Source organism: Paramagnetospirillum sp. (genome assembly GCF_058402745.1).
On the sequence record NZ_JBZVFI010000018.1, the window covers coordinates 113,145 to 169,321 of the forward strand.

Annotated in this window: 54 protein-coding genes (1 of these 54 only partly in view); 38 read left to right on the top strand and 16 right to left on the bottom strand. The window is 68.4% G+C overall.

Translation table 11 applies throughout. The annotated features are described in order from the left end of the window. Positions 1-62 precede the first annotated feature (62 nt). The 4 genes from fdhF to ACV4UZ_RS16470 form a co-directional block, all read right to left on the bottom strand. Positions 63-2,738, bottom strand: coding sequence for a formate dehydrogenase subunit alpha (gene fdhF, locus ACV4UZ_RS16455; RefSeq protein WP_491601870.1), 2,676 nt, complete (start codon positions 2,736-2,738; stop codon positions 63-65). 94 nt (positions 2,739-2,832) lie between these two features. Next, positions 2,833-4,386 carry an NADH-ubiquinone oxidoreductase-F iron-sulfur binding region domain-containing protein gene (locus ACV4UZ_RS16460; RefSeq protein ID WP_491601871.1) on the bottom strand — a complete coding sequence of 518 codons (1,554 nt, stop codon included), beginning with the start codon at positions 4,384-4,386 and terminating at the stop codon, positions 2,833-2,835. A gap of 31 nt (positions 4,387-4,417) precedes the next feature. Next, positions 4,418-5,290 (bottom strand): helix-turn-helix transcriptional regulator, encoded by an 873-nt coding sequence (locus ACV4UZ_RS16465; protein ID WP_491601872.1) that lies wholly within the window; start codon positions 5,288-5,290, stop codon positions 4,418-4,420. A 184-nt stretch (positions 5,291-5,474) separates the two neighbouring features. Then, a complete protein-coding gene (locus ACV4UZ_RS16470) occupies positions 5,475-6,320 on the bottom strand; it encodes an LD-carboxypeptidase (protein ID WP_491601873.1) in 846 nt (281 codons plus the stop codon). Between the two features lie 49 nt (positions 6,321-6,369). On the opposite strand from ACV4UZ_RS16470, the gene ACV4UZ_RS16475 reads away from it, so the two are divergent. Next, a complete protein-coding gene (locus ACV4UZ_RS16475) occupies positions 6,370-7,770 on the top strand; it encodes a Mur ligase family protein (RefSeq protein ID WP_491601874.1) in 1,401 nt (466 codons plus the stop codon). A 5-nt stretch (positions 7,771-7,775) separates the two neighbouring features. Beyond that, the gene (locus ACV4UZ_RS16480) at positions 7,776-9,599 is read left to right on the top strand and encodes a hypothetical protein (protein WP_491601875.1); all 1,824 of its coding nucleotides are present in this window, start codon (positions 7,776-7,778) and stop codon (positions 9,597-9,599) included. Between the two features lie 55 nt (positions 9,600-9,654). Here ACV4UZ_RS16480 and ACV4UZ_RS16485 read toward each other — a convergent pair whose 3' ends face one another. From ACV4UZ_RS16485 to ACV4UZ_RS16505, 5 genes are all read right to left on the bottom strand, one after another. Next, positions 9,655-10,131 carry a DUF992 domain-containing protein gene (locus tag ACV4UZ_RS16485; protein WP_491601876.1) on the bottom strand — a complete coding sequence of 159 codons (477 nt, stop codon included), beginning with the start codon at positions 10,129-10,131 and terminating at the stop codon, positions 9,655-9,657. A 174-nt stretch (positions 10,132-10,305) separates the two neighbouring features. Continuing rightward, on the bottom strand, positions 10,306-10,788 hold the full coding sequence (locus ACV4UZ_RS16490; RefSeq protein ID WP_491601877.1) for a WbuC family cupin fold metalloprotein: 483 nt from the start codon (positions 10,786-10,788) through the stop codon (positions 10,306-10,308). Next, positions 10,785-11,831: an AbrB family transcriptional regulator gene (locus ACV4UZ_RS16495; protein ID WP_491601878.1), complete on the bottom strand. Its 1,047-nt coding sequence runs from the start codon at positions 11,829-11,831 to the stop codon at positions 10,785-10,787. Before ACV4UZ_RS16495 ends, ACV4UZ_RS16490 begins: the two co-directional genes overlap by 4 nt. Further along, positions 11,831-12,598: an NAD kinase gene (locus tag ACV4UZ_RS16500; RefSeq protein WP_491601879.1), complete on the bottom strand. Its 768-nt coding sequence runs from the start codon at positions 12,596-12,598 to the stop codon at positions 11,831-11,833. Before ACV4UZ_RS16500 ends, ACV4UZ_RS16495 begins: the two co-directional genes overlap by 1 nt. Positions 12,599-12,603: 5 nt before the next feature. Beyond that, positions 12,604-13,707, bottom strand: coding sequence for a hypothetical protein (locus tag ACV4UZ_RS16505; protein ID WP_491601880.1), 1,104 nt, complete (start codon positions 13,705-13,707; stop codon positions 12,604-12,606). A gap of 132 nt (positions 13,708-13,839) precedes the next feature. Here ACV4UZ_RS16505 and ACV4UZ_RS16510 point away from each other — a divergent pair, with 132 nt between their 5' ends. The 6 genes from ACV4UZ_RS16510 to ACV4UZ_RS16535 are packed head-to-tail and all read left to right on the top strand — an operon-like array spanning position 13,840 to position 19,218. Next, positions 13,840-14,466 carry a PI-PLC domain-containing protein gene (locus tag ACV4UZ_RS16510; protein WP_491601881.1) on the top strand — a complete coding sequence of 209 codons (627 nt, stop codon included), beginning with the start codon at positions 13,840-13,842 and terminating at the stop codon, positions 14,464-14,466. Further along, positions 14,463-15,095: an HAD family hydrolase gene (locus ACV4UZ_RS16515; RefSeq protein WP_491601882.1), complete on the top strand. Its 633-nt coding sequence runs from the start codon at positions 14,463-14,465 to the stop codon at positions 15,093-15,095. The genes ACV4UZ_RS16510 and ACV4UZ_RS16515 overlap by 4 nt, the downstream gene beginning before the upstream one ends. Further along, on the top strand, positions 15,092-15,835 hold the full coding sequence (locus ACV4UZ_RS16520; protein WP_491601883.1) for a glycosyltransferase family 2 protein: 744 nt from the start codon (positions 15,092-15,094) through the stop codon (positions 15,833-15,835). Before ACV4UZ_RS16515 ends, ACV4UZ_RS16520 begins: the two co-directional genes overlap by 4 nt. Further along, complete coding sequence (locus tag ACV4UZ_RS16525) at positions 15,832-16,578, top strand: glycosyltransferase family 2 protein (RefSeq protein ID WP_491601884.1); 747 nt, start codon at positions 15,832-15,834, stop codon at positions 16,576-16,578. The genes ACV4UZ_RS16520 and ACV4UZ_RS16525 overlap by 4 nt, the downstream gene beginning before the upstream one ends. Beyond that, positions 16,578-18,029 carry an MBOAT family O-acyltransferase gene (locus ACV4UZ_RS16530; protein ID WP_491601885.1) on the top strand — a complete coding sequence of 484 codons (1,452 nt, stop codon included), beginning with the start codon at positions 16,578-16,580 and terminating at the stop codon, positions 18,027-18,029. Before ACV4UZ_RS16525 ends, ACV4UZ_RS16530 begins: the two co-directional genes overlap by 1 nt. Before the next feature lies 1 nt (position 18,030). Continuing rightward, positions 18,031-19,218 (top strand): hypothetical protein, encoded by a 1,188-nt coding sequence (locus ACV4UZ_RS16535; RefSeq protein WP_491601886.1) that lies wholly within the window; start codon positions 18,031-18,033, stop codon positions 19,216-19,218. Between the two features lie 129 nt (positions 19,219-19,347). Here the strand turns inward: ACV4UZ_RS16535 and moaA are convergent, their stop codons facing one another. Then, positions 19,348-20,334 carry a GTP 3',8-cyclase MoaA gene (gene moaA / locus ACV4UZ_RS16540; RefSeq protein WP_491601887.1) on the bottom strand — a complete coding sequence of 329 codons (987 nt, stop codon included), beginning with the start codon at positions 20,332-20,334 and terminating at the stop codon, positions 19,348-19,350. Between the two features lie 114 nt (positions 20,335-20,448). Between moaA and ACV4UZ_RS16545 the strand changes: the two genes are divergently transcribed. The 7 genes from ACV4UZ_RS16545 to ACV4UZ_RS16575 all read left to right on the top strand — a co-directional run bounded on the left by ACV4UZ_RS16545 (position 20,449) and on the right by ACV4UZ_RS16575 (position 26,283). Then, positions 20,449-21,678 (top strand): DUF2478 domain-containing protein, encoded by a 1,230-nt coding sequence (locus tag ACV4UZ_RS16545; protein ID WP_491601888.1) that lies wholly within the window; start codon positions 20,449-20,451, stop codon positions 21,676-21,678. A 225-nt stretch (positions 21,679-21,903) separates the two neighbouring features. Continuing rightward, positions 21,904-22,599: a polysaccharide deacetylase family protein gene (locus ACV4UZ_RS16550; protein ID WP_491601889.1), complete on the top strand. Its 696-nt coding sequence runs from the start codon at positions 21,904-21,906 to the stop codon at positions 22,597-22,599. Between the two features lie 13 nt (positions 22,600-22,612). Further along, positions 22,613-23,761, top strand: a complete 1,149-nt coding sequence (locus ACV4UZ_RS16555; protein WP_491601890.1) for a glycosyltransferase family 4 protein — start codon at positions 22,613-22,615, stop codon at positions 23,759-23,761. 85 nt (positions 23,762-23,846) lie between these two features. Then, the gene (locus ACV4UZ_RS16560) at positions 23,847-24,602 is read left to right on the top strand and encodes a glycosyltransferase family 2 protein (protein ID WP_491601891.1); all 756 of its coding nucleotides are present in this window, start codon (positions 23,847-23,849) and stop codon (positions 24,600-24,602) included. 55 nt (positions 24,603-24,657) lie between these two features. Continuing rightward, complete coding sequence (locus tag ACV4UZ_RS16565; RefSeq protein WP_491601892.1) at positions 24,658-24,936, top strand: CopG family ribbon-helix-helix protein; 279 nt, start codon at positions 24,658-24,660, stop codon at positions 24,934-24,936. Beyond that, complete coding sequence (locus tag ACV4UZ_RS16570; RefSeq protein ID WP_491601893.1) at positions 24,929-25,210, top strand: type II toxin-antitoxin system RelE/ParE family toxin; 282 nt, start codon at positions 24,929-24,931, stop codon at positions 25,208-25,210. Before ACV4UZ_RS16565 ends, ACV4UZ_RS16570 begins: the two co-directional genes overlap by 8 nt. A gap of 5 nt (positions 25,211-25,215) precedes the next feature. Then, positions 25,216-26,283, top strand: coding sequence for a glycosyltransferase (locus tag ACV4UZ_RS16575; protein WP_491601894.1), 1,068 nt, complete (start codon positions 25,216-25,218; stop codon positions 26,281-26,283). On the opposite strand, the gene ACV4UZ_RS16580 is transcribed toward ACV4UZ_RS16575, so the two are convergent. Then, the gene (locus ACV4UZ_RS16580) at positions 26,214-27,500 is read right to left on the bottom strand and encodes an O-antigen ligase family protein (protein WP_491601895.1); all 1,287 of its coding nucleotides are present in this window, start codon (positions 27,498-27,500) and stop codon (positions 26,214-26,216) included. The two genes, ACV4UZ_RS16575 and ACV4UZ_RS16580, sit on opposite strands and share 70 nt — an antisense overlap. 187 nt (positions 27,501-27,687) lie before the next feature. Between ACV4UZ_RS16580 and ACV4UZ_RS16585 the strand changes: the two genes are divergently transcribed. Together ACV4UZ_RS16585 and ACV4UZ_RS16590 are read left to right on the top strand one after the other, a co-directional pair. After that, positions 27,688-28,764 (top strand): radical SAM/SPASM domain-containing protein, encoded by a 1,077-nt coding sequence (locus ACV4UZ_RS16585; RefSeq protein WP_491601896.1) that lies wholly within the window; start codon positions 27,688-27,690, stop codon positions 28,762-28,764. 8 nt (positions 28,765-28,772) lie between these two features. Next, the gene (locus tag ACV4UZ_RS16590) at positions 28,773-29,753 is read left to right on the top strand and encodes an FkbM family methyltransferase (protein WP_491601897.1); all 981 of its coding nucleotides are present in this window, start codon (positions 28,773-28,775) and stop codon (positions 29,751-29,753) included. Here ACV4UZ_RS16590 and ACV4UZ_RS16595 read toward each other — a convergent pair. Both ACV4UZ_RS16595 and asnB read right to left on the bottom strand, forming a co-directional pair. Further along, positions 29,709-30,911, bottom strand: coding sequence for a hypothetical protein (locus ACV4UZ_RS16595; RefSeq protein WP_491601898.1), 1,203 nt, complete (start codon positions 30,909-30,911; stop codon positions 29,709-29,711). The genes ACV4UZ_RS16590 and ACV4UZ_RS16595 overlap by 45 nt on opposite strands. Continuing rightward, positions 30,911-32,806 carry an asparagine synthase (glutamine-hydrolyzing) gene (gene asnB, locus ACV4UZ_RS16600; RefSeq protein ID WP_491601899.1) on the bottom strand — a complete coding sequence of 632 codons (1,896 nt, stop codon included), beginning with the start codon at positions 32,804-32,806 and terminating at the stop codon, positions 30,911-30,913. The genes ACV4UZ_RS16595 and asnB overlap by 1 nt, the downstream gene beginning before the upstream one ends. A 106-nt stretch (positions 32,807-32,912) precedes the next feature. Here asnB and ACV4UZ_RS16605 point away from each other — a divergent pair, with 106 nt between their 5' ends. From ACV4UZ_RS16605 to ACV4UZ_RS16675, 15 genes are all read left to right on the top strand, one after another. Next, positions 32,913-34,229 carry an RsmB/NOP family class I SAM-dependent RNA methyltransferase gene (locus ACV4UZ_RS16605; protein ID WP_491601900.1) on the top strand — a complete coding sequence of 439 codons (1,317 nt, stop codon included), beginning with the start codon at positions 32,913-32,915 and terminating at the stop codon, positions 34,227-34,229. Next, positions 34,226-34,774 (top strand): D-glycero-alpha-D-manno-heptose-1,7-bisphosphate 7-phosphatase, encoded by a 549-nt coding sequence (locus tag ACV4UZ_RS16610; protein ID WP_491601901.1) that lies wholly within the window; start codon positions 34,226-34,228, stop codon positions 34,772-34,774. The genes ACV4UZ_RS16605 and ACV4UZ_RS16610 overlap by 4 nt, the downstream gene beginning before the upstream one ends. Beyond that, complete coding sequence (locus ACV4UZ_RS16615; protein ID WP_491601902.1) at positions 34,756-36,015, top strand: glycosyltransferase family 4 protein; 1,260 nt, start codon at positions 34,756-34,758, stop codon at positions 36,013-36,015. Before ACV4UZ_RS16610 ends, ACV4UZ_RS16615 begins: the two co-directional genes overlap by 19 nt. 79 nt (positions 36,016-36,094) lie before the next feature. After that, positions 36,095-37,366 carry a nucleotide sugar dehydrogenase gene (locus ACV4UZ_RS16620; RefSeq protein ID WP_491601903.1) on the top strand — a complete coding sequence of 424 codons (1,272 nt, stop codon included), beginning with the start codon at positions 36,095-36,097 and terminating at the stop codon, positions 37,364-37,366. A 3-nt stretch (positions 37,367-37,369) separates the two neighbouring features. Next, positions 37,370-38,320, top strand: a complete 951-nt coding sequence (locus tag ACV4UZ_RS16625) for a glycosyltransferase family 9 protein (protein WP_491601904.1) — start codon at positions 37,370-37,372, stop codon at positions 38,318-38,320. After that, complete coding sequence (locus ACV4UZ_RS16630; RefSeq protein ID WP_491601905.1) at positions 38,317-39,483, top strand: glycosyltransferase family 4 protein; 1,167 nt, start codon at positions 38,317-38,319, stop codon at positions 39,481-39,483. Before ACV4UZ_RS16625 ends, ACV4UZ_RS16630 begins: the two co-directional genes overlap by 4 nt. 72 nt (positions 39,484-39,555) lie before the next feature. Then, positions 39,556-40,266 (top strand): glycosyltransferase family 2 protein, encoded by a 711-nt coding sequence (locus ACV4UZ_RS16635; RefSeq protein WP_491601906.1) that lies wholly within the window; start codon positions 39,556-39,558, stop codon positions 40,264-40,266. A 13-nt stretch (positions 40,267-40,279) separates the two neighbouring features. Next, complete coding sequence (locus ACV4UZ_RS16640) at positions 40,280-40,759, top strand: cupin domain-containing protein (RefSeq protein WP_491601907.1); 480 nt, start codon at positions 40,280-40,282, stop codon at positions 40,757-40,759. A gap of 4 nt (positions 40,760-40,763) precedes the next feature. Continuing rightward, complete coding sequence (locus tag ACV4UZ_RS16645; RefSeq protein ID WP_491601908.1) at positions 40,764-42,002, top strand: methyltransferase domain-containing protein; 1,239 nt, start codon at positions 40,764-40,766, stop codon at positions 42,000-42,002. After that, complete coding sequence (locus ACV4UZ_RS16650; protein ID WP_491601909.1) at positions 42,002-43,063, top strand: NAD-dependent epimerase/dehydratase family protein; 1,062 nt, start codon at positions 42,002-42,004, stop codon at positions 43,061-43,063. Before ACV4UZ_RS16645 ends, ACV4UZ_RS16650 begins: the two co-directional genes overlap by 1 nt. Further along, on the top strand, positions 43,041-43,988 hold the full coding sequence (locus ACV4UZ_RS16655; protein ID WP_491601910.1) for a Gfo/Idh/MocA family protein: 948 nt from the start codon (positions 43,041-43,043) through the stop codon (positions 43,986-43,988). Before ACV4UZ_RS16650 ends, ACV4UZ_RS16655 begins: the two co-directional genes overlap by 23 nt. Positions 43,989-44,057: 69 nt before the next feature. Next, positions 44,058-45,011, top strand: coding sequence for a UDP-glucuronic acid decarboxylase family protein (locus ACV4UZ_RS16660; RefSeq protein WP_491601911.1), 954 nt, complete (start codon positions 44,058-44,060; stop codon positions 45,009-45,011). Positions 45,012-45,019: 8 nt separating this feature from the next. Beyond that, entirely contained in the window at positions 45,020-46,039 is a 1,020-nt protein-coding gene (gene galE / locus ACV4UZ_RS16665; RefSeq protein ID WP_491601912.1) for a UDP-glucose 4-epimerase GalE, read from the top strand. A gap of 60 nt (positions 46,040-46,099) precedes the next feature. Continuing rightward, the gene (gene wecB, locus ACV4UZ_RS16670) at positions 46,100-47,209 is read left to right on the top strand and encodes a non-hydrolyzing UDP-N-acetylglucosamine 2-epimerase (protein ID WP_491601913.1); all 1,110 of its coding nucleotides are present in this window, start codon (positions 46,100-46,102) and stop codon (positions 47,207-47,209) included. 50 nt (positions 47,210-47,259) lie between these two features. Beyond that, on the top strand, positions 47,260-48,504 hold the full coding sequence (locus ACV4UZ_RS16675; protein WP_491601914.1) for an O-antigen ligase family protein: 1,245 nt from the start codon (positions 47,260-47,262) through the stop codon (positions 48,502-48,504). On the opposite strand, the gene ACV4UZ_RS16680 is transcribed toward ACV4UZ_RS16675, so the two are convergent. After that, positions 48,419-49,702 (bottom strand): DUF8712 domain-containing protein, encoded by a 1,284-nt coding sequence (locus ACV4UZ_RS16680; protein WP_491601915.1) that lies wholly within the window; start codon positions 49,700-49,702, stop codon positions 48,419-48,421. The two genes, ACV4UZ_RS16675 and ACV4UZ_RS16680, sit on opposite strands and share 86 nt — an antisense overlap. Between ACV4UZ_RS16680 and ACV4UZ_RS16685 the strand changes: the two genes are divergently transcribed. From ACV4UZ_RS16685 to ACV4UZ_RS16710, 6 genes are all read left to right on the top strand, one after another. Then, the gene (locus ACV4UZ_RS16685; protein WP_491601916.1) at positions 49,692-49,997 is read left to right on the top strand and encodes a hypothetical protein; all 306 of its coding nucleotides are present in this window, start codon (positions 49,692-49,694) and stop codon (positions 49,995-49,997) included. The two genes, ACV4UZ_RS16680 and ACV4UZ_RS16685, sit on opposite strands and share 11 nt — an antisense overlap. 51 nt (positions 49,998-50,048) lie before the next feature. Further along, the gene (locus tag ACV4UZ_RS16690) at positions 50,049-51,149 is read left to right on the top strand and encodes a DegT/DnrJ/EryC1/StrS family aminotransferase (protein WP_491601917.1); all 1,101 of its coding nucleotides are present in this window, start codon (positions 50,049-50,051) and stop codon (positions 51,147-51,149) included. 1 nt (position 51,150) lies between these two features. Then, a complete protein-coding gene (locus ACV4UZ_RS16695) occupies positions 51,151-52,170 on the top strand; it encodes a Gfo/Idh/MocA family protein (protein ID WP_491601918.1) in 1,020 nt (339 codons plus the stop codon). Position 52,171: 1 nt separating this feature from the next. Continuing rightward, entirely contained in the window at positions 52,172-52,750 is a 579-nt protein-coding gene (locus ACV4UZ_RS16700) for an acyltransferase (protein ID WP_491601919.1), read from the top strand. A gap of 4 nt (positions 52,751-52,754) precedes the next feature. Then, on the top strand, positions 52,755-53,477 hold the full coding sequence (locus ACV4UZ_RS16705; protein ID WP_491601920.1) for a glycosyltransferase family 2 protein: 723 nt from the start codon (positions 52,755-52,757) through the stop codon (positions 53,475-53,477). Between the two features lie 117 nt (positions 53,478-53,594). Further along, positions 53,595-55,505, top strand: coding sequence for a hypothetical protein (locus tag ACV4UZ_RS16710; RefSeq protein ID WP_491601921.1), 1,911 nt, complete (start codon positions 53,595-53,597; stop codon positions 55,503-55,505). Here the strand turns inward: ACV4UZ_RS16710 and ACV4UZ_RS16715 are convergent. Beyond that, a complete protein-coding gene (locus ACV4UZ_RS16715) occupies positions 55,490-56,035 on the bottom strand; it encodes a D-glycero-alpha-D-manno-heptose-1,7-bisphosphate 7-phosphatase (RefSeq protein ID WP_491601922.1) in 546 nt (181 codons plus the stop codon). The two genes, ACV4UZ_RS16710 and ACV4UZ_RS16715, sit on opposite strands and share 16 nt — an antisense overlap. After that, positions 56,035-56,177, bottom strand: the 3' end of a protein-coding gene (locus ACV4UZ_RS16720) for an SIS domain-containing protein (RefSeq protein WP_491602433.1). The gene runs 454 nt beyond the window's last position; 143 of the gene's 597 nt are visible here — the last part of the coding sequence; its start codon lies beyond the right edge, outside the window; it ends in the stop codon at positions 56,035-56,037. The genes ACV4UZ_RS16715 and ACV4UZ_RS16720 overlap by 1 nt, the downstream gene beginning before the upstream one ends.

Genomic DNA, 56,177 nt, shown 5'->3' on the forward strand with positions numbered 1-56,177 from the left:
GGTGCCGGCACTGAAAAGCCGGCCCAGGATGAGATCCCTCGCATCCGCTCGGGATGACAGGCCTATTTGCCGGAAGGGGAAAGGCGAACGGCGGAGACCTTCAGTTCGGGGATCTTGGCCACCGGGTCCAGCACCGGGTTGGTCAGCAGATTGGCCGCCGCCTCGGTGAAGCAGAAGGGCATGAACAGCGCGCCGGGCGCGAGCCGCGAATCGGCCGCCGCCACCGCCTCGACCGCGCCCCGGCGGCTTTCCAGCCGCACCATGGCGCCCTCGTCCAGCCCCAGGCGGGCCATGTCCACGGGACAGACATTGACCGCCGGCACGCCTTGCAGGGTGTCGAGCACGCCCGAACGCCGCGTCATGGAGCCGGTGTGCCAATGCTCCAGCACCCGGCCGGTGGACAGCAGGAAGGGGTAGTCGGAATCGGGCGTCTCGGCGGGCGCCAGCCCCGAGGCGGGAACGAGGCGCGCCTTGCCGCTGTCGGTGGGGAAGACGTCGTCGAACAGGATGGCCTTGCCCGCCGGATAGGTGATGCCGCCCTCCGCTTCCAGCCGCTCCCAGGTGATGCCGGAAAGCGAGCCCATCAGGCCGCGCATCTCGTCGAACACCGCCTTGGGCCCGTCATAGGACCAGGGCAGGCCCAGGAGCCGTCCCATCTCGACGATGACCCACAGATCGGAGCGCGCCTCGCCCGGCGGGGCGATGACCTGGCGGCCCATCTGCACGTGGCGGTCGGTATTGGTGAAGGTGCCGGTCTTCTCGTAGAAGCTGGAGGCGGGCAGCACCACGTCGGCCAGCATGGCGGTCTCGGTGAGGAAGATGTCCTGGACCACCAAATGCTCGAGACCGGCCAGCGCCCGCCGCGCGTGGTCGAGGTCGGGATCGGACATGGCGGGATTCTCGCCCTCGACATACATGCCCCGGATGGTGCCGGACTCGGCGGCCTTCATCATCTCGACCACGGTCAGGCCGGGAACGGAATCGAGGGGAATGTTCCAACCGGCTTCGAAACGACCCCGCGCCGCCGCCATCCCCACCCGTCCGTAATCGGGCAGCATCATGGGGATCAGCCCGGCATCGGAGGCGCCCTGGACATTGTTCTGGCCGCGCAACGGATGCAGGCCGCTGCCCGGCCTTCCCACCTGACCGCACAGCAGGGCCAGCGCGATCAGGGCCCGCGAATTGTCGGTGCCGTGGCTGTGCTGCGACACCCCCATGCCCCACAGGATCATGGCCGAGGAGGCGCGGGCGTAAAGGCGCGCCACCGCCCGGATGGTGCCGGCATCGATGCCGCAGATGGGGGCCATGGATTCGGGCGAATAGGCCTTCAGGTGCCGGGCCAGTTCCTCGAATCCGGTGGTGCGCGCCGCCACGAAATGGCGGTCGTACAGCTCCTCGGCGACGATGACGTGCAGCATGGCGTTCAGCAGCGCCACGTCGGTGCCGTTGTTGAACTTGAGGTGATGGCTGGCGAAGCGGGTCAGCGCCTGTCCCCGGGGGTCGAGGATCACCAGCCGCGCCCCCCGCTTCACCGCGTTCTTGATGAAGCTGGCCGCGACGGGATGGTTGGCGGACGGATTGGCGCCGATCAGGATGATCACCTCGGCGTTGGCCACCTCGGCCACCGGCGCGGTGACCGCGCCCGAGCCGATGCCTTCCAAGAGCGCCGCCACCGAAGAGGCGTGGCACAGCCGCGTGCAGTGATCCACGTTGTTGGAGTCGAAGCCGGTGCGCACCAGCTTCTGAAACAGATAGGCCTCCTCGTTGGAGCCCTTGGCCGAGCCCAGCCCCGCCAGCGCCGCCTTGGGCAGCCGCTTCAGCCCCGAAGCCGCGAAATCCAGCGCCTCCTCCCAACTGGCGGGGCGGAAATGGGTGAAGGGATCGGCCGGGTCCATCAGCTCCTTGGGCGCCCCCGCCTTGCGGATCAGCGGCACCGTCAGGCGCTGGGGATGGCGGGAATAATCGAAGCCGAAGCGGCCCTTGACGCACAGGCGCTCGTGGTTGGCGATGCCGTCGCGTCCCGTGGCGGCGACGATCTCGTCGCCCCGAACATGGTAGGTGAGCTGGCAGCCGACGCCACAATAGGGACACAGCGAGTCGACGCTGCGCTCGGCCCGGACCGGCCCGGCGGCCGGCAGCAGCGCGCCCGTCGGGCAGGCCTGGACGCATTCGCCGCAGCCGACGCAGGAACTGGCCCCCATGGGGTCATCGAAGTCGAAGGTGACGCGGCTCCCCGCCCCCCGTCCGCTAATGCCGATGACGTCGTTGACCTGGACCTCGCGGCAGGCCCGGAGGCAGAGCGTGCAGTGGATGCAGGCGTCGAGGCGCACCGCCATGGCGGGGTGGGAGGCATCCAGGCGGATCGGCTGGGCGGTGGGCGCGAAGCGGCTTGTCTCCACCCCCACCGCCCTGGCCCAGCCGAGGAAGGCCGAATCCGGATCGGGCGAGACATGGTCGGCCAGCAACAGCTCGAACACCATGCGCCGAGCCTTTTCCACCCGCTCGCCCCGGCTCATCACCACCATGCCGGGGGTGGGCACCCGGCGGCACGAGGCGGCCAGGGCGCGCTCGCCCTTGATCTCCACCACGCAGGCGCGGCAATTGCCCTCGGGCTCGAAGCCGGAACGATCGGTGTGGCAGAGGTGGGGCAGCGTGGCCCCCAGACGCTTGGACACCTGCCAGAGGGTTTCGCCCTCCGCCGCCTCGACCTCGGCTCCGTCCAGGGTGAAGCGGATCATGGCGCCCGCCCCCTCATGTCGTCCTGAGGCAAAGCCGAAGGATCTTTCATCCACGGACGGCACCGATGACGCCTGAAAGATGCTTCGCTGGCACTCAGCATGACAAGACCTCCGGGAAGTGCCGCAACAGGCTCTGCCAGACATTGGGGGCCGCCTGCCCCAACCCGCAGATGGAGGCGTCGCGCATGACCGCCGCCAGATCATTCAGCAATTCGGCCTCCCAGCGGGGGCGGGCCAGCAGATCAACCGACTTGGCGGTGCCCACCCGGCAAGGCGTGCACTGGCCGCAGCTTTCATGGGCGAAGAAGCGGGCCAGATCCAATGCCGCCGCCCGCAGATCGTCGGCCTGGGAGAACACCACCACCGCCGCCGAGCCGATGAAGCCGCCATGCTCCTCGATGGCGCCGAAGGCCAGCGGCGGCTGCAGCCGGGCGGGCAGGAAGCCGCCCGAGGCGCCGCCCGGCAGGTAGGCGGCCAGGGTGTGGCCCGCTTCCATGCCGCCGCAGAATTCATCGATCAGTTCCGAGACGGTGATGCCGTTGGGGGCGATCCTGACGCCCGGCTTGCGCACCCGGCCCGAGACGGAATAGGCGCGAAGTCCCTTGTGCCCGTTGCGGCCCTCGCGGGCGAAAAACTCCGCCCCCTCGCCCAGGATACGGCTGACCCAATAAAGGGTCTCCACGTTGTTGACCAGGGTGGGCCGCCCGAACAGCCCCACCTCCGCCACATAGGGCGGACGCTGACGGGGCAGGCCGCGCTTGCCTTCCAGGCTTTCGATCAACGCCGATTCCTCGCCGCAGACATAGGCCCCGGCGCCCCGGCGCAAATGGACGGTCACGCCGCCGGGCAGTTCGCGGATCAGCCCGGCCAGCAGCGGGCGGAGGTCGGAATACTCGTCGCGGAGATAGATGTAGGCTTCTTCGGCCTCCACCGCCCAGGCGGCGATCAGGGCGCCTTCCAGCACCCTGGATGCGTGGTTCTCCAGGAACCAGCGGTCCTTGAAGGTGCCGGGCTCGCCCTCGTCGGCGTTGACCACCATCAGGCGCGGTCCCGGTTGCGCCGCGACACTGCGCCACTTGCGGGCCGTGGGAAAGCCCGCCCCGCCCATGCCGCGCAGGCCCGCCTTGTCCAGCTCGGCCAACGCCTCGTCGCGGGGCAGCTCGCCCGACAGGCAGCGGGCCAGGACGGGGTAAGCGGCATCGCGCCCCAGCCCTTCCCCGACTCCCGGCGGGGAGGGGCTGGGAAGGGGGGAGAGCACGGCGGGGGCGTGGTCGCAGCGGCCGATGCAGGGCACGTCCTCCACCACCGCGCCCTCGGGCAGGGGGAGGGGACGCATGGCGCAGGACGGGCCGGTGCAGCGTCGCACCACGGCGCGGGGCGGCGTCTCGTCGTCCCCCAGCAGGCGGAAATGGGCGTAGAAGGTCGCCACCTCCTGCACCTCGGCGGGGGCGAGGCGCATCTCCTCGGCCAAGGCGGCGAGATGGCGGCGGTAGAGCCCCCCGAAACGGTCCTGCAGGACGTGCAGATTCTCGATCAGCAGGTCTCGGCGGCGGAAGTCAGCCGGCAGCAGGGCGAGGATCTCGGCCACGGATTCGGGCGAGGCGGCGGCGGGGCCGAGACGGCGGTGGGTGCGGGGGGCGGCGCTCATGCCATGCACTATAGTGCATGCGGGGAAAGAATCACAGTCCCAGATGCGGGGCGCACAGGCGCGACAATTCCTCGACGCTGTCGCCGATGGCGCGGCCCGAGGTGTTGAGCACCGCGTCGGCCCGGCCGTAAAGGTGGCGCCGCGCATCCAGGATGGTGCGCAGATCCTCCATGGCCGCCATCTGCTGGCCGGCGATGGGGCGGAGATCACCCTGGCCCATGACCCGGCGCATGTGGTCCTCTGGGCTGGCCTGGACCCAGATCGTGAAGCACGATTGCAGCAGCAGTTCGAAGGTGCGCGGCTCGGAGACCAGGGAGCCGCCGGCCTCCAGCACCATGGAGGGATGGCCCTCCACCGTGTTTTCCAGGGCGGAATATTCCAGCTTGCGATAGCCCTTCTGGCCCATGGACAGCAGGATTTCGGTCATGTCCATGCCGGCCAGCTGCTCGATCACCGAGGTGATGCGCACGAAGGGGGCGCCGAAGCGTTCGGCCACCGCCTGGCCCAGCGTGGTCTTGCCCGCGCCCCGCAGGCCGATCAGCGCCACCCGGCGCTTGAGCTTCAGGCCGCGCTTGAAGTTCTGGCGCAGCAGGACATAGGCCTCGGATTGCTGCTCGGGCGTCAGCTGGTCGAGGAATTTCTTGGCCAGCGGCAGGTCGGGGTGACAGGTCTCGGAATCCGCCTCGATCATCTCGGTGATGGGGGTGTCCATGGCCTGGGCCAGCAGCCACAGGATATTGACGCTGACATTGGCCTGCCCGCCCTCCAGTTGGGCAAGGTAGCGTTCGGAAATGCCGGCATGGTTGGACAGGTCCTTGCGCGACATGCCGCGCCTGGCGCGGAAGCGCTTGACCCGATCCCCCAGCCGTCTGGCGAGCACGGCGAATTCCGCCTGTTCGACCATGTCTCCCGGTCCCGAACCTTAGTTTTACCCGACCCTTAGTGAAGCACGGGAGTGCCGGATTGGCTAGAGCGGACATGCACTATGATGCTGGATTCAATTCATGTCACGCCCTCAGGCGCCGGGCGCGGCCGCCTAGGCGGTGCGGCCCCTTGGGCCTAACCCGCTCTTCAACGAAGCGCGGGCGTCAGACCCGCCACAACCCGAACGGCACCACCTTGTTGCCCACGTCGTGGCCGATATCGGCACGGCCGAGCCAGGCGATGCCGGACCGCCGGCACCAGGCCCGCGCCACCTCTTCCTCGGTCTGGCCGAAATCGGGGCGGTTGGCGGGAATGTCGGAGCAGCGGCCCAGCTTCAGCCCCGCCACCTCGCGCATGGCCGAACTGCTGGTCAGCTGGAACAGGTCGCGGTCGATGCGGTACATGTATTCCGACACCTCCTCGACCATCAGCACATGGCCCGACAGATCGGGCTGCCAGGGGGTGCCCAACAGGTGGCACAGGATGGTGAGGTTGAAGGCGGCCGCCGGCACTTCCGCCGACAGGGACGGCTCCAGCGCCTGGGGATTGCGCTCCACCAGGAAAGTCAGGGCGCGGGCCACCGCCGCCTCGCCGCCGGATCGGATGACGTCCACCGGCATGGGGCCGTGGGCGAGGCGGGAAAAGCCCCGCCGATACATGGCGCCCAGCAGGGAGCCGGCGTCGGAATAGCCCATGTAGAGCTTGCGCCGCGCCGCGTCGGTCAAGGCGGGCAGCACGGCCTCGATCAGGCGGCAGGCGCCGTAGCCGCCACGGGCGAACCACAGGGCGTCCAGGCTCTGGTCATTGGCGGTCTGGACGAAGGCGGCGGCGCGGCTTTCGTCGCTGCCGGCGAAATGGCCGCGGCTCTCGAAGCACTGGGGATGGAAGACCAGTTCCACCCGCCCGGCGGGATAGAGTCGGTCGGCGAGCGCCGTGACCCGTTCGGCCACGTCGCGGTCGATGGCCGAGCCCGGCGCGACGATGCCGATTCTGGTCCTGGCCTCTCCCATGTCCGCCGTCCCCCTTGCCCACCGGAGCGGCGAATTGTAGCCTCCGGCCATGGAGCACGACACCCCCTATTTCTTTTGCGGCATCGGTGGCAGCGGCATGCTGCCCCTGGCGCTGATCGTCCGGGCGCGCGGCAGTTCCGTGGCCGGATCGGACCGCTCGCTGGACCAGGGGCGCCTGTCGCCCAAGTTCGAGTATCTGAGGGGGCTGGGCATCCGCCTGTTTCCCCAGGACGGCAGCGGCCTGACCGATCCGGCCCAGGTGCTGGTCACCTCGGCGGCGGTGGAGGACACCGTCCCCGACGTGGTGGCGGCCCGCGCGCTGGGCGCCGCCCATCTCACCCGGCCGCAATTGCTGGCCCGCCTGTTCAATCAGGCGGCCATGCCCATCGGCATCGCCGGCACCAGCGGCAAGTCCACCACCACCGGCATGCTGGGCTGGATTCTCGAGCGCTGCGGCCACGGGCCCACGGTGATGAACGGCGCGGTGATGAAGAATTTCATCCGCCCCGACTCGCCCTTTTCCAGCGCCCTGGTGGGCACTGGGCCGGCCTTCGTGGCCGAGGTGGACGAAAGCGACGGCTCCATCGCCAACTACACCCCCCAGGTGGCGGTGGTGAACAACATCGCGCTGGACCACAAATCCATGGAGGAACTGCGCCGGCTGTTCGCCGATTTCACCGCCAAGGCGCGGGTGGCGGTGCTCAACCTGGACAACGGCGAGACGGCGGCCCTGGCCGCCACGCTGCCGGCGGACCGGGTCAGGACCTACAGCCTGTCCGATCCGGCTGCCGACCTCCTGGCCGACGACGTCACCCCCGCTCCCGATGGCGTCGGCTTCACCGTGCGGGAAAAAGGGGGAGCGGCGGCGAAGGTCAGGTTGCTGGTTCCCGGACGCCATAACGTCGCCAACGCCCTGGCCGCCCTGTCGGCGGCCCGCGCCGCCGGACTGGGCCTGGAGGACGCCGCCGTCGCGCTGGGCGAGTTCACCGGGGTGCGCCGCCGCCTGGAGACGGTGGGGACCAAGGGCGGCATCACGGTGATCGACGATTTCGCCCACAATCCGGACAAGATCACCGCCACGCTGGCCACCCTGCACGACTGGCCGGGCCGGCTGCTGGTGATGTTCCAGCCCCACGGCTTCGGGCCGCTTCGCCTGATGAGGAACGAATTCATCGCCTGCTTCGCCGAGAATCTGGGGCGCGACGACCTGCTGGTCATGCCCGACCCGGCCTATTTCGGCGGCACGGTGGACCGCTCGGTGACCAGCGCCCACATCGCCCGGGGAATCGGCCGCCGCGCCCTGGCGCTGGGCGAGCGCGCCGCCTGCGGCGATTTCCTGGTGGAAAACGCCCGGCCCGGCGACCGCATCGTGGTGATGGGCGCCCGCGACGACACCCTGTCCCAGTTCGCCGAGGAGATTCTCGGCCGCCTCCCATCCCGTCAGGCCTGATCCTCATGAAAATCGCCACGATCGCCTCCGAGACCCTGGGCATCCTGTCCACATTGTCCCTCAACGCGGCCCCTGTCCTGGCGGGGCTGGCGGTTGTCGCCTGCGGCATCCTGCTGGGCGTCGCCCTGCTGCGCCGCGCCGACCCGGCCACCGCCTTCGCCGCCGGCATGGGATTCTACGTCCTGCTCCTGACCTCGCTGGGCGTGGCGGGCATCAGCCTGAAGGTCGGCATGGCCCTGGCCGCGGCCCTGGCCCTGGCCGCCGCCTGGTTCCGCCGTGACGAGGTCAGACCCTGGCTGCGACCGGCTCTGACCGTCCTGCTGTTGCTGCTCCCGTTGCTGTTGCTGCTGTCCGACCGGCGCGGATCGGAATGGGACGAGTTCAGCCACTGGCTGCACGCCTTCCGCTATCTGGCGACCCATCACCGCCTGCCCGGCGGGCCGGACGCCCCCGTCATCGCCAGCTGTTGCGCCGCCTATCCCTATGCCTGGCCCATGGTGGGCGAAGCGGCCATGGCCCTGATCGGCTTTTCCGAGGCGGTCCCCGCCCTGCTCAATACCCTGGTCCTGGGGCTGTTCGCCATCCTGCTGGGACGCCTGGCGGCGGATGGGGCCGGAATCGGCCGCCCGGGCCTGGGCCTATGGGCCGCCGCCCTGCTGTTCGCCACCCTGCTGTCGCCGTCCTTCGTGCCCAAGCTGGCGTTTTCCGCCTATGCCGACGTGATCACCGCGTTCCTGGTCGCCACCCTGGTCCTGGCCGCCGAGCGCCTGAGCACCGGCGACGAGGACCATGACGGACGCTGGCGCTGGGGAATCGCCTTCGGCCTGATCGGCGGAGCGGTGCTGGCGGTCAAGCCCGGCAATGCCGCCCTGCTCGGCTGCGCCCTGGGAGCGGCGCTGCTGATGACCGTGCGCAGCCGGGGCTTGGGCGCCCTGACCGGCCGGGAATGGCTTCCCGCCTTGCTCCTGCCGCTGCTGTGCGCCGGATTGTGGCGCTGGCATGTGGGCCAGTTCCTCAGCGGCCAGGAGATGGGCGTTCGCCCCTTCGCCGACTGGAACATCCATCTGATCCCCGCCATCATCAAGGCCATGGCCAGCGTCGCCAGCCAGAAGGGCGGCCATTTCGGCCTGGGTCTGGTGGTGACGGGCTTCGGACTGGTGGGCCTGGTCCGCTGCCGCGACAGGCTCGACCGCCTGTGCGCCGTGGCCGGCATGCTGTTCATCGGGTACAACCTGTTCCTGCTGACCACCTATGTGGCGGTGTTCGGGGCGCAGGACGGACTCAACGTCATGTCCTACTGGCGCTACAACACCCATGTGGGGCTGGCGGTGACCCTGCCCGCCGCCATGCTGGCCGGGCGCTGGCTCGGGCGGTTTGCCGGCCGGGGGTGGATGAAGGCCCTGGGCACCGCGGCAATCGTCCTCACCCTCGCAGGCCCGCTGGCCACCGCCTGGTATGTCCGCTTCGACCTGGACCCCATGAAGATTCATTACCGCCAGACCCTGCGGCAGCTCCCCGGCCTGGTGCCGGCCGGAGCCACCATCGAGGTGATGGACCCCCACGGCAGCGGCCTGTCGCAGGTGATGGCCATCTACGAATGGAACGACAGGCGGCGCTTCAGCCGCGGGTTCTCGGCTTTCAGCGTGGGCGATCCCCTGGCCTGGCTGAACGCCGCCCCCACCGACTGGGCCATCGTCCTGTCGGGCCAGGAGCGGCTGGGCCTTGCCCCCGCCGATGGCGCCCTGCTGGTTCACCGCGAGGGGAGTGGATGGCGCGTGGTGGAGGTCTTCCACTATCCCGGCCACAAGATTCCAAGGCAGTGGCCGTAAACGGAAAGGGCGGAACGGTTTCCCGTTCCGCCCTTGGCCGTGAAGACAACCGGCGCTACTTGGCGCCCATGATGTCCACATAAGCGATGCCGGCGGTGGCGCCGATACCGATCTGACCGCCCAGGCCGACGGGGACCAGGACGAAGTCGTTGCCGACGCCGACCAGACCCGCCTGCGCCGCCAGGCCGAGGCCCACGGTCACCGAGGCCTTGGCGCCGACATAATAGCCCTGCAGGCTGTTCTTGTCGGTGGCGGTGCCGCCGATCACCAGATAGGCCATGCCGTCCATGTGCTCGATCTCGAGATCGATGCCGAACAGGATGCCGCTCTTGCCGGTATACTTGGACGGGCCGCCGACACCGTTGTACTCGCAGGCCACCGGATTACGGGAATGGAGCACATAGGTAACGCCGGCGCCGGTCTTGCTGCAGGTCAGCACGCCAAGGACCACGCCACCCTCGGCGCGGGCCTCGTGGCCGAACGCGAACAGCGCCGCCAGAGCCACAACAGTCGAAGCAATCCACTTTCTCATCGACCCCTCCTTATTCTGCCTGTCCTGCGCTCGCTGCCGCAGTCGTGCCAGAATTCCTCCACCGACCACGGAACGCGGACATTGGGAGTATGGCATGGATTCCTGCGATGGGAAGGGGAATGCCTTGCCTTATTGTAACATTTACAAGTCAATCCTTGTTGCGGCGCAACAGACCTACGCCCGACAATTGAAGCGGTCGCCGGTTCGGCACCCGTCCATCCAATCGCGGCAGGCGGCGGCGGTTGCGGCGCCCTCGGGCGGAGCCCAGGCGGCGAAATCGGCCTCGGGGGTGGGCCGATAAGGGCCGGGCTTGACCTCCACCACCAGGGTTCCCGCCATCCCGGACACCAGGGAATGCCAGGTGCCCGCAGGAATTTCCACCAGCCGGGCCGCGTCCTCGGCCAGTTCGACGCGTTGCCGCAGCGCGCCATCATCGGCGAAGGCCAGCAGCGAGGCCCGGCCGCGCAACAGCACGAAGGTCTCGAACTGGGCGGGGTGGCGGTGCGGGCGGATATAGGTTTCCGGCTCGAAGGCGATCACCATGCGCTGGACCGGGTCCGAGGACTCGGCGTGCAGGTTGATGTTGAGCCGCCGCCGGGGCAAGTCGGCGGCCTGGGCGGAAAGCCCGGCCAGTTCATGGGCGTCGATGACCCTCATGGGCGCTTCTCCCTTCGCTCCAGCAGCTTGAAGATGGGCGGCGCCAGCATGATGACCATCACCACCCGGACCACGTGATGGGTGGAAACGAAGGCCACGTCCTGGCCCAGAGCCAGCGCCACCAGGCACATCTCGGCGATGCCGCCCGGCACGAAGGCCAGCAGCAGCAGGCCGAAGGACAGCTCGCCCCACCCGGCCAGCAGGGCGGCGGCGCCGGCCGACAGCATCAGCATGATGGCGGTGGCGCCCATGGCGGGGCGGGCCATGGCCGCCATCTCGCCCCACGACAACCCCCGGAAGCGGCAGCCGATGGCGGCGCCGGTCACCACCTGGGCCAGCACCACCAGCTCGGCCGGCGGGCGGAAGGCGGTCAGCCCGGCCAGATGCAGTCCGGCACTGGCCAGCATGGGGCCGGTCAGCATCCAGGCCGGCAGGCGGGCCAGCCGGGCGAGGACGGCGCCGGCCAGGGCCGATCCCAGCATGACCAGGGCGTCCAGGCCGCCCAGATCGGCGAGCCGCCCCATGCTCTCGGCCATGGGCGCCGAGTGGACATGGGCGATCAGCCGATAGCCGAACGGCACGGTGAAGACGATCAGCAGGATGCGCAAGGAGTGGGACAGCGCGATGGTGCGCTCGTCGCCGCCCAGCGCGCCGCCGGTGATCACCATCTCGTTGATGCCGCCCGGCGCGGCGGCGAAAAAGGCGGTGACCCGGCTCATGCCGGCGGCGCGCCGCAGATAGAGGGTGACCAGCACCGCCGTCGCCGCCATGGCCAGCAGCAGGACCGCCAGGGAATCGCTCCACGCCCCGATGCGCCCCAGCAATTCGGGGGAAAAGGCGCTGCCCAGCATCAGGCCGAGCACGGCGATCATCACGCCGCGCAGATTGGCCGGGATTTCGGGCCTCAACCCGCCGAGCGAGGCCAGGGTGGTGGCGGAAAGCGCCCCCAGCATCCACGGCAGCGGCAGGTCGAGGACGGAAAACAGGCTTCCGCCCAAGGCTCCCAGACCCAGGGTAAGCGCCCAGGCACGGACCCTCATCATCACGGCAGGAACTGCTCGGTGATGATGCGCTCCTCCAGATTGTGCTCGGGGTCGAACAGCAGCACCAGATCGCAGGAACGGTCCTCGCGCACCTCCACCTCGACCACGTCGCGGGCCTCGGTGGAATCGGCCACGGCGCTGACCGGGCGCTTGCCCGCCTCCAGCACCTCGAACACCACCTTGGCGGTGTGGGGCAGCAGGGCGCCGCGCCAGCGCCGGGGACGGAAGGCGGATATGGGGGTCAGCGCCGCGATGCCGGCGCCGAGCGGAATGATCGGCCCGTGGGCCGACAGGTTGTAGGCGGTGCTGCCCGCCGGGGTCGACAGCAGGATGCCGTCGCAGATCAGCTCGTCCATGCGGATCTTGCCGTCGATGCGGATGCGCAGCTTGGCCGCCTGCCGGGTCTCGCGCAGCAGGGAGACCTCGTTGATGGCCAGGGCGTCCACCTCCTCGCCCGAGGCGCAGCGCGCCTTCATGCGCAGCGGATGGAGAATCACCTGCTCCGCCTTGGACAGCCGCTCGATCAGCCCGTGCTCGCGGTAGATGTTCATCAGGAAGCCGACGCTGCCCCGGTTCATGCCGTAGATGGGCACCCGGCGGGCCACGAAGCGGTGCAGCATCTCCAGCATGAAGCCGTCACCGCCCAGCGCGACGATCAGGTCGGCCTCCTCGGGCGGCACGTGGGGATAGCGATTCCGCAATCGGGACAGCGCCGCCTGGGCGGCCTCGGTCTCGGCGGCGACGAAGGCGATGGAGTTGAAGGTCATCCTCGTCAGCGCTCCCCGCGCAACCGCTTGCCCATGTGGCGTCCCCAGGCCGACAGCGCCCGCAACGGACGGCGGATGGGACGGCGGACCAGGTCCCAGGTGCTGGGCGCCACCGAGCGGCCCATCTTGTTGTTGTCGGTGGTGGCCGTGGCCTCATGGGCCAGGTCCACCAGGAAGCCGGCGGCCCGCACCCGGCGGCACCAGTCGGAATCCTCGCCCTCGGACCAGCCGAGATGGCCGTCCAGCGGCACCGAAAGCAGGATGTCGCGCCGCGCGATGAACAGCCCGCCGTCGATATAGGGCTCGCCCCGGCTCAGGAATTCGTGATAGCGCGCCCGGGGATAGTCGATGGGCACGTTGAAGCGCGTCGCCATGCGGTTGGGATCGGTGGCGTCGGAGATGACGTAGTCGAGATAGGCGCAAGCGCGCCCCTTCACCTGGGTGAACACCGCCGGGGTCACCACGTCGAACTCGCGGGGCAGCGCCGCCAGACAGCCATGGTCCAGGCGGATGCGGGCATGCAGCACCAGCACCTTGTCGAAGCGGAATTGGGTGGCCAGGAAGTTCTTCTTGGCCGAGATCAGAAAGCGCGGGCCGGGCGGCGTCTCGAACTCCACGTAGCGGACATTGGGCCAGGGCGCCAGGAACGACAGGTCGCGCCTCGGCCCGCAAACGAGGATTTCCCCCGTCTCGCCGGTCAGTTCCGGCTGGGCGCAAAGCCCGTCCAGGCAGCGGGCCAGCGCCGGCAGTTCCCCGTCATTGCCGGAAAAGATCAGTCCCGCCGACCAGCCGGCTTCAGGCAGCGGGCGGGTGCGGGCGAAGGCGAGGCGGAAGGCCTCGGGCTTCATCTCCACCAGGGCGGCGTCGCCGCCCAGTACCTTGAACACCAGCCTTCGCACCTGGGCGAAGGGCATCTCCCAGGTCTCGGCCAGGGCCGGGCCGTCGTCCTGGATAACCAGGGTTCCACCGGGCTTCAAGGCCCACAGGGCGTATTTCAGGGCGTGGGGCAGCAGGTTGCGGCACTTGAAGCGGCCGGTACGCACCTCGACCGCGTCCAGATCGCGGCAATGCTTGGCTTTGACGAGGGTCTCGATGCTGTCGATGATCACGGCGGCGGCTTTTGGTCAGGGGACGGTCGGGTTGCGTGGGAAGAGGGAATTTGCTATCCAAACCCAGCGGTTTATCCGCCAATCGATTTGCCGCGATGGCGGCATAAAGGTCAATCCCAATTCCGAGGTCCCATGGGCGCGCGGATTCTGGCTCATCGCGGAGCCTGGCGGCACAAGGCCGAACAGAACCGCCCCGACTGCCTCGCCAGCGCCTTGCGGGCCGGGTTCGGCATCGAGACCGATTTGCGCGACCGGCTGGGTGAGGTGGTGGTCTCCCACGACGTGCCCGGCGCCGACGCCCCCCTCCTCTCCCAATGCTGGGCCGAGTGGCTGGAGCTGGCCTCGCCCGAGCGGGTGCTGGCGCTCAACGTCAAGGCCGACGGGCTGGCCGGGATCATGGCGCCCCTGGTGGCGGGCCGCGCCTCCGACTATTTCTTCTTCGACATGTCGGTGCCCGACATGCGCCACTACCTGCGCCTGGGACTGACCACCTTCACCCGGCATTCCGATGCCGAGCCGTCGCCGGCCTATTACGCCGATTGCGCCGGAGTGTGGATGGACGAGCTGGACCGGGAATGGATCACGTCCGCCGACATCCAGGCCCATCTGGATGCCGGCAAGATGGTCGCCCTGGTGTCGGGCGAGCTGCACCGCCGGGACAAGGGCCCCATCTGGGAACTGGCGCGCAGCTTCCGTCACGACGACCGCGTGATGGTCTGCACCGATCTTCCCGCCCAATTGCAGGAGTTCCTCCGTTGAGCCGCATCCGCGCCGTTCTGTTCGACCTCGACGGCGTCCTGGTGGACGCCCGCGAGTGGCACTGGGAGGCGCTGAACCAGGCGCTGCGCCTGTTCGGCTACGAGATCGGCCGCGAAGAGCACCTGACCACCTTCGACGGCCTGCCCACCCGCAAGAAGCTGGCCTATCTGCACGAGCACCGGGGTTTCCCCAAGGGCCTGGCCGGGGTGATCAACGAGCTGAAGCAGGTCTATACCAAGCAGCTGATCGCCACCCATTGCTTCCCCGTCTTCCACATCGAATACGCGGTGTCGCGCCTGAAGGCCGAGGCCTACAAGCTGGCGGTGTGCACCAATTCCATCCGCGAGACCTGCGACATGATGCTGGGCCAGTCGGGGCTTTTGGACTATTTCGACATCACGCTGTCCAACCAGGACTGCGCCAAGCCCAAGCCCGATCCCGACATCTACGTCACCGCCATGACGCGGCTGGGCATCGCGCCGGCCGAGACGGTGATCGTCGAGGACAATGATTACGGCGTGCAGGCGGCCACCGATTCCGGCGCCCATGTGCTGCGGGTGGCCGACCCGTCCGAGGTGACCTACTGGAACATCCGCGAGCGCATCCGTCAGGTGGAGGCCGCGTCATGATCCAGATCCTCATGCCCATCGCCGGCTCGGCGCGGCCCTTCCACGAGATGGGCCAGAAATTCCCCAAGCCCATGATCGAGGTACTGGGCCACCCCATGGTGGAATACGCCATCCGCTCGTCGCGCCCGGCCGAGGACCACCGCTTCATCTTCGTCACCAACGCCGCCGACCGCCAGGAATTCCACCTGGATTCGGTGCTGAAGCTGCTGGCGCCCGGCTGCACCATCGTCCAGACCGAGCGGCCCACCGGCGGCGCGCTGTGCACCGCCCTGCTGGCCGTGGACCACATCGACCGCGAGGCGCCCCTTCTGGTGTGCAACGGCGACCAGTGGACCACGCGGGGCATTCAGCCGGCGCTGGACGATTTCCGCGCCCGCGACCTGGACGTGGGCATCCTTACCTTCACCTCCATGCATCCGCGCTGGTCCTTCGTGCGCCTGGACGAGAACGACATGGTGGTGGAGACCGCCGAGAAGAATCCCATCAGCAACCACGCCACGGTGGGCGCCTATTACTACCGCAACGGCGGCATGTTCATCCGCGCCGCCGAGAAGGCGCTGCTGAAGAACACCCTGGTCAACAACCAGTTCTTCATCGTGCCCTCCATCAACCAGCTGATCCTGGAAGGGGCGCGCGTCGGCCAGCACAAGATTCCCAATGCCGAGTTCCATCCGCTGGGCATCCCCGAGGACGTGGCGCACTTCCTCACCCACTTCCAGAATTCGCCGCTCGACCAATGACCAAGCCCGTCACGATCGTCATTCCCATGGCCGGCGAGGGCTCGCGCTTCGCCAAGGCCGGCTACGCCAAGCCCAAGCCGTTCATCGACGTGCTGGGCCGCCCCATGATCCGCCACGTCATCGACAACGTGGCCTATGGGGGGGCCGACACCCTGCTGATCGCGCGCCAGGCCCATTGCGAGGCCGAGCCCGGCGTGGTGGACGAATTGAAGGCCCAGGGCATCCGCTTTCACCTGCTGGACGGCCTGACCGAGGGCACCGCCTGCACCCTGCTGGCCGCCTGGGACGAGATGGACCCGGACGCCCCCATGCTGGTGGCCAATTCCGACCAGTTCGTGGATGGCGGCGCGGCGGCCATGCTGGACGATGCCCTTTCCCGCGATCTCGACGGCTCCATCATGGTGTTCCGGTCCGAGCCCCACCCCAAATGGTCCTACGCCAAGCTGGGCGCCGACGGACTGGTGGAGCGGGTGGCGGAAAAGGACCCCATCAGCGAATGGGCCACGGTCGGCCTTTACTACTTCAAGTCGGCGCGGGCCTTCCGCCAGGCGGCCGAGGCGATGATCGCGGCCGATGACCGGGTCAACAACGAGTTCTACACCTGCCCGGTCTACAACTACCTCCTCCGGGCCGGGGCACGGGTGGGGGTGTGGGAGATTCCCCAGACCGCCATGCACGGCCTGGGCACCCCCGAGGATCTGGACGCCTTCATCGCCCTGCGGACTTCCGCCGCCTCCGCCTGATGCTGTTCAATTCGGCGCCCTTCCTGTTCGGTTTCCTGCCCCTGGCGCTCGCCGGGTTCTTCGGGTTCCGGCAGGTGGGATGGCGTCCGGCCATGGCCTTCCTGACCCTGGCCTCCATCGTCTTCTACGCCTGGTGGAACCCGGCCTATGCCTGGCCGCTGGCCGTGTCCATCGCCGCCAATTTCGCCCTGGGCCAGGCCATCGCCCGGACCCGCGACACAGGCTGGGGCGGCGCGGTGCTGGCGGTGGGCATCGCGCTCAACCTCGCCTTCCTGGGCGTGTTCAAGTACGAGCGCTTCTTCGCCGAATCCGTCGCCCCCCTGCTGGGCCTGATGATCGAGGCCAAGGGCCTGGACCTGCCGCTCGGCGTGTCGTTCTTCACCTTCACCCAGATCGCCTATCTGGTGGACGTGCGGCGCAAGCTGGCCCAGGACGGCGACGTGCTGAGCTACACCCTGTTCGTCACCTTCTTTCCCCACCTGATCGCCGGGCCCATCATCCACCACAAGGAGATGATGCCCCAGTTCCGCCAGCCCCGCCGCCAGTGCTCCATCTCCGAGAATCTGGTGGCCGGCCTGTCGCTGTTCGCCATCGGGCTGTTCAAGAAGGCGGTGATCGCCGATTGGGTGGCGTCCTACGTCTCGCCCGGCTTCTCGGCGGCCGCCGCGGGCCAGGACTTGAGCCTGGGGGCCGCCTGGACCTGCGCCCTGGCCTATACGGTGCAGATCTATTTCGACTTCTCGGGCTATTCCGACATGGCGGTGGGCCTGGCGCGGCTGTTCGGCATCGACCTGCCGGTCAACTTCAACTCGCCCTACAAGGCCACCAGCATCATCGAGTTCTGGCGGCGCTGGCACATGACCCTGTCCCGCTTCCTGCGCGACTACCTCTATTTCCCCCTGGGCGGCGGTCGCTGCGGGCCGGTGCGCCGTCACGTCAACCTGATGGTTGTCATGGCGCTCGGCGGGCTGTGGCACGGCGCGGCCTGGACCTTCGTGGCCTGGGGCTGCCTGCACGGGCTGATGCTGGTGGGCAACCACCTGTGGCGGGAGGCGCGGCCCGCCGAACCGGGGCAAGGAGAGGTCATCGCCGGCTGGCTGCTGACCCAAGTGCTGGTCGTCGCCGCCTGGGTGTTCTTCCGCGCCAACAGTTTCGACGCCGCCCTGATCGTGCTGAAGGGCATGGCGGGGCTGGGCGGAATCTCCGGCGGCGCGGTCAAGGTCGCGTGGGATGGGCTGGCCCTGTCCCTGGTCCTGATGGCGGTCTGCACCCTGGCCCCCAACAGCCAGCAGATCATGCAGGCCACCGGGCCGGGACTTGAGCCGGTGGAGCGGCCGAAGCGTTTCGCCTGGGCTCCCACCACCGGCTGGGCCTGGGCGCTGGCGGCCATGCTGGCGGTTTCCGTCATGACCCTGTGGCGGACCAGCGAATTCCTTTATTACCAGTTCTGACATGAGCCAGCCCAAGTCCCTCTCTCAGAGCACATTCCTCCTGACCCTGCTGGGCGGGGTGCTGGTCGTGCTGGCGCTGGGCGCGGGTTTCAACTTCATCGTCGATCCCTATGCCAGCTTCCGCTGGGGCGACATCAAGGGCTTCAACGACCAGAAGACGCTCAGGCGCGACGGCGGCCGCGTCAACAAGGCGCTGATCCTGGGCCACACCAAATTCGACGTGCTGTTCTACGGCACGTCCCGGGGCGAGATGGGGTTCGACCCGCAATCGCCCGCCCTGGACGGCGCGTTCGCCTTCAACGCCTCGCTGTCCGATTCCAACATGGCCGAACTGGCCCGTGCCGCCGAATACGCCGCCCGCCACCAGTCGCCCCGGCTGGTGGTGGTGGGGCTCGACCTGATGATGTTCGGCGAGCGCACCGCCACCGGCGGCGATTTCGAGCGCTCGGGCTTCGCCGGGGCTTCGCCCTGGCCAGTCCATGCCCGCCGCCTGCTGTCCTTGCAGGCCTTCGACGATTCCGGCTGGGTGCTGTTCAGCTCGGTCAAGGGCATGCGCCAGTCCTTCGCCAAGGACGGCACCTACGACATCGGCGCGCGCAAGAAGAGCTTCGACCACCGCGCCGAGATGGACGGCGTGATCCGCTCGCAGCTGGCGCCAACCTCTTCGTCCAAGACCTATGCCGGCTTCCGCTACGCGCCGGAGCGGATGGAGGATCTGCGGCGCCTGCTGGCCGCCTTCGACAACGGCACGACGCGGGTGGTCCTGCTCATCACCCCCATTCACGCCAAGGTGCTGGAAGCCAAGGCCGCCGCCGGCCTGATGCCGGTCTGGGAGCAGTGGAAGCGCGATCTGGCGGTCACCGTGGCACTGTCCGGGACCGAGCTGTGGGATTTCAGCGGCTACAACACGGTGACCACCGAGGACATTCCCCGCGATCCCGAGACCCGCATGCGCTGGTACTGGGACGGCTCCCACTTCACCAAGGCGGCGGGCAATCTGATGCTGGAACGGGTGCTGGCGGCCAAGGGCGACGCGTCCTTCGGCATCCGCCTTTCGCCCGACAACGTGGAAGCGGTGATCACCGGCATCCGTGCCGAACGGGCCGCCTATGCCGCCGCCCACCCCGACGAGGTGGCGGAGGTGGCTGCCATCGCCGAACAAGCCCGCCTCATACCACCCGGCCGTTGATCCGAGTTTTCATGTCATCCTGAGCGCCAGCGAAGGATCTCCGCCTGGACCAGCGGTGCCGATTCTGAAAAACCGAACCAGGATGAGATCCCTCCGCCCGCAGGCGTCGGGATGACAGATCCGTTCGTCTCAGCCGCCGGTGACGCTCATGTGACGGCCGACGGCCGGCTTGGCGTCGCGGTCGATGATGAAGTCGTGGCCCTTGGGCTTCCTGGCGATGGCCTCGGCGATGGCGGCTTCCAGCAGCTGGTCGCCCTCGCTGGCCCGCAGGGGGGTGCGCAGATCGGCGGCGTCCTCCTGGCCCAGGCACATGTACAGCGTGCCGGTGCAGGTCACCCGCACCCGGTTGCAGGTCTCGCAGAAATTATGGGTCATGGGCGTGATGAAACCGATGCGCCCGCCGGTCTCGGCGACGCGCACATAGCGGGCCGGGCCGCCGGTGCGGTAGTCGATGTCGGTGAGCGTGAAGCGCTGTTCCAGCCGGCTCCGCACCAGCGACAGCGGCAGGTACTGCTCGGTACGGTCGGAATGGATGTCGCCCATGGGCATGGTCTCGATGAAGGTGATGTCGAAGCCGTGTTGGCCGCACCATTCCACCAGATGCTCGTGCTCGTCCTCGTTGCCGCCCTTCAGCGCCACGGTGTTGATCTTGACCGCCAGTCCCGCCGCCTTGGCGGCGAAAATGCCGTCCAGGACCTGATCCAGCTTGCCCCAGCGGGTGATGGCCTCGAACTTGGCCGGGTCCAGGCTGTCCAGCGAGACGTTGAGGCGGCGCACTCCGGCGGCGGCCAGGTCGTCGGCGTACTTGCCCAGCTGGGTGGCGTTGGTGGTGAGCGTCAGCTCGTCCAGCTCGCCCGATTTCACCAGCCGGCCCAGATTGGTGATCAGGCTCATGATGTTGCGCCGGACCAGGGGCTCGCCGCCGGTGAGCCGCAGCTTGCGCACGCCCGAGCGCACGAAGGCGCCGCACAGCCGTTCCAGTTCCTCCAAGGACAGGATGTCGGCCTTGGGCAGGAAATGCATGTCCTCGGCCATGCAGTAGACGCAGCGCAGATCGCAGCGGTCGGTCACCGACACGCGCAGATAGCTGACCTTGCGTCCAAACGGATCGATCATGACGCATCCTCCATGCCCCTCGGCGGGGGCTTGCTGTAATGATATATATGCTGCCTGCGTCGAAAACGAGTCTTGGCGTTGGTCAAGACATCGGCAAAAGAGAGGAAAAGTCCCATGTCCCCGGCCCCTCAATCCAGCCCGCCCGCCATCGGGGCGGTGATCTATCCGCCGGGCAAGCCGCCGGAGACGCTGCTGGCCGAATTCGCCGCGGAACTCAAGGCGCGCGGCTTCCGCTTGGGCGGCCTGCTGCAGGACACGTTGCGTGACCCCACGGGCCGCAAGACCGACATGACGGTGACCGAGATCGACACCGGCCGCAAACTCTCCATCGGCCAGAGCCTGGGCAAGGATTCCAATGCCTGCATCCTGGATTCCCAGGCCCTGGCCGAGGCCTCGGGCTCGGTGCGCCGCGCCATCGAGAGCCGCGCCGACCTCCTGTTCATCAACAAGTTCTCCAAGTCCGAGATGGAAGGCGAAGGCCTGGCCGGCGACATGCTGGCCGCCGTGGCGGAAGGCGTGCCGGTGCTGACCGCCGTGCCCGGCGTGCTGATCGAGGAATGGACCGCATTCACCGGCGGCCAGACCGAGCTGATCGCCCCCAGCATGGCGGCGCTGTGGCGCTGGTGGGGGCCGGGACGGCTTTACGCCGACCTCGCCAACGGCGTCGGGGACGCGGCCGTCAAGCGGGTGGTGGTCGGCCTCAACTGGACCATGGTGGAGACGGCCAGCGGAATCGGCCTCGCCCAGACCCCGGAGCGCGGTACGCCGGGCTGCAACGCCACCAGCCATGCCGGCAAGCGGACCCAGAGCGGGCTGAAGGCCCTGGCCGAACTGGTCCATTCCGCCGATCCCTTCGAGCAGGCCTTGGGCATGGCCGCCTGCAACGCCCATTACAACCGCTTCGACCTTGCACTTCCCGGCGGCAACGGCCTGGAGAGCTTCGGCGCCAAGGGCGGCGGCACCGTGGTGATCGGCGCCTTTCCCGGCATTGCCGACCGCCTGCCCGGGGCCAAGGTCATCGACCGCAAGCCCGGGCCGGGCCAGTACCCGGAACAGGCGGCGGAATGGCTGCTGCCGGCGGCCGAAGCGGTGATCATCACCGCCTCGACGCTGGCCAACCGCTCGGCCCCCAATCTCTTGCGCCTCGCCCGCTTCGCCCGGGTGGCGCTGGTGGGACCGGGGGCGCCGCTCACGCCCCGCCTGTTCGCCTATGGCATCGAGGTCAGTTCCGGCCTGATCGCCGAGGACCCGGACGCGCTGGCCCGCGCCGTCGCCGAAGGGGGCGGCGCCAAGGACCTGAAGCGCCACTGCCGCCAGGCGACCATGCGCAAGACGGCCCCATGATCGCACTGTTCGAAAAGACGGATTCCTGATACTTCCCTGGCGGTGTCATAGGTATTCTTGTCATCCCGAGAGAGCGCCCGCGACCGAGGGATCTCATCCTGGCCCGGCTTGTCCTGAACGGCACCAATGTTCCAGGCGGAGATCCTTCGCTGCGCTCAGGATGACAACGGGACTGTTGAAGGGACGAATTTGCGGATTTCCTGGTCACTGGGGGCCTGGCGGCCGATGATGCGGCAGCTGGCCGATAGGGGAACGGTGGCGATCACCATCGACGACGCCCCCATGCCCGATTCCACGCCGGTCCTGCTCGATCTGCTGGACCGCTTCGGGGCCAAGGCCACCTTCTTCATGAGCGGCTGCCGGGCAGTGGATGCGGGCGAGCTGATCGCCGAGACGGTGAAGCGCGGCCATGCCGTCTACGCCCATGGCTGGGACCACGTCCGCCTCGACCGCGAGCCCACCTCGCGCCTGCTGGACGACATGGAGCGCTGCGAGGCGCTGCTGGCCGTCCACCGCCCCACGCCCCGGCCCTATCTGGTGCGCCTGCCCTATAACGGCGGCCGGCGCTCGGCCCGCATTCACCGGGCGCTGGCCAAGTGGCGGCCCGGCTGCGCCCTGGTCCATTGGGGCCCCAGCACCGAGGACCACATGACCGCCACCCGCTGCGCGTCGGCCGACGACGTGGAGACGGAGTGCCGCAAGGACGTGGAGCGGCTGCTGGCCGATCCGCGCCTTCCCGGCGGCATCCTGCTCATGCACGACCAGCCCATCAACGAGCGGCCGGGCGCCGCGTTCAAGCCCGCAATCACCATCACCATGCTGCGTCTGCTGCTGGAAGGCCTGGCCGCCCGGTCCCTGCGCTCGGTCACCCTGCCGCCGCCGCCGCCCCAGGCATGGTGGCAACGCTTCATCCTGGTTTGAGAAAGGGATTCCCTTGCGCATTCTCCACACCATTCCGGGACGCAATTGGGGCGGCATGGAGCATCGCACCCTCGAGCAGGTGCGCTGGCTGAAATCTCACGGCCACGACGTCTGGCTGGCCTCGCCCGCCGATGGCGAGTCCCACAAGCGCGCCCAGGCCGCCGGCCTGCCGGTCATCGACTTCGACTTCGACCGCCCGTGGAAGCCCGCCACGGTGCGCGCCTTCCGCAAGCTGCTGATCGAGAAGCGGGTCGAGGTGGTCGACACCCACGTCACCCGCGACGCCAAGACCGCGTGCGCCTGCCTGGATCTGGTGGCGGTGGTGCGTTCGCGCCACGTCAACCAGCCCTTGAAGGGCGGCATGATCCGCCGCGCCCAGTGGCGGCTGGGCGCCGACCACATCATCACCGTGGCCGAATGCACCCGGCAGCAATTGCTGGGAATCGGGCTGGCCGACGCTAGGCGCTCGGTCTCCATCGGCGGCTGGGCGGACGAGCGCTTCTTCGACCTGCCCGACCCGGTGGCCACCCGCGCCAGGCTGCGCGCGGAATTGGGCCTTCCCGGCGACGCCTATGTCTGGGTCTGCGTCGGCATGATCCGCCCCGACAAGGGCCAGGACCACCTGCTGGCCGCCCTGGGCCTGCTGCGGGACAAGGGTCTTGCCCCCTGGCTGGCCATGGTCGGCTCGGCCACCGCCGAATGCGCCGAGTACGAGCGCGGCCTGCACGCGCAGTTGAGCGCGGCCGGACTGGCCGGGCAGGTGGTGTTCACCGGCTATCGCGACGACGTGTCGGAACTGATGCAGATGGGCGACGCGGTGGTCATTCCCTCGCTGACCGAGGCCCAGCCCCGCGTCGCCGTCCAGGCCTTCGCTGTGGGCAAGCCGGTGGTGGCCAGCAACGTGGGCGGCGTGCCCGAGATCGTGCTGGACCACCAGACCGGATTGCTGGTCCCCCCCGCCGACCCCGAGAAGCTGGCCGAAGCCATGGCCCTGATCATGACCGACCACGGCGCGACGGCGCGCATGGCCGCCGCCGCGCGGTCCATGGCGGAAAAGGACATGCGTTTCGACAACCGCATGGGCCAGACGCTGGAGGTCTACCGCACGGCGCAGGCCCATGCGCGCAAACGCATCCTGCCCCGCTTCAAGGGGGTGACATGAGACGCCGGATGATCCGCGGGCGGGACGCCCGCGCCCCGAACCACTCCCTCGTCTTGGAGCGCGGCCGTCCCGGCCGCATGTCGCCATGACCACGCTGACCGCCCTGGTCGTCGTCTGCAACGAGGAGAAGCGCCTGCCCGCCTGCCTGGACAAGCTGCGCTTCGCCGATCGGGTGGTGGTGGTGCTGGACAAGTGCACCGACGGGACCAAGGACATCGCCCTGGCCTTCGGGGCAAGGATCGTCGAGGGGCGCTGGGACCTGGAAGGCGACCGCCGCAACACCGGCATTGCCGCCTGCGACACCGAATGGGTGCTGGAGGTGGACGCCGACGAGCACGTGCCCCCCGCCTTGGCCGAGGAAATCCGCCGGGTCATCGCCACCACGTCCTTCGACTGGCACGAGATCCCGGTGGACAATTACATCGGCGAACGTCTGGTCCGCCACGGCTGGGGTGCAAGCTACGGCAAGGCCGCCTATCCCGGCCTGTTCCGCAAGAAAGCCAAGACCTGGGGCCGCGACCGCGTCCACCCCTCGCTGGTCTGGTGCGGCAAGAAGGGGCCAATGCTGGAGAACCGGCTGCAGCATTACGTGGACAAGAACATCTCGGACATGATCCGCCGCCTGGATTCCTATTCCACCGCCAAGGCCCGCGACCTGCGCGACCGGGGCGAGACCTGGGGCTCGACCGCGTCCAACCTCCGCCGGCTGGTCTCGCGCTTCTTCAAGTGCTATGTGCGGCGCGGCGGCTGGAAGGAGGGCGGCTACGGCCTGATCATCGCCATCTGCGCCGGCCTCTATCCCCTGCTGTCCCACTTCAAGGCCCGGTACGAGAAGGAATAGGCGTCGCGTCATGCGCTGTGATACGATGAATGACGCCGCATCCCAGGAGGCCCCCATGACCGAACCCGCCGCCAAGACCCAGATTTCGCTGCGCGTTCCCGCCGAATTGGTGGAAGCCTTCGACACCATCGCCAAGGGCATGGAGCGCGACCGCTCGTGGGTGATGCTGCGCGCCCTGAAGCAGTACCTGGAGACCGAGGGGGCCGACGTGCTGCGCGAGCTGGAGGGCATCGCCGCCCTGGATCGCGGCGAGGGCGTCGATTTCGACGAGGCCATGGACGAATTGGACGCGATCATCGACGCCGCAGTGCAACGCAGGTCAAAAGTTGCCTAGACTCGCCAGCCTTTCACCTTCGGTCATCGACTATCTGCGGCGTGAAACCGCCTATATCGCGCAACACAACGATAAGGCCGCCCGCAAGATCGTTTCCATGATCCGTGCCGCCCGCAAGACCCTGGCCGAGCATCCCAATATCGGATCGCCCGGTCTCATTCCCGACACCCGGCGACTGGTGGTCGGCCCCTATGTGCTGACCGTCCGAACCAAGGGCGGAACGCCGGAAATCATCGACATCCGCCACGGCCGTCAGGCCGAGCCGAAGGAATAGCCCCCATGGCCCGCATCGTCATGACCGACGACGGCATCACCTTCGACGGCGCGACATTGGAGGAGCGGCCGCTGGGCGGGGCCGAGACCTCGTTCATCGAGATGGCCAACGCCCTGGCGGCGCGCGGCCACGACGTGCTGGTCTGCAACAAGTGCGAGGCGGAGAAGGTCCACCGGGGCGTCACCTGGAGGCCCTTGTCCCGGGGCGTGCCCGATCGCGCCGATCTCTACATCGCCAATCGCGGCGACAAGCTGATCCGCCTGTGCGCGGGCGCCAAGCGCACCATCTTCTGGATTCACAATCCCGCCGGCTACCTGATGAAGTGGCGCTATCAGTGGAAGCTGGCCTTGCGCCTGCCGGTGATCGTCTTCTCGGGGGCCAGCCACGCCTCCACCTATCCCTCCTATGCCATGGCCGGCGGGCGGGAAACCGTGCCCTACGGCCTGACCGACCTGTTCTGCCACGCCACGGAGCGGACCGAGCCACCGCCGCCCCGGGTGGTCTTCACCTCCAATCCCATGCGCGGCCTCGACTGGCTGCTGGATCTGTGGGAGCGGCGCATCCGCCCGGCGGTGCCCGACGCCGAACTGCACGTCTTCGCCGGCACCGCCACCTACGGCGCGGCCGGAGCGGCCAAGGCCGACCGCATGGCCGTGGTATTGGACAAGGCCGCCGCCATGAAGGAGCTGGGCGTGATCCTGCGCGGGCCTGTCCCCAAGACCCAGCTGGTCGGCGAGCTGGCCGCCGCCCGGGCGCTCCTTTATCGCGGCGACATCGGCGAGACCTTCTGCTCGGCGGTGGCCGAGGCCCAGGCCATGGGCGTACCCGCCGTGCTGGGCGACATCGCCTGCATGAACGAGCGCGTCATCGAGGGCGTGACCGGTCATTGCCTGCGGGGCGACGATGCCTTCGCCGAAGCCGGCATCCGCATTCTCACCGAGGATGCCCTGTGGCGCCGAATGCACCGGGCCTGCCTGGAGAAACAGCGCGCGTGGCGCTGGGATCAGGCGGCGGCCGAGTTCGAGCGCATCGGCCGGCTGGCCCCGCCCTCGCCGGTCAGCGCCACGCAATAGACCGCGAACAGCCACTGGCAGGCCAGCCACCACGCCTGCCACGCCCCGAAGCTCGACGCCCCCACCACCAGCGTGCCGGCCATCATGGCCATCCCGGCCGGTCCGGCGGAGGGTGACCGGGACAGCCTGTGCACCAGGGCGAGGGCGCCGCACAGCATGATCAGCGCGCCGACGCCCCCCACCTCCACCCAGACCTGCAGGAACAGGTTGTGGGGATGCAGCGGCAGGGCGAGGCCCTCCACATCCATCACCACGTCGCCCCCCCAGGCCGGAAGCTTGATGTAGGAATTGCCCCCCGGCAGTTCCCGCGAGGCATCCAAGCCCCAGCCGATGACCGGATGCTCGGCGATCCGTTCGGCGGTGAAGTTCCAGATGGCGAAGCGGTGGAACATGGAATTGGGCAGGAAGCGCGTCTTGGCCGCCAGCTCGAACAGCGGCGGCATGTTGGCCACCGCCACCGGCGTCGCCAGAAAGCCCGTCGCCAGGATCACGGCCAGAACCGAGGCCACCAGCCGGCGACGATAGATCGCCAGCGGCAGGATCAGCCCCGCCAGGGCGGCCGCCACCAGCCCGGTATTGCTGCCCACCGCCAGCCCGCATCCGGCAAGGCCGAGGGGCAGGACAAGAATCGCCGCCCAGTTCCGCCGGCGCCAGTGCCAGACCAGCAGGGGGGCCAGCAGGATGCCGAACACCGATATGCCGATCTTGAAATGGCTCAGCACCCGGAACTTGGACGGGGGCTGCCCCCTAAGGCGCATGACGAAGTCATCCACGGCGCCCCGGCTCAGCAGATCGGCCAGAATCACCGCGAAGAACAGCAGCATGGCCGCCGAAAGGCACCGGGCGACCCAGCGGCGCCCGGTCTCGTCCAGGCGCGACGCCGCGGCCAGGGCCAGGATACCGGCACCGACCAGCGAGCCGATCTGCACCGTCCTGGGCAGGGCCAGCCCGGACGTCGCTTCCCACAGGGCGCTGAGACCACCCCAGGCGATGAAGGCCAGAACGGCGAAGCCGACTCCCGGACCCGGGGGCTTGGGAAACATCCGGCACCGCATCAGGCCCCATGCCCCGGCCACCGCCACGATGATCAGCAGCACCACCGTGCCGCGGTTGACATAGGCCAGCAGGGGCATCAGGGCCAGAGCGATGCCGGACAGGATGAAGGCCATGAAGCCCGGGGATCCGTCCCTGGCGGCGGCCCACCACCCGGCGATCATCGTCGAACCCTCCGCCCTGAACATCGTGCCGGATTTCCGCCATTGTGGACGCAGGGGGGTTGGCTAGCACAGAAACCCCGGGGCGTCCAGCGACGGCCCCGGCGGACAATGGGGATGAAATCCCCTCCGTTCCGATCTAGGATACGCCCTTCCGCATCAGGACGCCCCAATCCGCACAGCGCCGATCATGAGATTCCGGAACCTCCATGCGACGCTGCGCCTTGCCCTGTCCACGGCGTTCCACACCGTGCTCGGCCGGCTCGCGGGGCGCAGCCACGTGCCCCATCCGCGCACCATGCTGTTCATCGAGCCCACCAGCCATTGCAATCTGGAATGCAGCTTCTGCACCTACCGCCTGGGCCTGCACCCCCGCCTGACCCTGGACATGGACAAGTTCCGCGATTACGTCGCTCAGGGAAGCGCCATGGGCTTTCCCCGCCTGGTGCTGACCCCCATCAACGGCGACGTGTTCATGGACAAGGGCATCGTCGACAAGCTGCGCCTGCTGGACGAAATGGAGAATGGCCCCGGCATCATCCTCTACACCAACCTGATCGGCGCCTCGGTCGGACAGCTCGAGGAAATCCTCGCCCTGCCCTGCCTTGAGATGTTCCAGATCAGCATCTACGGCCACGATTTCGAGACCTTCCGCCGCATCACCGGGCGGGGCGAGGCGCAGTTCCGCCGCCTGATCGCCAATCTGGAAACCATCGCCGCCCTGGCCGATGGGGACAAGGTCCCCGCCGGGCTGTCCATCTGCGTGCGCACCGAGCGCCACTACCGCCTGGACGGCCCGACCACCGGTGAACTGCACGCGGTGCTGGGCCGGCTGGCGGGAATGGGGGTGCCGGTCTCGGTGCAGTCCAGCCTGGACGATTGGGGCGGGCTGGTGAAGGAAGCCGATCTGGGCGGACTGGACATGCGGCTGATCAGGGGCCGCCTGATTCCCAAGAACGGCGCCTGTATCGAACCGTTCTTCAACATTCAGATCCTGGCCGACGGGCGGGTCAACGCCTGCGCCTGCCGCTCGGTGGGCGAGGACCTGATCATCGGCGACCTCGGCAGGAACGACCTCGCGACCATCCTGTCGGCGCGCAATCCCGCCTATACCGGCCTGATCGAGCGCCAGCAGAAGGGCGACTTCCCCGAGACCTGCAAGGGCTGCTCGTTCTACCGCAGCATCTACGACCGCCGGATCAGGGACGCCTCGCCCCTGGGCTCCATGAGCCTCGAGCGGTTCCACACCTTCCTTCGCCAGGACTGACGCCCGCCATGTCCTCCCCCGACGCGCCCGCCACCGACCTGTTCCGCCCCCTGGCCCTGGGTGCCCTGCTGGACCGCCATCCGCTGGCCTGCCTGGACATCGGCTCGCGCGGGGGGTTCGAGCCCGATCTGGGGGCCATGGCCTTCGCCGTGGACGCGGTGGGCTTCGAGCCCGAGCCCGAGGCCTTCGCCCGCCTGGCCGAGCAGCCCAAGGGTTCCTGGCGCTCGCTGCGGCATCTGCCCGTCGCCATTGGCGGAGCCGATGGCGAGCAGGTTCTCCACATCACCCGCGATCCGGTCTCCACCTCGCTGTTGCGGCCCGATCCGTCCATCGGCCAGGCCTTCGCCAAGCCGCAATTCTTCGAGGTGGTGCGCACCCTGCCCATTTCCTGCCGCACCCTGGATTCCGCCCTGGCGGAGGCGGGAATCGGCCAGCCCGCCTATCTCAAGATCGACGTGGAAGGCGCCGAGCTGGACATCCTGAAGGCGGCGCCCGCCACCCTGGCCTCGCTGCTGGCCATCAAGATCGAGGTGGGCTTCCGGCGCTTCCGTCACGGCCAGCCCATCGCCGCCGAGATCGAGCTGTTCCTGCGGAGCCAGGGATTCGAGCTGCTGGATTTCCTGGCGCCCCGCCACTGGCGCGTCCAGGGCTACGTCATCCATCCCCAGGCGGGCGGCGGCGCCATTCCCTACAGCCGGGGCGTGCTGATGCAGGGCGACTACCTTCTCCTGCGCGATCCCGACACGGTGGCCGAGCCCGAACGCCTGTTCCAGCTGGCGGCGCTGGCCATGGCCCACGGCTTCTTCGACCACGCCTTGACCATCCTGTCGCGCCCCGCCGTCGCCGCGTGGCTGGGCCAGCCTCCCGAGCCCCTGGTGGCCGAGGCATCGAAAGCCTGTGGCCGCATGATCTGGCGCCAGTCAGCGGCGCGGCATCTGCGGCTGCTATGGACCTATGGCCGCTCGGCCCTCCATCTGTTCCTGAAATAGGGCATCGAGCACCGCCGCCTGCCCGTCCCAGCCGTAATGGGCGAGGGCGGCGAGGTCGGGGGGGCAGAACCGGGGGCAGGTGGCCAGCGCCGCCGCCACAGCCTCGGCATCGGCGCATCCCAGCAGCACGCCCCCCAGTTCGGACGCCAGCCCTTGCGCCTCGTCGCCCTCGGGCGGCAGGCAGATGACGGGCCGGGCCAGACTGATTAGCTCGAACAGCTTGTGCTGGAACAGGGCGCGCGGCGTGCGCACGTAAAGCGTCGCCCAGGACCGGGCCGCCAGTGCCCGGATCTCGTCGAGAGTCCGCCAACCCGGCGCCTCGATGGCGGCATGGGGCACCAGCCGCCCGGCGGCCTCGGCGAAGCGCGCGGTCTCGGCGCCGGCATAGGTCAGGGTCAGCGGCCCCGCCCCCCGCCAGCGCCCCACGCCCTTCAGCAGTTCCTCCAGTTCCGCCTGACCATAGAGCCCGCCCAGCAGCAGCAGGCGGCGTTCGGGACCGGGCGGCGGCATGGGGGCCAGCAGGGCCTCGCCGATGCCGCTGTGGATCACCCGGGCCGGGCCGAACCAGGGCTCCGCCTCGCGGGCATGGCCGGACGACAGGGCGGTCAGCGCCGCCGCGTCCTGGAACCGCCGGGCCAGCAGGTGACGGATCGGCGCCGGTATGAACACGCTCCACGGGTCCTTGACGTCCATCACCCAGGGGCAGCCGGCCAGATGGGCGATACCCCGCCCGATGGCCAGCGCGTCGGTATTGCCGAAGGTCGCCCATACCACCTGGGGACGGAACGCCTCGGCGAGGCTCGGCCAGTACGGGCGGCTGCCGTCGCGCCAGTCGGTGAACACCCCGCCCCGCAACAGGTAGTAGCCCGCCGCCACCACCTTGCGCAGCGGCGGCGGCAGGATTCCGTCGCGGAAGGCGGAGAGCAGGCGGTCGGAGCGGGGAGCGCAGGCCAGACGGAAAGGCGATCGCCAGTCATGCCCCTCCAGCGCCGCCGCCAGCCCCTCCGGCCGGTGTTCGGCGGGGCGGCCCTCCAGGGTCTCGGTCAGCAGCACCACCCGCCAGCCCCGCGCCGCCAGCGCCTCGGCGAAGCGGGCCATGCGGGTGGCGCACACATGCGGCGTGTCGGGATGACAATGGTTGACCAGAACCGCCCGCATCAGGACAGCGCCTCCACCGGCGCCTCGGATGCGATGCGCCCCAGGAAGTGAGCGCGCCAGGATTCCAGCATCAAGGGTCGCCACAGCACCCAGCCCAGATGCCCCTCGCCCGCCCGGAACCTGCGGAGGACGCTACGCCACCAGGAGACGTTCCAGGTGCCCGAGGCCGCGAAGGACGGGTCCTCGATCACCCGTTCCGCCTCCTCCACCAATCCTTGCGCGAACCACAGGTCCTGGGGCGGCAGGAAGCCCTGCTTGTTCCAGCGGGTGCGCACCGCCTCGGGCAGGATGCCCTTCATGGCCTCGCGCAGCAGCCGCTTGGTCTGGGCCTCGCCCATCAGCAGGCGGGGGTCCAGCGACAGGGCGAAAGCGGCGATGCGGTGGTCGCAGAAGGGCAGCCGCACCTCGCGGGAATGGGCCATGGAATTGCGGTCGCCATAGCGCAGCAGCACCGGCAGATGGGCGGCGAAGGAATCCCGGGCCAGGGCCGCCGCCAGGGGCGGCCAGCCGGGCGGAGCCGGTGGCACCGTATTGGCCTCGGCCACCCGGGCGGCGAGATCGGGGGACAGGCCGAACAGCAGGTCGCTGCCCTTGCCGCCCCAACTGGCCAGACGGTGGCGCAGTCCCAGCGGCAGGGCCTTGGACAGGGCCTGACGCGGCGAATCCAGCCCGGCGGGGTAGCGGGCGCGGATGGCCGCCTCCTCCGCCGCCCGTTCACCGTCCGGCAGGGACAGCAGGTAGGGGGCGAAATACTGCTCGTAGCCGCCCAGGATCTCGTCGGCGCCCTGGCCGTCCAGCAGCACGGTGACTCCGGCCTGCTTGGCCAGCTGGAACACCCGGTACTGGGCGTACTGGCTGGCGCTGCCCACCGGCAACTCGTTGGCCCAGGCGAAGGCGGCGAGGTCGGCCAGGAAGCCGGCGGCATCGGGCTCGGTGTGATGGACGATGGCGCCGTTGGCCTCGGCGGTCAGGCGGGCGAACTCCCACTCGTCGGCCCTGGTCCCCGGAAACCGCCCGGTGAAGACGTGATAGGGCGCGTCATCGCCCAGCAGCCGGCGCGCCAGACAGATGATGGAGCCCGAATCCAGCCCGCCCGACAGGCACGACCCTACCGGCACGTCGGACCGCAGGCGCAGCCGGATGGAATCGGTCAGCAGCTCGCGGAAGCGGGCGGCGGCTTCCGCCATGCCGATTCCGGCCAGGGCGGAATCACGCTCCACGCTCCAATAGCGCGACACCGACCACTCCAGGCTGTCCAGATCGAGCACCAGCCTCTCGCCCGGCAGCAATTGCATGATGGCGGGAAAGGCGGTGGAGCGCCCGTCGTCCAGCCCGGTGGTGGGACGATGCAGGAAGCGCATCAGCGCCAGCTGGTCCACCTCGCGCCCCACCTGGGCCAGGGCCAGCAGCGCCTTGTATTCGGACGCGAAGGCGAACAGGCCCGGTCGGGCCGCGAACAGCAGCGGCTTTTCGCCGAAACGGTCGCGCGCGCAGACCAGAAGGCGGCGGCGGGGATCGAAAAGCGCGATGGCGAACATGCCGTTGAGGCGGTCGAAACATGCCTCGCCCCAGCGGCCATAGGCGGCCAGCAGCACCTCGGTGTCGCTGCCGGAGGTGAACACCTCGCCCAACGCCGCCAACTCGGCCCGGATTTCCAGGAAATTGTAGATCTCGCCGTTGAACACCACGACGAGGCCGTCCCGCTCCATGGGCTGGTGCCCGGCCGCCGAGGTGTCGAGGATGGCGAGCCGCCGGTGGCCCAGCACGGCCCTTCCGTCGGCGGACCGCCACAGACCCCGGTCGTCGGGGCCGCGATGGACCAGCCGCCCGATCATGGCCTCGACCGCCCCGGTGTTCACCGGCCGGTCGGCGATGATGCCCGCGATGCCGCACATAGGGCCTGATCCCCCGCTGATACCGGTCCCGTGTACCCCAGCCCCGGACCGGGCGCAAGCCGCCCGGCAATTGCCCTTGTTCCCCGGATCGGGTAAGGGTTGCCCCATGAAATCACGCCGCCCGCCCGCCACGCCCCGCGCCCCCCAGTCTCCCCGATCGGTCGCCGTCGATCTGCTGTCCGCCGTGCTCGACAAGGGCCGCCTGCTGGACGAGGTGCTGGACGATCCCCGCCTCGCCAGGCTGGACGAGCGCGACCGGGGCTTCGTGCGCCTGCTGCTGGGCACCACGCTGCGCCGCCTCGGCCAGATCGACGACCTGATCGCCCATTGCGTGGACAAGCCCATGCGGGCCGGCGCCGCCTGGGCCGAGCACGCGCTGCGCCTCGGCATCTGCCAGCTCTTGTTCCTGGACGTGGCACCGCACGCCGCCATCTCCACCACGGTGGATCTGGTCAAGGGCGGCAGCCAGGCGGGCTTCGCCAAGCTGTTGAACGCCGTGCTGCGCCGCCTGGACCGCGAGGGCCGCGAACTGGTCGCCGCCCAGGACGCGGCCCTGCTCGACACCCCGGAATGGCTGTGGCGCTCGTGGTGCCGCGCTTATGGCGAGGAGACGGCGCGGGCCATCGCCGCCGCCCATCTGGCCGAGGCGCCGGTGGACATCACCGTGGCGGCCGACGCCCGAGGCTGGGCCGAGACGCTGGAAGCCGAGATTCTGCCCACCGGTTCGCTGCGCCGCGCCGCCGGCGGTTCCATCGCCGCCCTGCCCGGCTTCAACGACGCGGCGTGGTGGGTGCAGGACGCCGCCGCCGCCCTGCCCGCCCGCCTGCTGGGCTACGTTGGGGGCAAATCCGTCGCCGACCTGTGCGCCGCCCCCGGCGGCAAGGCCTTGCAGCTGGCCGTCGCCGGGGCGCAGGTCACCGCCCTCGACCGCTCGGCCAAGCGCCTCGTCCGCCTCGCCGAAAACCTCAAGCGCCTGGGATTGTCGGCCAAGGTGGTCGAGGCCGATGCCGGCGCCTGGACGCCGCCCGCGCTCTTCGACGCCATTCTGCTGGACGCGCCGTGCTCGGCCACCGGCACGCTGCGCCGCCACCCCGACGTGGCCCGCCACAAGAACCCGGCCGAGGTGATGAAGCTGGCCGGGGTGCAGGCCCGCCTGCTGCGGGCCGCCATTCCCATGCTGAAGCCCGGCGGCACCCTGGTCTACTGCACCTGCTCCCTGGAGCCCGAGGAAGGGCCGGAGCAGATCGCCGCCCTGCTGGCCGAGGGTGCGCCGCTGAAGCGCGTCCCCATCCGGCCCGAGGAGGTGGGCGGGCTGGCCGAGCTGGTGACGCCCGAGGGCGATCTGCGCACCCTGCCCTGCCATCTTGCCGCCCGGGGCGGCATGGATGCATTCTTCGCCGCGCGACTGGAGAAGATTTCATGAAGCGCTTCGCCCTCATCGACCGCGACGGGACCATCAACGTCGAGAAGCATTACCTGTCCGATCCCGACCAGTTGGAGCTTTACCCCGGCGTGGGCCGCGCCATCCGCCGGCTGAACATGCTGGGCCTGGGCGTGGTGGTGGTCACCAACCAGTCGGGGATCGCGCGCGGCTATTTCGACCTGGCCCGGCTGGAGGAGATACACGACCGCCTGTACCGCCTGCTGGAGGCGGAGGGCGCCATGATCGACGGGCTCTACATCTGCCCCCACGGCCCGGACGACGATTGCGCCTGCCGCAAGCCGCTGCCCGGCATGGTGGATCAGGCGGTGGCCGACCATCACTTCGACCCGACCCAGGCCTTCATGATCGGCGACAAGGAGGTGGACGTGGAAATGGGCCACGCGGTGGGCGCCAGGAGCTTCCTCGTCCGCACCGGCCACGGCCCCAAATTCGTCGACGGCACCAAGGCCGATTACGTGGTGGACGACCTGCCCCAGGCGGTGGACGTCATCGAGAAGATGCTGGCATGCGCATCCTTTTCCTGACCGAGAACTTCCCGCCCGAGACCAACGCCGCCGCCACCCGGGTGTCGGAGCGGGCGCTCTATTGGATCAGGGCGGGCCACGAGGTGACGGTGCTGACCTCGGCCCCCAACTTCCCCGGCGGCAAGCTGTTCGACGGCTGGGAGAACCGCTGGCGGCAGATCACCGACCACCAGGGCATAAGGGTGGTGCGGGTCAAGACCTACATCGCCCCCAACGAAGGCTTCGCGAAGCGCATCATCGACTTCCTGTCCTTCATGGTCATGGCGGTGGCGGTCGGCCTGTTCGAGAAGCGCCCCGACGTGGTGGTGTCCACCAGCCCGCAATTCTTCGCCGCCGTGGGCGGCTGGATGCTGGCGGGATTGCGCCGGGTGCCCTTCGTCTTCGAGCTGGGCGATCTGTGGCCGCGTTCCATCACCGCCGTGGGCGCCATGAAGGACAGCCCGGTGATCCGCGCCATCGAGGCGCTGGAACTGTTCCTCTACCGCCGTTCGGCCGCCGTGGTGGCGCTGACCCGGGCCTTCAAGGCCGACCTGACCCGCCGCCACATCCCGGCCGAGAAGATCGCCGTGGTGATCAACGGCGTCGACCTGCCCCGCTATGCGCCGCGCCCCAGGGATGAGGCGCTGGAGGCCGAATGGAATCTCAAGGACACCTTCGTCATCGGCTATGTGGGCACCCACGGCATGGCCCATGGCCTGATCAACGTGCTGGACGCCGCCGAACGGCTGAAGGAAACCGCGCCCCATATCCGCTTCCTGCTGGTGGGCAACGGCGCCGAGCGCCAGATGCTGAAGGACGAGGCGGCGCGGCGCCATCTCTCCAACGTGGTGTTCGGCCCGCCCCAGCCCAAGGAGCGCATGCCCGCCGTGTGGTCCCTGTGCGACGTGGCGCTGATCCATCTGAAGGATTCGCCCGCCTTCGCCGAGGTCATCCCGTCCAAGATGTTCGAGGCCATGGGCATGGGCCTGCCCCTGCTGCTGGTGGCGCCCCGGGGCGAGGCCTCGCACATCGTCGAGGCCGACAAGGCCGGGCTGTTCGTGCCCGCCGCCGACCCGGACGGGCTGGCCGCCGCGGCGCGCCGTCTGGCCGACGACCATGGGACGCGCAAGGCGCTGGCCGAGGCCAGTCTGGCCGCCGCCTCGTCCCATACCCGCGAGCGTCAGGCCGAGCTGTTCATCACGGTGCTGGAGATGGTGGTCGCCGGACGCGGCCCCACCCAGGCCGGCACCGTCGAGGGCTAGAGTCCCTTATCTTTTCGTTGACGGGGAGGGGCAGCCTTGTCCACAACCCCATCCAGATACGTCATCAGGAGCCCCTTCCATGTCCACCCCGTCGTCGCGGATCGCCGTCATCGGCCTGGGCTATGTCGGCCTGCCGCTGGCCGTGGCCATCGCCCGCCACTTCCCCACCATCGGGTTCGACATCGACCAGGGCCGCATCAATGAACTGCACAAGGGCTTCGACCGCACCGGCGAGGTGGAAGCGTCGCGCCTGCGGGCCAGCACCATGCGCCTGTCGGCCAGGACCGACGACATCGCCGGCCAGGACGTCTACATCGTCACGGTGCCCACCCCGGTGGATGCGGACAACCGCCCCGACCTCAGGCCGGTGCTGTCCGCCTGCCGTTCGGTGGGCCAGGCCATGAGGAAGGGCGCGGTGGTGGTGTTCGAAAGCACCGTCTATCCCGGCGTCACCGAGGACATCTGCGGCCCCGAGCTGGAGAAGCATTCGGGCCTCAAATGCGGCACCGACTTCTTCCTGGGCTACAGCCCCGAGCGCATCAACCCGGGCGACCGCGAGCACACCGTTGACCGCATCACCAAGGTGATCGCCGGCCAGACCCCCGAGGTGACCGCGCTGCTGGCCCGCGTTTACGGCTCGGTGACCACCGGCGGCGTGTTCCCCGCCGCTTCCATCAAGGTGGCAGAAGCCGCCAAGGTGATCGAGAACGCCCAGCGCGACATCAACATCGCCTTCATCAACGAGATCACCATGATCTTCCAGAAGCTGGGAATCTCGGTCTTCGACGTGCTGGACGCGTCGGCCACCAAGTGGAACTTCCTCAACTTCAAGCCCGGCCTGGTGGGCGGCCACTGCATCGGCGTCGATCCCTTCTATCTGGCCCAATGCGCCCAGGACAACGGCCACCACCCCGAAATCATCCTGTCGGGGCGGCGGATCAACGACGGCATGGGCGAATGGATCGCCGAGCGCGTCTCGGCCCAGCTGGCGGGACCGTCGCGCGTCCTGGTGCTGGGCCTGACCTTCAAGGAGAACGTCCCCGACTTGCGCAATTCCAAGGTGGTGGACGTCATCCGCGCGCTCCGGGCCAAGGGCCACGCGGTGGAAGTCCACGACCCCTTCGCCGACCCGGCCGAAGCCGAGCACGAATATGCCGAGACCCTGATGCCCAGCCTGGACGGGGCCGCCGGCTACGACTGCCTGGTGGGCGCCGTGCCGCACCAGCCCTACGTGGCCTTCTCGGAGGAGAGCTTCGCCACCCTGGTCCGCCCCGGCGGGCTGGTGGCCGACGTCAAGGGCATGTGGCGCGGCATGGACATTCCGGACTCCCTCCGTCTCTGGCGGCTGTAGCCGTTGCGCATCCTGTTCGTCACCGCCAGCCGCATCGGCGATGCGGTGCTGTCCACCGGCCTGCTGGCCCATCTGGCGGAGCGGCACCCGCAGGCCCGCTTCACCGTGGCCTGCGGACAGGCGGCGGCGGGATTGTTCGAGGCGGCTCCCTTCGTGGACAGGGTCATTCCCATGGTCAAGCGCAAGCGCGCCGGCCATTGGCTCGAGCTGTGGCGGCAGACCGCCGGCACCTTCTGGCACCAGGTGATCGACCTGCGCGGCTCGGGTCTCGGCTGGCTGGTGCCCACCTTCAGCCGCAGGATCATCAAGTCGTCGTGGGAGCCCAGGCACCGCCTGCTGCATCTCTCGGCCCTGCTGGGCCTCGACCGTCCGCTGGCCCCCGTCCTGTGGTCCACCCCCGCCCAGGAGGAAGAGGCCGCCCGGCTGATGGGTCATGGCCCCATCCTGGCGCTGGGACCCGGCGCCAATTGGGCGCCCAAGCAATGGCCGGCCGAGCGGTTTGCCCGGCTGGCCCTCGACCTCACCGGCGCGGGCGGCATCCTGGCCGGGGCCAGGGTGGCGCTGTTCGGCGCCGATTCCGAGCGCTCCTCCCTTGGGCCGCTGATCGATTCCGTTCCACTGGAACGGCGCCTCGACCTGATCGGCAAGGTGGACCTGGCCACCCTTCACGCCTGCCTCAAGCGGGCCAGCCTGTATGTGGGCAACGATTCCGGGCTGATGCACATCGCGGCGGCCTCGGGCGTGCCCACGCTCGGCCTGTTCGGCCCGTCCTCGGAAGTGTTCTACGGCCCCTTCGGCCCCCACTGCGCCTCGGTGCGCGGGCCACGCAGCTTCGAGGACATCTGCCACGCGCCCGATTTCGACCACCGGCGCTCCGAGTGCCTGATGCTCGACCTGGAGGTGGCCAGGGTGGCGGAGGCGGCCCGCGCCCTCCTGACCGGGATGAAGCCATGAGCCGCGTCCTGGTGGTCACCCTGCCCCCCTTCGCCGGAGGGGTGCCCGCCAAGTGCCGCATCCTGGTCGATCACCTGAAGCGCCTTGGCCACGACGTGACCGTGGCCTATTACGCCACCCTCTCCGACCACCCCGCCCTGGTGGTCCCCGCGTGGCGTTTCTGGCGCCGCCCCGGAACCCTGGAGCGGACCATCTGGGACGGTGTCCCGGCGGTGGCGGTGGGCTGCCGCTTCCCCGAACTGGAATTTCCCTACTACCTGCCGTCCGAGCGCTGGGACCGCCTGATCGCCGCCCATGACCGCCACATCGCGGTGGGCGGCACGGTGCTGGCCTCCCATCCCCTGGCGGCGGCGGGTCTGCCTCATGTCACCTGGTGCGCCGCCACCATGATCGAGGACCGCCGCGACCGCCGCGCCGCCATGCCCTGGCCGCGCCGTCTGATCGACGAGGCGGTGGTCGGCCCGGTGCAGGCCCGCATGGAACGCGCCATCCTGGCCGGCACCGGCCGCATCCGCCCGGTGAGCGGCCACACGGCGCGGCTGTTCGAAGCCATGGGCGCCGGCCCCTGTCCGGTGATGCCCATTCCGGTGGATTGCGACCGTTTCCGCCCGCCGGCCCGGCCCGTCCCGGCCGGATGGGTGGGCTTCGCCGCGCGACTCAACGACCCGCGCAAGAATCTCGGCCTGCTGATCGAGGCGGTGGCCCGAAGCCCCGGCCTGTGCCTGCGCCTGGCCGGCGCCGTGCCGCAAGGCGAACTGGCGGCAAAATTGAACGATCCCCGCCTGGCGGGGCGGGTGGAACTGGCGGGCGAGCTGACCCTCGATCAGTTGCCGGCCTTCTATTCCGGCCTCGACCTGTTCGCCATTCCCTCGCACCAGGAGGGATTCGGTATCGTCGGCATGGAGGCCATGGCATCGGGCCTGCCGGTGGTTTCCACCCGCTGTGGCGGCCCCGAGGATTACGTCATCCCCGGCGAGACCGGCCTGCTGGTGGACGACGCCGCCGGAATGGCCGAGGCCCTGACCCGTCTCGCCGCCGACCGGGAACTGCGTTCCCGCCTGGGCGCCAAGGCCCGGACGCTGGCCGAAACCCGCTATTCCCACCGGCGCTTCGCCGCGACCCTGGCCGAGGCCTGGGCCGAGTGTTGGGGCGATACGCCCTAACCGCTTGCATTCCCGCCTGACCTGTGGCTTAGAAGGGCCGTCTGCTGACCCTGTTCCTGCCCGAGGTAGTCCTTGTCCGAGTCCTCCTCCCCGATCCGGGTCAGCGTCGTCATTCCCGCCTACAACGAGGAAAAGACCATCGCCCAGGTGCTGGAGCGGGTGCGTGCCCAACGCATTCCCGGCATCGAGCTGGAGATCGTGGTGGTCAATGACGGCTCCAAGGACCGCACGCGCGAGATTCTCGACGCCCGGCCCGAGCTTTACGACCGGGTGGTGCATCAGCCCAACGGCGGCAAGGGCGCGGCGGTCAAGGCGGGGCTGGCGGAGGCCGGCGGCGAGTTCGTGCTGTTCCAGGACGCCGACCTGGAATACGACCCCGACGATTACGCCCGCCTGCTGAAGCCGGTGCGCGATTTCGGCGCCGACGTGGTGATGGGCTCGCGCTTCGCCGCGCCCCAATACACCAGGGTGTTCTATTTCTGGCACAAGGTCGGCAACTGGGCGATCACCTTCCTGTTCAACGTGCTGAACAACACCACGTTTTCCGACATCTATTCATGCTATCTGTGCTACCGCCGGTCGCTGGTGGACGGAGCGGCCTTGCGCACCGCCGGGTGGGAGCAGCACGCCGAGATCCTGTCCCGGGCGGTGGTGGCGGGCAAGGTGTTCTACGAGACGCCCATCTCGTATCATGGCCGCACCTATGCCGAGGGCAAGAAGATCAAGGCCCATCACGTCATCGCCGTCTTCGCCACCATCATCCGCGAACGCTTCATCCGTTAGGGAGACCGATTGCATGTCCCACGACCACTACCACGACATCGAGCCGGTGACCGAGGAAGAGAAACTGTCCTGGCCGCCCTTCGACCGCGTGGTGAAGCTGGAGAAGGCCTTCACCGACGCCCGCGGCACCATCCAGCCGCTGGTCGACCGCCTGATGAAGAGCGCGGTGCTGATCGAGTCCAAGAAGGGCAGCCTTCGCGCCAACCACTATCATAAGACCGACTGGCATTACTGCTACGTGGTCTCGGGCTCCATCGAGTACTGGCACCGCCCGACGGGCAGCCAGGAAGAGCCCACCCGGATGATCGTCAAGGCGGGCGAGATGGTGTTCACGCCTCCCATGGTCGATCACGGCATGGTGTTCCCCGAGGACTGCACCTTCCTGACGCTGTCGCGCAATTCCCGCGACCAGGCGGCGTACGAGGCCGACGTGGTGCGCATCGACCTGCTGGCCACCGATGGCCTGACCTCGTGGAAGCCGGGCGACAAGTAAGACCATGAGTCACCACCGCCGCGACACCTGCCGCCTGTGCGGCTCGAAGCGCCTGACCGAGGTGGTGCGCCTGGCGCCCACGCCCCCCGCCAACGCCTTCGTCCCGGCCACCGAACTGGGCAAGCCGCAGGAGCGCTTCCCCCTCGATGTGTTCTTCTGCGAGGACTGCGCCCATGTGCAGATTCTCGACGTGGTGGACCCGCGCATCCTGTTCGAGCACTACGTCTACGTATCCGGCACCTCGCCGGTCTTCGTGAAGCATTTCGAGGAATACGCCGCCTTCGTGATGGAAAGCTTCAAGCCGGCGGCGGGCGGGCTGGTGCTGGACATCGGCTCCAATGACGGCACCCTGCTGTCCTTCTTCCAGAAGGCGGGCATGCGGGTGCTGGGCATCGACCCGGCGCAGGAAATCTCCGCCGACGCCACGGCGCGCGGCATTCCCACCCTCTGCGGCTTCTTCGGCGCTGAACTGGGAGCGGAGATCGCCGCCGCCCACGGCAAGGCCGAGGTGATCACCGCCAACAACGTCTTCGCCCATATCGACGACCTCTCGGGCGTGGTGGACGGGGTGCGCGGCCTGCTGTCGCCATCGGGCGTGTTCGTCTTCGAGGTGTCCTATCTGGTGGACGTGTTCGAGAAGACCCTGTTCGACACCATCTACCACGAGCATCTGGACTATCACTCGGTGGGTCCGCTGGTGCGCTTCTTCGCCGCCAAGGGCATGGAGCTGATCGAGGCGGTGCGCGTCGACAGCCATGGCGGGTCCCTGCGCGGCATCGCCCAGCTGAAGGGCGGCCCCCGCCCCGTCGGCCCCTCGGTGGGCGAACTGCTCGCCCTGGAAGAGCGGCTGGGCCTGGACAAGGCCGCGACGCTTTCCAAGTTCGCCGCCGACATCGAGGCGCTGGGCGCCGAGCTGAACGCGCTGCTGAAGCGCCTCAAGGCGGAGGGCAAGCGCATCGGCGGCTTCGGCGCGCCGGCCAAGGCCACCACGCTGATGTACCATTTCGGCATCGGGCCGGAACTGGTGGACTTCATCATCGACGACAGCCCCCTGAAGCAGGGCCTGTACTCGCCCGGCATGCACATTCCCGTGGTGTCGTCGGCGGAGGGCTTCGCCAAGGCTCCCGACTATCTGGTGATCCTGGCCTGGAACTTCGCCCGGCCGATCATCGCCAAGAACGCCGCCTTCCGCGAGGCGGGCGGCAAATTCATCGTTCCCATTCCCAAGGTCGAGGTCGTGTGATGGCCGAATTTCTGCTGCAGTCCGACATCCAGGAAATCTGCGAGCGCCTGGGCGACACCGCCCATGATTTCGCGGGCAAGACCGTTCTGCTCACCGGCGGGCGCGGCTTTCTCGGCCGCTATTTCATGGAAATTTTCGCCTATCTGAACAGGAACGTGCTGAAGAAGCCGGTCAAGCTGGTGGCGGCCGACAACCTGATCACCGCCGGCAAGGAAGGCGCCAACGTCGCCGAATACCCCCATACCGAGTTCATCCAGCACGACGTCATCCAGCCCCTGAAATGGAAGGGTGCCCTGGACTACGTGATCCACGCCGCCGGCATCGCCAGCCCGTTCTACTACCGCGCCCATCCCCTGGCGACGCTGGAAGTGGCCATTACCGGCACGCGGCGCATGCTGGAGCTGGCCCAGGAGCACAACGCCCGCTTCACCTTCTTCTCGTCGTCCGAGATCTACGGCGACCCGGACCCCAAGCACGTTCCCACCCCGGAAAGCTATCGCGGCCACGTGTCGTGCCAGGGTCCGCGCGCCTGCTACGACGAGTCCAAGCGGGTGGGCGAGACCCTGTGCTACATCTTCCACGGCGAGCACGGCACCAAGACCAACACCATCCGCCCGTTCAACGTCTTCGGCCCCGGCATGCAGGAGACCGACTACCGGGTGCTGCCCAACTTCGCCAACCGCATCAAGGGCGGCCATCCGCTCAACGTCTACGGCTCGGGCAACCAGACGCGCACCTTCTGCTACATCACCGACGCCATGGTGGGCTTCCTGCTGGTGATCCTGCGCGGCGTGCCCGGCGAGGCCTACAACGTCGGCAACCCCAAGCCCGAGATCTCCATGGTCGAGCTGGTCGAGCGCATCTCCCAGGTGATCGGCAAGCCGGTGGCCCACAACATCATCGAGTACCCGGATTCCTATCCCGCCGACGAACCCAACCGCCGCTGCCCCGACATCCGCAAGGCCAAGCTGCAGCTCAAGTTCGAGCCCTCGGTGGAGCTGAACGAAGGTTTGCGCCGCTTCCTGACCTGGGCCGACGGTGTCTACACCGGCGAGCAGTGAGGACCCCGTCCGCCTCGCCCTGATCGGGGCGGGGCGCTGGGGGCGCAACTACATCCGCACCATCGCCGGCCTGCCCGGCACGGCGCTGGCGCGGCTTGCCAGTTCCAACCCGGACAGCCGCGCCCTGGTCCCGCCGGGTTGCGTGGTCGATTCCGACTGGCGCACCACCGTCACCGCCCCCGAGGTGGAGGCGGTGATCGTCGCCACCCCGCCCGCCACCCATGCCGAAATCACCCTGGCCGCCATCGCCGCCGGCAAGGCCGTGCTGGTGGAAAAGCCCCTGACCCTCGACGTGGCCGAGGCCGAATCCATCGCCGCCGCCGCCCATGCCGCCGGCGTGACGGTCTGGGTCGAGCATACCCAGCTGTTCAACCCGGCCTGGCACGCCTTGAAAGCGGCCCTTCCCGCCATCGGCCCCGTCCGGGCCATCCGCTCGGAAGCCGGCAATCACGGCCCCTACCGCCAGGGCGGCGTGCCCATGCTGTGGGATTGGGGGGCCCACGACGTCTCCATGCTGCTCGACCTGATGGGGAGCGACCCCGAGCGGATCTCCGCCAACTGGGCGGCACGCGGTGAAAGGGAGGGCGGCGAGACCGGCGACGTCACCCTGACTCTGGCGTTCGGCGCCGTCGAGGCCAGGGCGCGTCTGTGCAACACCATGGACAAGTGCCGCCGCTTCGCGGTGTTCGGCCGATCCGGAACGCTGCTCATGGACGATCTGGCCGCCGACCGCCTCACCCTGCATCCGGCCGATTCCAGCTTCGCCTGGCCCGCCGGTCCGGGCGAGACCCTGGCGGTGGAGGGCGAGATGCCGCTGACCCGCGCCGTGCGGCTGTTCTCCGAGGCCGTCCGCCGCCCCGCCGATGGCCCCAGCCCCATCGGCCTGGGCGTGCGGGTGGTGCGGGTTTTGGGGGCTTGCGGCTAGGCCCGGATTGTTGTCATCTACACGCGCCGGCTCAACGGAGACGGCGGGATAGCCTTAAGGACGATCTTCATGAGCTATGGTCGCAAGCGGGTACTGGTGACGGGCGGGGCCGGATTCCTGGGGTCGCATCTGTGCGAGCGGCTGCTGGCCGAAAAGTGCGACGTGCTGTGCGTGGATAATTTCTTCACCGGCACCAAGGAGAACATCGCCCACCTGCTCGGCAATCCCTATTTCGAGCTGATCCGCCACGACGTCACCTTCCCGCTCTACGTGGAGGTGGATGAGATCTACAATCTGGCCTGCCCGGCCTCGCCCATCCACTATCAGCGCGACCCCGTCCAGACCACGAAGACCTCGGTCCATGGCGCCATCAACATGCTGGGTCTGGCCAAGCGCGTCGGCGCCAAGATCTTCCAGGCCTCCACCTCGGAGGTCTACGGCGACCCGGAAATCCATCCCCAGCCCGAGGATTATCGCGGCTCCGTCAACACCATCGGCCCGCGCGCCTGCTACGACGAGGGCAAGCGCTGCGCCGAGACCCTGTTCTTCGATTACTGGCGCCAGCACAGCCTGCGCATCAAGGTGGCGCGCATCTTCAACACCTACGGCCCGCGCATGCACCCCAACGACGGCCGGGTGGTCTCCAACTTCATCGTCCAGGCGCTGGAAGGCCGCGACATCACCATTTACGGCGACGGCAGCCAGACCCGTTCCTTCTGCTTCTGCGACGACCTGATCGAGGGGTTCATCCGCCTGATGAACTCGGGCGACGACGTGACCGGCCCCATCAACCTGGGCAATCCCGGCGAGTTCACCATGCTGGAACTGGCCGAGGCGGTGCTGCGGCTCACCGGGTCGAAGTCGAAGCTGGTGTTCATGCCGCTGCCCGCCGACGATCCCAGGCAGCGCCAGCCCAACATCACCCTGGCCCAGAACGTGCTGCACTGGCAGCCGACCATCCCGCTGGAGGACGGCCTGAAGCGCACCATCGCCTATTTCAAGTCGCGCATCACCGCCAGCTGAGTGTTCCGATGGTCCGTCCCATCCTGGTCTGCGGTGGCGCGGGCTTCATCGGCAGTCACTTCTGCAAGATGGCCGCCGGGCAGGGTTACCTGCCCGTCACCTATGACGATTTGAGCAACGGCCATGGGGATGCGGTGCGTTGGGGACCGCTGGAGGTGGGCGACATCCGCGATGCCGCCCGCCTGGACGAGGTCTTCGCCCGGCATCGGCCGGTGGCCATCGCCCATTTCGCCAGCCTGATCGAGGTCAGCGATTCGGTCCGCCGGCCCGCTCTCTATTACGACGTCAACGTACTGGGCTCGCTGACCCTGGTCGAAGCCATGCGGCGCCACGGAGTGGGCGACATCCTGTTCAGCAGCACCTGCGCCGTCTACGGCCAGCCAGAGCGCCTGCCCCTGGACGAGACCCATCGCCGTGACCCGGTCAGCCCCTACGGCACCACCAAGATGGTGGTGGAGCGCATCCTGGAGGATCACGCCGCCGCCCATGGCATTCGGCCCATGATCCTGCGCTACTTCAACGCCGCCGGGGCCGATCCCGAGGGCGAATTGGGCGAGCGCCACCATCCCGAGACCCACCTGATTCCCCTGGCGCTGGCGGCGGCGGCGGGACATGGCCCCGGCCTCACCCTGTTCGGCACCGATTACTCCACTCCCGACGGCACCTGCGTGCGCGACTACGTCCATGTCCACGACCTGGCCCGCGCCCATCTGCTGGCCCTTGACCGCCTGGTGACGGGCGACCGGCCGCTAACCGTCAATCTGGGTAGCGGCCGGGGCCATTCGGTGCGCGAGGTGGTGGCGGCGGTGGAGCGGGTTAGCGGCCGTCGGGTGCCGGTCGCCGAAGCGCCGCGTCGCGCCGGCGACCTCCCCATGCTGGTGGCCGATGCCTCCCTCGCCCTCCGGGACCTGAACTGGCGGGCGAAGATCACCGACCTGGACACCATGGTCGCCCATGCCTGGGCCTGGATGGAACGCCGGGAGAAGGCCCCGGCCCGTGGGCCAAGGCCTTCGATGCCGCTGGATTAGCATTCGGCCGGCCGGTATATATGTGCGCCCATCGGATTTCCCCTTGAGAACGCCTTCTCGATGAACCAGCCACCCAGAACGGTCATCTGCGTCGTCGGTGCCCGGCCCAATTACATGAAGGTCGCGCCCATCGTCGCTGCCTTGCGCCAATCGTCCCGACTGGTGCCGTATCTGGTTCACACTGGCCAGCACTACGACCCCCAGATGAACGATGGCTTCTTCATCGATCTCGGCATGCCCCGCCCCGACGTCAACCTGGAAGTCGGCTCCGCCAGCCACGCGGTCCAGACAGCCGAGGTCATGAAGCGGTTCGAACCGGTGCTCGACGCGGTCGCCGATCCGATCGTGCTGGTTGTTGGCGACGTCAATTCGACCCTGGCCTGCGCCCTGGTGGCGGTGAAGAAGGGCGTTCCCGTCGCCCATGTGGAAGCCGGATTGCGCTCGGGCGACCGCTCCATGCCCGAGGAAATCAACCGTATCCTCACGGACCAGATTTCCGATCTGCTCTTCACCACCGAGAGATCGGCCGCCGACAACCTGGCCCGCGAAGGCATCGACCCGGCAAAAATCCATTTTTCCGGCAACGTGATGATCGATTCGCTCAAGGCCCATCTCGAGCGGGCGGTCGCCCCCGCCGAGACCCTGGCCGCAGCCGGCCTGACGTGCCCCTCGGCCTTCGCCGTTGCCACCTTGCACCGGCCGTCCAATGTGGATGACCCCCGGGTGCTGGGCATTCTCCTGGAGGCATTTCACGACATCGGCGACGACCTGCCGGTGGTGTTTCCCCTTCATCCGCGCACCCTGGCCCGCATCCGCGCTTTCGGGCTCGAGGATCGGCTGGCCGCCCCCAATGTCCTGGCCCTGCCGCCGGCCGGCTATCTGGCCATGTTGGGCTTGATGTCGGCAGCCAAGGTCGTTCTGACCGATTCGGGCGGCATTCAGGAAGAGACGACGGCGCTGGGCGTGGCGTGCCTGACCCTACGCGACTCAACGGAACGCCCCATCACCGTCACCGAAGGCACCAATACCATTGTCGGCCAGGATCGGAGCCTCATCGCAGAAGCCATGGCCGCCCTCCGCGCCGGGCGGGGCAAGGCCGGGCGGGTCCCTGAATTTTGGGACGGACAGGCCGCGTCGCGTATCGTCAAAATCCTGGAGTCGCGCTTTTGAGCCTGCCAGCAAGACGACTTCTGCCTTGGCATGTCCTGGCGGCAGCGGGAGTGCTGGCACCTTTGGTCGCCCTGATGGCACCGCGCGGCCTGGCGCCGCTTTGTATCCTGATTCTGCTGGCCCTGCTTCCCCTGGCATGGAAGGAGCGGCCATGGCGCCGCGTCAGCCCTGGCCCCACCTGGACGCTGATTGCCCTGGTGGGGTGGAGTCTCCTCTCCCTATTTTGGACCTTGGACCCGCTTCAGGGCCTGAAAACCGGGGCGGGGGCGGTCGCCGAGCTGGCGGGGGGGCTGTTTCTGATCGGACTGGCCGCCGGACTGGCCGGCGAGGACCGCAAGCGGATCGGTCGAGCCCTGGCCATCGGTGTCAGCATCGCCCTGGCCATGCTGGTCGTCGAAGTGGCGACCGGCCATCTATTCCGCTACATCATGCCCGTCCCCCCCGTCCGGGAACCCGATATTCCGGCCGTGATGCTGTCTCGGCTCAGCCGCGGGCAAACCGTGGTGACCATGCTGGCGCTTCCCGCCATCTTGATGGCCTGGCGGGACGGGAAACGGTTTTGGGCCGCCGCCATGGGATGTGCCGCGCTGATCGTGACCGCGAAAGGCCATCCCTTGTCCATCAAGGTCGCGGTGCCACTGGCGGCGATGGCGTTCCTGGCCCTCAAGTTCTGGCCGCGCCGGGGCTTCATTGCCATCACTGCCATTCTTGCCGCCATCATGGCGGGCATTCCGGCCCTGGCCCTGCTGCCCTCGCCCCAGGAGACCATGGATGCCAGCGAAAGCTGGCTGCCGCGGTCCGCCCATCATCGGCTGACCATCTGGAATTTCGGAGCCATAAAGACGCTGGAGAAGCCGATTTTCGGCTGGGGAATCGATGCCTCACGCTCCATTCCCGAGGGCGACGACGAGATCAAGATCAATGTCCGCTCGCCCCGCTACGGTAATTACATCCTGTCCGAGGCCAAGATGCCCCTGCATCCCCACAACGTGGCGGTGCAGGTGTGGCTGGAGCTAGGAGGGATCGGTGCCATCCTCACCGTGGTTGCCTTGGCGATGATCATGCGCGCCATCGCCCGTATCCCCGACCGGGACAACCGGGGAATCGCCGCGGCGGTCTTTACCCTGGTGGTCATCGTCGATCTGGTCAGCTACGGCATGTGGCAATCCTGGTGGCTGTGCGCCGTCTGCCTGGCCGCCGCCCTGACCGTTATCGCCCGGCGGGACGAAACGCCGCAAACAGTCCCAGCCACAGCACCACCCCGATCAGGGGCAGATTTGACGCCATCAGGCTGATGTTGGATTCCGCCACCACCATGGGAAGCAGGAGGGTGGCGGCCAGGGCCGCCTGGGGGCCGCTGCTCCCCGGCCGGTTGAGTGCGCGATCCAGGACGCCCAGCACCAGCCCCACAAGCCCCATGCCGACGACAACCCCCGTCAGCCTGAAATTGGCGTAGAATTCGGTCAGCCAAGGCAGGTTCACCGACATGGCGGTTTCCACCGGCGACAGCAGACCATAGCGCTGTCCGAATTCGTTACCGAAGCGCTCGGCGGGTTTGGCCGGCCATAAGGCGCGCGGCACCAGGCCGGTGACCAGATTGACCAGGGTGTGCCCACCCCACGGAGCCACGTCCCGTCCCGTATGCTCCACCACCACGGCCAACACCGTCATCTGATCGAGACGCTTGGCCAAGGGCCAGGCCATGGCCTGCAGTACCGAGCGCTGTCCCGGCGGCTGGTGAACCAACTCGGCGAAGGACATCGCCTTGGCCCGGTCCCAGACCCAGGCCGCCTTGGTGGGCAGATCGGCGGACACCACCACCGGATTCCAGGAGAAATGCCGAAACACCTGCATGGGGGCATAGATGGCCGCCCCCACCCCCACCGCCAGGACCATGGGAACGATCAGACGCCGCCGGCGGGATGCCGCGAATACGGCGAGGATCGCCAGCAGAAGCAGGGCATTGTTGAGTGACCCAGACGCCAAGCCCGAGGCCAGACGGAGGGGCAGCAGCACACCGAATACCAGTATCGCCTCGGCGGTGCCGATTACCCCTTCGAACCGTGCCGCCGCGGCAAGGCAGAAGGCCAGATAGCCGATCGGCCGCACCAATTGTCCCAACGACGGAACCTGCTCCAGCCCGGGGACCGCCAGGAAAAGAAAACTGAGCGCCAGCAGCGAGCGGGCCGTCCACGCCAGACGGCTGGGCGTCGGCGTGGGCAGGGGCGGCAGGGGGAGTTCGGGCAAACGCCGCGACACCACCATTCCCGTGACCAGCATCACCACACCCACGAGCAGAACTGCCGTGGCTTCGACGCCGATCCCCAGGACCGAAGCCCCTTCCCCATAGATGACCATGGGGCCGGCACCCGGATAGACGAAACCGGACAGGAAGCACGGCAGGGCGAAGAATGGGATGTAGAACAGGCCGACCAGCGGCAGAACAGGCAGCCGCCCCGAATCCGGTCTCCCAAGGGATAGAATGGCCGGCAAGGCGGCAACACCCAATGCCAGGGCCGCACAAACGGCCCCGGCAAAACTCAATCGATCCGGCCGTACGGCGACCAGAATAATCGTCACCGCACACACGGCACCAAACGCCGCCATCGGCCGCAACCGCATCAGGCCTCTCCAGCCCACGCCATTATCCAATGAGGTGACGGCCCCGCATGGCCATCGCCGGGCACGGTACATCAACGGCCCACCGATTGCCAATTGCCACGCGACCGGGCTGCTTCCCACGACCGACCTTGCCGCGAAGATTGACAAAACCGCGAAAATTCAATAACCGAAGCGGGCCTCCGGCCTGCGAGGCGCCAACCCGCGAGGACTCCCCCAAGTGGCCGATAACATCCCTCTCGTCGATCTCAAGGCTCAGTTCCGCTCCATCGAGGCGGACGTCAACGCGGCCATCGCCGCCGTGCTGGCGCGGGGTGACTTCATCCTGGGCAAGGACGTCGAGGCGTTCGAGAAGGAATTCGCGGCGTTCTCGGGCGCGGCCCATTCGGTGGGCTGCGCCAACGGCACCGACGCGCTGCAGTTGGCCATGATGGCGCTGGACATCGGTCCCGGCGACGAGGTGATCGTTCCGGCCATGACCTTCATCGCCACCGCGCTGGGCGTCACCCTGGCCGGGGCCACGCCGGTCCTGGTGGACGTCGAGGCCGAAACCGGCCTGCTGGACGTGGCCAAGGCCGAGGCGGCCATCACGCCGCGCACCAAGGCCATCCTGCCGGTCCATCTGTTCGGCCAGTTGGCCGACCTGACGGCGCTCAAGGCTCTTTGCGCCCGGCACAAGCTGCATCTGGTGGAAGACGCCGCCCAGGCCCACGGCGCCAGCCGCGACGGATGCAAGGCCGGCACGGTGGGCGCCATCGGCTGCTTCTCGTTCTATCCCGGCAAGAATCTCGGCGCCTATGGCGATGCCGGCGGCCTGCTGACCAATGATGCCGCCCTGGCCCACAAGCTCACCTTGCTGCGCCATCTGGGCTCGTCCAAGAAGTACCACCACGACATCGTCGGCCCCAACTCGCGCCTGGACACCATCCAGGCCGCCATCCTCAGGGTCAAGCTGCCCCATCTGGCCGCCTGGAACGATGCGCGGCGCAGGCACGCCGGGCGCTACGACGCCGCCCTGGCCGGCGTCGAGGGCGTGCGCCTGACCAAGAGCGATCCGGGCTCCGTCTACCACCTCTACGTCATCCGGGTGGAGGAGCGCGACCGGGTACTGAAGGCGCTGAACGAGGCCGGCATCGGAGCCGGCATCCATTACCCCTTCGCCCTGCACGAACTTGACGCCTATGCCTCGCTCGGCCACAAGGCGGGGGATTTCCCCATGGCGGAGGACTGGGCGCACCACTGCATCAGCCTGCCCATCTATGCCGAACTGCCCGACGACGCCGCCGAGCGCGCCGCCGCCGTGCTGCGCCAGGTGATCTGAGATGATCGACGTCGCACTGATCGGCACCGGCTATTGGGGCCCCAACGTCGCCAATTCCTTCGTCGCCACCGAGAAGGCCCGGGTCGCCGGCCTGTGCGACCTGGACCCGGCGCGCCTTGCCGCCTTCTCCCAGCGCTATCCCCAGGCCAAGGCCACCAACCGGCTGGCCGACATCCTGGAGGACGAGTCCATTCAGGCGGTGGCGGTGGCCACGCCCACCAACACCCACTTCGCCATCGCCAAGGCGGCGCTGGAGGCCGGCAAGCATGTGCTGGTGGAAAAGCCGCTGACGCTCACCTCGGCCGAAAGCCTGGAGCTGGGCGCCCTGGCCGACAAGGTCGGCCGCGTGCTGATGGTGGGCCACATCTTCCTCTACAACAACACCATCCGCGCCTTGAAGGATCTGGTCGACAGGGGCGAACTGGGCGACATCCACGCCATGAGCTTCGTGCGCACCAATCTGGGTCCGGTGCGCACCGACGTGAACGCGCTGTGGGATCTGGCCAGCCATGACATCTCGATCATGAGCTACCTGATGGGCGCCGAGCCGGTTTCGGTATCGGCGGTGGGCCAGAGCTTCCTCAACAAGGGGGTCGAGGACGCCACCTTCGCCACCTTCACCTTCGCCAACGGCGCCCTGGCCAATGTCCACGCCAGCTGGCTGAACCCGCAGAAGGTGCGCACGCTGACCATCACCGGCAGCCAGAAGATGGCGGTGTGGAACGACCTGGACCTCAAGGAGCCGGTGCTGGTCTACGACAAGCGCGTCGATCTGCCCGCCGCCCAGGAGCTGAAGGGCGACTTCATGGAGTACAAGACGCTGTGCGTCGACGGCGGCCACGCCTCGGTGCCGGTCAAGCTGAACCGCCCGCTGCAAAGCGAGTGCGAGCATTTCCTGGACTGTATCGAAAAGGGCACCCGGCCGCTGACCGACGCCGCCAACGGCGCCGCCGTGGTGCGCGCCCTGGAAGCCGCCACCCGCTCCATCGCCCAGGGCGGCGTTCCGGTCGAGATCCGCTGACATGGCCGGCGGAGCCGACGTCTTCGTCCATCCCAACGCCCTGTGCGAAAGCACCGAGATCGGCGCCGGCACCCGTGTCTGGGCCTTCGCCCACGTGATGAAGGGGGCCAGGATCGGTTCGGGCTGCAACGTGGGCGACCACGCCTTCATCGAGGGCGGGGCGGTGCTGGGCGACCGGGTCACCGTCAAGAACCAGGTGATGGTGTGGGAAGGGATCACGGTGGAGGACGACGTCTTCCTCGGCCCCGGCATGGCCTTCACCAACGACCGCCACCCCCGCTCACCCCGCATGGAAGGGGCTCCCTCGGTCGCGGCGCGCTATGCCGAGAAGGCGAACTGGCTGGCCACCACCATCGTGCGCAAGGGCGCCGCCATCGGCGCGCGCGCCGTGATCTGCCCGGGTGTGACCATCGGTGCCTACGCCATGGTGGCGGCGGGGGCCGTCGTCACCCGCGACGTTCCCGCCCATGCCATGGTGGCTGGCAACCCGGCGGAGCAGAAGGGCTGGGTCTGCACCTGCGGCAAGCCGCTGGAATCCAAGCCCGAGACCGGTTCGACCTGCCGCTGCGGCAAGGACTGAGGCCATGTACAAGGGCCGCCGCGTCATCCTGATCGCTCCCGCCTACAACGAGGAGGTCAAGATCGCCGAGGTGGTTCGCCGGGCACCCCGCGACATCGTCGATACCGTGCTGGTGGTGGACGACGGCTCCACCGACGGCACCGCCCGGGCCGCCCGCGACAAGGGCGCCGAGGTGATCAGCCTGGGCGCGGTGCTGGGAGTGGGCGCCGCCATCCGCACCGGCTTCGACAAGGCCCGGGCCGAAGGCTTCGACATCGCCGTGGTCATCGCCGGCAACAACAAGGACTCGCCGGAAGAGATCACCCGTCTGCTCGACCCCATCTGTGACGATGACATGGATTTCGTCATGGGTTCGCGCTGGCGCGAAGGCGGTCGCCATGGCGGCGACATGCCCTTCTACCGCAAGATCGCCACCCGGCTGCATCCCATGCTGGTGGGCTTCTTCTGCGGCCATCGCATCACCGAAAGCACCAACGGCTACCGCGCCATGAAGGTCTCGGTGCTGGACGACCCGCGCATCGATCTGCGCCAGGCCTGGCTGGACCGCTACGAGCTGGAGGTCTACCTCCTGATGAAGCTGCTGCGCCTGGGCTATCGCTGCACCGAGGTGCCGGTCAGCAAGATCTATCCGCCCAAGGCCATCGGCAACACCAAGATGAAGCCGGGCATCGACTGGTGGCGCATGCTGCGCCCCATCTTCCTCATCGGCCTTGGCCTGAGGAAATAACCCCATGCGCCGCCTCGAGGCGATCCTGTCCTGGCTATGGGTCGTCGTGGCCCTGGCGGGGTTCCTCTACCAGTTCAAGGATCTCGTTGGACCCATCCTGAGACTGGTCGGCCTCTCATGATTGAGACACTTGTTCTCCTCCTGATGATCGGCGGCATGCTGGGCTGGGGGCTGATGCTCGACCGCGTGCTGGGCCTGGGCGGACCGGCTGTGGAGCGGCTGTCCCGCGCCTTGGTCATGGGGTTCGGCATCCTCGGCTGGCTCACCTTCTTTCCTGCACTGTTCCATCATCTGGAAATGCCGGTGCTGGCCGCCGTACCGGGGGCCGGCCTGCCCGGGCTGTGGCTGCTGCGCGGCCTTTCCCCGCCGCGGGCCGAGCGGTTCTCCGTCTGGACCTGGACCCTGGCCGCCCTGATCGCCGCCCTGGCCTTGGGCGATCTCCTGGAAGGATTGTCGCCGCCGGCCGATGCCGATTCCATGGCCTATCACTTCGCCACGCCCAAGCTGTTCCTGAAGAACGGCGGATTGTTCTTCATTCCCCGCGCCTCGGACGGGGCCGCGCCGCTGCTGCCGCAGATGACCTATATGCTGGCCCTGGGCCTGGGCGGCGAGCGGGCGCTCACCCTGTGGTGCATGCTCACCGGCTGGCTGCTGCCCTTCGCCACCTATGCCTATGGCCGGCGGCATCTCGATCGCGACTGGGCCCTGGCCCTGGCGGCGGCCGTCATGTCGCTGCCCGCTGTACTGTACGGGGCCGGAACGGGACAGGTCGAAGTTCGCACGGCGAGCTTCTGTATGGTGGCGGCCTTCGCCGCCGCCGATGCGGTGAAGGGGGCAGGATGGCGGGCGATTGTCCTGGCCGGACTGGCCAGCGGCCTATTCGTCGGCTCCAAGTACACGGGCCTGATATTCGCCACGTCGGTCGGCGCAGTTCTGCTGAAGGGAGGGCCGGGAGGACGTGTCACGCGAACGGTCCTCTACGGCCTGGCCGTTATTGCCGCTGGCGGCCAGTGGTACGGCTGGAACGGATGGAATACCGGCGATCCGGTCTATCCGATGCTCTTCGGGCTCGTTCCGTATCATCCGGGCGTACCTTGGAGTGCCGAGCAAGCGGATTACGTCCGCACCCATTTCTTCGCGGCAGAAATTCTTGTACCCAAAACCCTGTGGTGGTGGCTGGCGTATCCCGTACGGGTCCTGCTCGATGCCAACCCGACCTTCGAGGCGGGACGGACGGGACTGGGACCGCTCCCCCTGCTCATCACCCCTTTTGCACTTCTTGGTTTGCGGCATTTCCGCCGTTCCGCTCTCTCATCACCGCTCCTGCCGCTAGCGCTGATCGCGGTCACAACTTATTCCTTGTGGTTCTTTCTCGGGACGTCGCAAAGGGTACGCTTCCATCTCCCGGTCATCCCCATCGCTCTGCTTGTCCTGACCGTCGCCGCGGAGCGGGCGACCCGTGGGCATCCGTCGCGACTGCCCCTGGCGTGCTCTCTTGCCGCAACGCTCCTCTTGCAACTGGGCGCTCAGGGGGTCTTGGCACAGAATACCGGACGACGGATCATTGCCGGAGAGGACCGGACAGCATTCCTGGCGCGCAACCTGCCGGCCTTTTCCGTGGTCGCCCATCTGAACGCCACCCTGGGTCAGGACGTCAGGCTGCTGACGGTGCAGCGTGAACTGATCTATCTGTTCGAGATTCCGGTCTTTTACGCCCATCCCCATGTGGAGGCACGTATCGACCTGCGGGAGGACAACACCGATCCCACCCGGTTCTGGCGCCAGAGCCGCGCCCAAGGCGTCACCCACGTGCTGCTGGGCCCCATGAGCCTGCCCGACATGACATCCGTCGACGGCATCATCATGCTGACGGATGCGCTGGTCAGCCAAGACTGCGCCAGGGTGGTGGAAACCATGGAAAGCGTCCGGCTGGGGTCGCGGGCCCTGCACGCCCTGATGGGCGAGTCCAAGGCCTATTACCGGCTGGTCAGACTGGAGCCCACCACCTGCCGCTACGACACGCGCTGAAGGTGGTGCCGCAGGATCAAGCCGACAGCATCCGCCAGGGATGAGGCAACGGCATCGGGACGGTCAGGGCGACGCTCGTCGTACCCGTAATCAATGAAGACGGTGAAGCAGCCCGCCGCCTTGCCCGCTCCCACATCGCGCCAGCGATCGCCCACCATATAGCTGGCCGCCAGATCCAGATCCAAATCGAAGGCCGCATCCAGCAACATGCCCGGCTTGGGCTTATAGCAGCGGCAGCCGGGACCATCCTGCTCGAAACAGGCATAGATGCGGTCGATGGCCAGACCGTCCAGAATCAGGCGGTGCATGGATTCGACCACCTCGCGCGTCTGCTTTCCGGTGGCGACGTCGGGCTGGTTGGTGACGATGACGTTCGCGAAGCCGGCCTGACGCAACCGCTCCAACGCCTCGGGCACGCCGGGCAGGATTCGGAACTCATTCAGGTCGGCCGGTGGATAGGGGCGGCCCTCGCGGACCACCGAGTTGTTGATCACCCCGTCCCGATCGAGAAAGACCGCCGGCCGAGCCATTAGGGCTTCAGACCTTCCCACTTGGTTTCCTGGCGCTGCAGCCCGGGATGGGAGACCAGGCAATGCCAGACCACCGCCTGGAAGGCCTCGCTGTGCGGCGTGATGCGCGCGGGGTCGGCCACGGGAATGACGATGACGTTGT

Coding starts and splice junctions, on each gene's coding strand:
- ACV4UZ_RS16715 (WP_491601922.1), bottom strand. CDS start 56,035: ATGGCTCGGCCGGCGGTCTTTCTCGATCGGGACGGGGTGATCAACAAC.
- ACV4UZ_RS16565 (WP_491601892.1), top strand. CDS start 24,658: ATGACCGAACCCGCCGCCAAGACCCAGATTTCGCTGCGCGTTCCCGCC.
- ACV4UZ_RS16585 (WP_491601896.1), top strand. CDS start 27,688: ATGAGATTCCGGAACCTCCATGCGACGCTGCGCCTTGCCCTGTCCACG.
- ACV4UZ_RS16705 (WP_491601920.1), top strand. CDS start 52,755: ATGTACAAGGGCCGCCGCGTCATCCTGATCGCTCCCGCCTACAACGAG.
- ACV4UZ_RS16695 (WP_491601918.1), top strand. CDS start 51,151: ATGATCGACGTCGCACTGATCGGCACCGGCTATTGGGGCCCCAACGTC.
- ACV4UZ_RS16550 (WP_491601889.1), top strand. CDS start 21,904: ATGATGCGGCAGCTGGCCGATAGGGGAACGGTGGCGATCACCATCGAC.
- ACV4UZ_RS16525 (WP_491601884.1), top strand. CDS start 15,832: ATGACCAAGCCCGTCACGATCGTCATTCCCATGGCCGGCGAGGGCTCG.
- galE (WP_491601912.1), top strand. CDS start 45,020: ATGGTCCGTCCCATCCTGGTCTGCGGTGGCGCGGGCTTCATCGGCAGT.
- ACV4UZ_RS16660 (WP_491601911.1), top strand. CDS start 44,058: ATGAGCTATGGTCGCAAGCGGGTACTGGTGACGGGCGGGGCCGGATTC.
- ACV4UZ_RS16500 (WP_491601879.1), bottom strand. CDS start 12,598: ATGACCTTCAACTCCATCGCCTTCGTCGCCGCCGAGACCGAGGCCGCC.
- ACV4UZ_RS16560 (WP_491601891.1), top strand. CDS start 23,847: ATGACCACGCTGACCGCCCTGGTCGTCGTCTGCAACGAGGAGAAGCGC.
- ACV4UZ_RS16580 (WP_491601895.1), bottom strand. CDS start 27,500: ATGATCGCCGGGTGGTGGGCCGCCGCCAGGGACGGATCCCCGGGCTTC.
- ACV4UZ_RS16640 (WP_491601907.1), top strand. CDS start 40,280: ATGTCCCACGACCACTACCACGACATCGAGCCGGTGACCGAGGAAGAG.
- ACV4UZ_RS16575 (WP_491601894.1), top strand. CDS start 25,216: ATGGCCCGCATCGTCATGACCGACGACGGCATCACCTTCGACGGCGCG.
- asnB (WP_491601899.1), bottom strand. CDS start 32,806: ATGTGCGGCATCGCGGGCATCATCGCCGACCGGCCGGTGAACACCGGG.
- ACV4UZ_RS16685 (WP_491601916.1), top strand. CDS start 49,692: ATGGCCGGCAAGGCGGCAACACCCAATGCCAGGGCCGCACAAACGGCC.
- ACV4UZ_RS16535 (WP_491601886.1), top strand. CDS start 18,031: ATGAGCCAGCCCAAGTCCCTCTCTCAGAGCACATTCCTCCTGACCCTG.
- ACV4UZ_RS16460 (WP_491601871.1), bottom strand. CDS start 4,386: ATGAGCGCCGCCCCCCGCACCCACCGCCGTCTCGGCCCCGCCGCCGCC.
- ACV4UZ_RS16615 (WP_491601902.1), top strand. CDS start 34,756: ATGCGCATCCTTTTCCTGACCGAGAACTTCCCGCCCGAGACCAACGCC.
- ACV4UZ_RS16710 (WP_491601921.1), top strand. CDS start 53,595: ATGATTGAGACACTTGTTCTCCTCCTGATGATCGGCGGCATGCTGGGC.
- ACV4UZ_RS16470 (WP_491601873.1), bottom strand. CDS start 6,320: ATGGGAGAGGCCAGGACCAGAATCGGCATCGTCGCGCCGGGCTCGGCC.
- ACV4UZ_RS16530 (WP_491601885.1), top strand. CDS start 16,578: ATGCTGTTCAATTCGGCGCCCTTCCTGTTCGGTTTCCTGCCCCTGGCG.
- ACV4UZ_RS16475 (WP_491601874.1), top strand. CDS start 6,370: ATGGAGCACGACACCCCCTATTTCTTTTGCGGCATCGGTGGCAGCGGC.
- ACV4UZ_RS16465 (WP_491601872.1), bottom strand. CDS start 5,290: ATGGTCGAACAGGCGGAATTCGCCGTGCTCGCCAGACGGCTGGGGGAT.
- ACV4UZ_RS16490 (WP_491601877.1), bottom strand. CDS start 10,788: ATGAGGGTCATCGACGCCCATGAACTGGCCGGGCTTTCCGCCCAGGCC.
- ACV4UZ_RS16485 (WP_491601876.1), bottom strand. CDS start 10,131: ATGAGAAAGTGGATTGCTTCGACTGTTGTGGCTCTGGCGGCGCTGTTC.
- ACV4UZ_RS16650 (WP_491601909.1), top strand. CDS start 42,002: ATGGCCGAATTTCTGCTGCAGTCCGACATCCAGGAAATCTGCGAGCGC.
- ACV4UZ_RS16480 (WP_491601875.1), top strand. CDS start 7,776: ATGAAAATCGCCACGATCGCCTCCGAGACCCTGGGCATCCTGTCCACA.
- moaA (WP_491601887.1), bottom strand. CDS start 20,334: ATGATCGATCCGTTTGGACGCAAGGTCAGCTATCTGCGCGTGTCGGTG.
- ACV4UZ_RS16605 (WP_491601900.1), top strand. CDS start 32,913: ATGAAATCACGCCGCCCGCCCGCCACGCCCCGCGCCCCCCAGTCTCCC.
- ACV4UZ_RS16510 (WP_491601881.1), top strand. CDS start 13,840: ATGGGCGCGCGGATTCTGGCTCATCGCGGAGCCTGGCGGCACAAGGCC.
- ACV4UZ_RS16700 (WP_491601919.1), top strand. CDS start 52,172: ATGGCCGGCGGAGCCGACGTCTTCGTCCATCCCAACGCCCTGTGCGAA.
- ACV4UZ_RS16520 (WP_491601883.1), top strand. CDS start 15,092: ATGATCCAGATCCTCATGCCCATCGCCGGCTCGGCGCGGCCCTTCCAC.
- ACV4UZ_RS16495 (WP_491601878.1), bottom strand. CDS start 11,831: ATGATGAGGGTCCGTGCCTGGGCGCTTACCCTGGGTCTGGGAGCCTTG.
- ACV4UZ_RS16610 (WP_491601901.1), top strand. CDS start 34,226: ATGAAGCGCTTCGCCCTCATCGACCGCGACGGGACCATCAACGTCGAG.
- wecB (WP_491601913.1), top strand. CDS start 46,100: ATGAACCAGCCACCCAGAACGGTCATCTGCGTCGTCGGTGCCCGGCCC.
- ACV4UZ_RS16590 (WP_491601897.1), top strand. CDS start 28,773: ATGTCCTCCCCCGACGCGCCCGCCACCGACCTGTTCCGCCCCCTGGCC.
- ACV4UZ_RS16620 (WP_491601903.1), top strand. CDS start 36,095: ATGTCCACCCCGTCGTCGCGGATCGCCGTCATCGGCCTGGGCTATGTC.
- ACV4UZ_RS16645 (WP_491601908.1), top strand. CDS start 40,764: ATGAGTCACCACCGCCGCGACACCTGCCGCCTGTGCGGCTCGAAGCGC.
- ACV4UZ_RS16595 (WP_491601898.1), bottom strand. CDS start 30,911: ATGCGGGCGGTTCTGGTCAACCATTGTCATCCCGACACGCCGCATGTG.
- ACV4UZ_RS16545 (WP_491601888.1), top strand. CDS start 20,449: ATGTCCCCGGCCCCTCAATCCAGCCCGCCCGCCATCGGGGCGGTGATC.
- ACV4UZ_RS16630 (WP_491601905.1), top strand. CDS start 38,317: ATGAGCCGCGTCCTGGTGGTCACCCTGCCCCCCTTCGCCGGAGGGGTG.
- fdhF (WP_491601870.1), bottom strand. CDS start 2,738: ATGATCCGCTTCACCCTGGACGGAGCCGAGGTCGAGGCGGCGGAGGGC.